This is a genomic window from Vibrio sp. HA2012 (assembly GCF_002812955.1).
In the GTDB taxonomy this organism is placed as follows: Bacteria; Pseudomonadota; Gammaproteobacteria; order Enterobacterales; family Vibrionaceae; genus Vibrio.
In genome coordinates, this window is the sequence record NZ_PFXK01000001.1 from 517,621 (window position 1) to 575,291 (window position 57,671).

Annotated in this window: 48 protein-coding genes (1 of these 48 running past the window's edge); 17 read left to right on the plus strand and 31 right to left on the minus strand. The window is 45.2% G+C overall.

What is annotated here, in order from left to right; translation table 11 throughout:
* Positions 1 to 134 precede the first annotated feature (134 nt).
* Genes CSW98_RS02385 through CSW98_RS02395 form a run of 3 tightly spaced genes read right to left on the minus strand, consistent with a single transcriptional unit; the run spans position 135 to position 2,036 of the window.
* Positions 135 to 608, minus strand: a complete 474-nt coding sequence (locus CSW98_RS02385) for an HAD family hydrolase (RefSeq protein ID WP_100798837.1) — start codon at positions 606 to 608, stop codon at positions 135 to 137.
* Complete coding sequence (locus tag CSW98_RS02390) at positions 609 to 1,103, minus strand: GNAT family N-acetyltransferase (RefSeq protein ID WP_100798838.1); 495 nt, start codon at positions 1,101 to 1,103, stop codon at positions 609 to 611.
* Positions 1,104 to 1,127: 24 nt separating this feature from the next.
* Positions 1,128 to 2,036, minus strand: coding sequence for a ZIP family metal transporter (locus tag CSW98_RS02395; RefSeq protein WP_100798839.1), 909 nt, complete (start codon positions 2,034 to 2,036; stop codon positions 1,128 to 1,130).
* Positions 2,037 to 2,360: 324 nt separating this feature from the next.
* On the opposite strand from CSW98_RS02395, the gene CSW98_RS02400 reads away from it, so the two are divergent.
* Positions 2,361 to 3,713, plus strand: coding sequence for an alpha/beta hydrolase-fold protein (locus CSW98_RS02400; protein ID WP_198517260.1), 1,353 nt, complete (start codon positions 2,361 to 2,363; stop codon positions 3,711 to 3,713).
* Between the two features lie 40 nt (positions 3,714 to 3,753).
* Here the strand turns inward: CSW98_RS02400 and CSW98_RS02405 are convergent, their stop codons facing one another.
* The 3 genes from CSW98_RS02405 to hrpA form a co-directional block, all read right to left on the minus strand.
* Complete coding sequence (locus CSW98_RS02405) at positions 3,754 to 5,385, minus strand: methyl-accepting chemotaxis protein (protein WP_157810316.1); 1,632 nt, start codon at positions 5,383 to 5,385, stop codon at positions 3,754 to 3,756.
* A 297-nt stretch (positions 5,386 to 5,682) separates the two neighbouring features.
* The gene (locus CSW98_RS02410) at positions 5,683 to 6,165 is read right to left on the minus strand and encodes an outer membrane beta-barrel protein (protein ID WP_100798842.1); all 483 of its coding nucleotides are present in this window, start codon (positions 6,163 to 6,165) and stop codon (positions 5,683 to 5,685) included.
* A gap of 181 nt (positions 6,166 to 6,346) precedes the next feature.
* Positions 6,347 to 10,282: an ATP-dependent RNA helicase HrpA gene (gene hrpA / locus CSW98_RS02415; RefSeq protein ID WP_100798843.1), complete on the minus strand. Its 3,936-nt coding sequence runs from the start codon at positions 10,280 to 10,282 to the stop codon at positions 6,347 to 6,349.
* 131 nt (positions 10,283 to 10,413) lie between these two features.
* On the opposite strand from hrpA, the gene CSW98_RS02420 reads away from it, so the two are divergent.
* Positions 10,414 to 10,770 (plus strand): VC1380 family protein, encoded by a 357-nt coding sequence (locus CSW98_RS02420; protein WP_100798844.1) that lies wholly within the window; start codon positions 10,414 to 10,416, stop codon positions 10,768 to 10,770.
* Between the two features lie 49 nt (positions 10,771 to 10,819).
* Positions 10,820 to 11,275, plus strand: coding sequence for a tellurite resistance TerB family protein (locus tag CSW98_RS02425; RefSeq protein WP_100799149.1), 456 nt, complete (start codon positions 10,820 to 10,822; stop codon positions 11,273 to 11,275).
* Between the two features lie 87 nt (positions 11,276 to 11,362).
* Here CSW98_RS02425 and CSW98_RS02430 read toward each other — a convergent pair whose 3' ends face one another.
* Complete coding sequence (locus CSW98_RS02430) at positions 11,363 to 11,893, minus strand: 3'-5' exonuclease (RefSeq protein ID WP_100798845.1); 531 nt, start codon at positions 11,891 to 11,893, stop codon at positions 11,363 to 11,365.
* Between the two features lie 134 nt (positions 11,894 to 12,027).
* Positions 12,028 to 12,291, minus strand: coding sequence for a GGDEF domain-containing protein (locus CSW98_RS02435; RefSeq protein WP_100798846.1), 264 nt, complete (start codon positions 12,289 to 12,291; stop codon positions 12,028 to 12,030).
* Between the two features lie 190 nt (positions 12,292 to 12,481).
* Between CSW98_RS02435 and CSW98_RS02440 the strand changes: the two genes are divergently transcribed.
* The 4 genes from CSW98_RS02440 to CSW98_RS02455 all read left to right on the plus strand — a co-directional run bounded on the left by CSW98_RS02440 (position 12,482) and on the right by CSW98_RS02455 (position 18,220).
* Positions 12,482 to 13,114, plus strand: coding sequence for a DUF2760 domain-containing protein (locus CSW98_RS02440; protein WP_100798847.1), 633 nt, complete (start codon positions 12,482 to 12,484; stop codon positions 13,112 to 13,114).
* Positions 13,114 to 14,958, plus strand: coding sequence for an Hsp70 family protein (locus CSW98_RS02445; RefSeq protein WP_100798848.1), 1,845 nt, complete (start codon positions 13,114 to 13,116; stop codon positions 14,956 to 14,958). The genes CSW98_RS02440 and CSW98_RS02445 overlap by 1 nt, the downstream gene beginning before the upstream one ends.
* A 12-nt stretch (positions 14,959 to 14,970) precedes the next feature.
* Positions 14,971 to 17,781 carry an Hsp70 family protein gene (locus CSW98_RS02450; RefSeq protein ID WP_100798849.1) on the plus strand — a complete coding sequence of 937 codons (2,811 nt, stop codon included), beginning with the start codon at positions 14,971 to 14,973 and terminating at the stop codon, positions 17,779 to 17,781.
* 91 nt (positions 17,782 to 17,872) lie between these two features.
* Positions 17,873 to 18,220, plus strand: a complete 348-nt coding sequence (locus tag CSW98_RS02455; RefSeq protein ID WP_100798850.1) for a carboxymuconolactone decarboxylase family protein — start codon at positions 17,873 to 17,875, stop codon at positions 18,218 to 18,220.
* 122 nt (positions 18,221 to 18,342) lie between these two features.
* Here CSW98_RS02455 and CSW98_RS02460 read toward each other — a convergent pair whose 3' ends face one another.
* The 6 genes from CSW98_RS02460 to CSW98_RS02485 all read right to left on the minus strand — a co-directional run bounded on the left by CSW98_RS02460 (position 18,343) and on the right by CSW98_RS02485 (position 25,118).
* Complete coding sequence (locus CSW98_RS02460) at positions 18,343 to 18,819, minus strand: DUF2947 domain-containing protein (RefSeq protein ID WP_100798851.1); 477 nt, start codon at positions 18,817 to 18,819, stop codon at positions 18,343 to 18,345.
* A 37-nt stretch (positions 18,820 to 18,856) separates the two neighbouring features.
* A complete protein-coding gene (locus tag CSW98_RS02465; protein WP_100798852.1) occupies positions 18,857 to 19,441 on the minus strand; it encodes a GNAT family N-acetyltransferase in 585 nt (194 codons plus the stop codon).
* Positions 19,441 to 20,988 (minus strand): transcriptional regulator TyrR, encoded by a 1,548-nt coding sequence (gene tyrR, locus CSW98_RS02470; RefSeq protein ID WP_100798853.1) that lies wholly within the window; start codon positions 20,986 to 20,988, stop codon positions 19,441 to 19,443. The genes CSW98_RS02465 and tyrR overlap by 1 nt, the downstream gene beginning before the upstream one ends.
* Before the next feature lie 69 nt (positions 20,989 to 21,057).
* Entirely contained in the window at positions 21,058 to 22,083 is a 1,026-nt protein-coding gene (locus tag CSW98_RS02475) for a YcjF family protein (protein WP_100798854.1), read from the minus strand.
* Positions 22,080 to 23,468, minus strand: a complete 1,389-nt coding sequence (locus tag CSW98_RS02480) for a YcjX family GTP-binding protein (RefSeq protein ID WP_100798855.1) — start codon at positions 23,466 to 23,468, stop codon at positions 22,080 to 22,082. The genes CSW98_RS02475 and CSW98_RS02480 overlap by 4 nt, the downstream gene beginning before the upstream one ends.
* Positions 23,469 to 23,603: 135 nt before the next feature.
* The gene (locus tag CSW98_RS02485; protein WP_100798856.1) at positions 23,604 to 25,118 is read right to left on the minus strand and encodes a fumarate hydratase; all 1,515 of its coding nucleotides are present in this window, start codon (positions 25,116 to 25,118) and stop codon (positions 23,604 to 23,606) included.
* A 95-nt stretch (positions 25,119 to 25,213) separates the two neighbouring features.
* On the opposite strand from CSW98_RS02485, the gene pabB reads away from it, so the two are divergent.
* Both pabB and CSW98_RS02495 read left to right on the plus strand, forming a co-directional pair.
* On the plus strand, positions 25,214 to 26,584 hold the full coding sequence (pabB, locus tag CSW98_RS02490; RefSeq protein ID WP_100798857.1) for an aminodeoxychorismate synthase component 1: 1,371 nt from the start codon (positions 25,214 to 25,216) through the stop codon (positions 26,582 to 26,584).
* 2 nt (positions 26,585 to 26,586) lie between these two features.
* Positions 26,587 to 27,177, plus strand: a complete 591-nt coding sequence (locus CSW98_RS02495; protein WP_100798858.1) for a CoA pyrophosphatase — start codon at positions 26,587 to 26,589, stop codon at positions 27,175 to 27,177.
* Positions 27,178 to 27,181: 4 nt separating this feature from the next.
* Here the strand turns inward: CSW98_RS02495 and CSW98_RS02500 are convergent, their stop codons facing one another.
* Both CSW98_RS02500 and CSW98_RS02505 read right to left on the minus strand, forming a co-directional pair.
* Positions 27,182 to 28,237, minus strand: coding sequence for a response regulator (locus CSW98_RS02500; protein ID WP_100798859.1), 1,056 nt, complete (start codon positions 28,235 to 28,237; stop codon positions 27,182 to 27,184).
* Positions 28,238 to 28,242: 5 nt separating this feature from the next.
* Complete coding sequence (locus tag CSW98_RS02505) at positions 28,243 to 31,611, minus strand: PAS domain S-box protein (RefSeq protein WP_198517262.1); 3,369 nt, start codon at positions 31,609 to 31,611, stop codon at positions 28,243 to 28,245.
* 262 nt (positions 31,612 to 31,873) lie between these two features.
* Between CSW98_RS02505 and asnS the strand changes: the two genes are divergently transcribed.
* From asnS to CSW98_RS02525, 4 genes are all read left to right on the plus strand, one after another.
* Complete coding sequence (asnS, locus tag CSW98_RS02510) at positions 31,874 to 33,274, plus strand: asparagine--tRNA ligase (protein ID WP_100798861.1); 1,401 nt, start codon at positions 31,874 to 31,876, stop codon at positions 33,272 to 33,274.
* Positions 33,275 to 33,551: 277 nt separating this feature from the next.
* The gene (locus tag CSW98_RS02515; protein ID WP_100798862.1) at positions 33,552 to 34,742 is read left to right on the plus strand and encodes an amino acid aminotransferase; all 1,191 of its coding nucleotides are present in this window, start codon (positions 33,552 to 33,554) and stop codon (positions 34,740 to 34,742) included.
* Between the two features lie 149 nt (positions 34,743 to 34,891).
* Positions 34,892 to 36,775, plus strand: a complete 1,884-nt coding sequence (locus CSW98_RS02520; protein ID WP_100798863.1) for a putative nucleotidyltransferase substrate binding domain-containing protein — start codon at positions 34,892 to 34,894, stop codon at positions 36,773 to 36,775.
* An 11-nt stretch (positions 36,776 to 36,786) separates the two neighbouring features.
* Positions 36,787 to 37,503, plus strand: coding sequence for a 3'-5' exonuclease (locus tag CSW98_RS02525; protein WP_100799150.1), 717 nt, complete (start codon positions 36,787 to 36,789; stop codon positions 37,501 to 37,503).
* Between the two features lie 45 nt (positions 37,504 to 37,548).
* On the opposite strand, the gene CSW98_RS02530 is transcribed toward CSW98_RS02525, so the two are convergent.
* The 6 genes from CSW98_RS02530 to gyrA form a co-directional block, all read right to left on the minus strand.
* Positions 37,549 to 37,926: a MarR family transcriptional regulator gene (locus CSW98_RS02530; RefSeq protein WP_100798864.1), complete on the minus strand. Its 378-nt coding sequence runs from the start codon at positions 37,924 to 37,926 to the stop codon at positions 37,549 to 37,551.
* A 257-nt stretch (positions 37,927 to 38,183) separates the two neighbouring features.
* Positions 38,184 to 38,837 carry an MBL fold metallo-hydrolase gene (locus CSW98_RS02535; protein WP_100798865.1) on the minus strand — a complete coding sequence of 218 codons (654 nt, stop codon included), beginning with the start codon at positions 38,835 to 38,837 and terminating at the stop codon, positions 38,184 to 38,186.
* Positions 38,838 to 38,929: 92 nt separating this feature from the next.
* Complete coding sequence (mepK, locus tag CSW98_RS02540; protein WP_100798866.1) at positions 38,930 to 39,478, minus strand: peptidoglycan L,D-endopeptidase MepK; 549 nt, start codon at positions 39,476 to 39,478, stop codon at positions 38,930 to 38,932.
* A gap of 170 nt (positions 39,479 to 39,648) precedes the next feature.
* Positions 39,649 to 41,262, minus strand: a complete 1,614-nt coding sequence (locus tag CSW98_RS02545) for a L,D-transpeptidase family protein (RefSeq protein WP_232733463.1) — start codon at positions 41,260 to 41,262, stop codon at positions 39,649 to 39,651.
* Between the two features lie 119 nt (positions 41,263 to 41,381).
* Positions 41,382 to 41,987 carry a GTP cyclohydrolase II gene (locus CSW98_RS02550; RefSeq protein ID WP_100799151.1) on the minus strand — a complete coding sequence of 202 codons (606 nt, stop codon included), beginning with the start codon at positions 41,985 to 41,987 and terminating at the stop codon, positions 41,382 to 41,384.
* A gap of 312 nt (positions 41,988 to 42,299) precedes the next feature.
* Entirely contained in the window at positions 42,300 to 45,023 is a 2,724-nt protein-coding gene (gyrA, locus tag CSW98_RS02555; RefSeq protein ID WP_100798868.1) for a DNA topoisomerase (ATP-hydrolyzing) subunit A, read from the minus strand.
* A gap of 278 nt (positions 45,024 to 45,301) precedes the next feature.
* Here gyrA and ubiG point away from each other — a divergent pair, with 278 nt between their 5' ends.
* The 3 genes from ubiG (at position 45,302) to nrdB (ending at position 49,819) form a co-directional block, all read left to right on the plus strand.
* Entirely contained in the window at positions 45,302 to 46,024 is a 723-nt protein-coding gene (gene ubiG, locus CSW98_RS02560; RefSeq protein WP_100798869.1) for a bifunctional 2-polyprenyl-6-hydroxyphenol methylase/3-demethylubiquinol 3-O-methyltransferase UbiG, read from the plus strand.
* 359 nt (positions 46,025 to 46,383) lie between these two features.
* Positions 46,384 to 48,666, plus strand: a complete 2,283-nt coding sequence (nrdA, locus tag CSW98_RS02565) for a class 1a ribonucleoside-diphosphate reductase subunit alpha (protein WP_100798870.1) — start codon at positions 46,384 to 46,386, stop codon at positions 48,664 to 48,666.
* Between the two features lie 19 nt (positions 48,667 to 48,685).
* Entirely contained in the window at positions 48,686 to 49,819 is a 1,134-nt protein-coding gene (nrdB, locus tag CSW98_RS02570) for a class Ia ribonucleoside-diphosphate reductase subunit beta (protein WP_100799152.1), read from the plus strand.
* A 109-nt stretch (positions 49,820 to 49,928) separates the two neighbouring features.
* Here nrdB and CSW98_RS02575 read toward each other — a convergent pair whose 3' ends face one another.
* Positions 49,929 to 50,210 carry a 30S ribosomal protein S6 modification protein gene (locus CSW98_RS02575; protein WP_100798871.1) on the minus strand — a complete coding sequence of 94 codons (282 nt, stop codon included), beginning with the start codon at positions 50,208 to 50,210 and terminating at the stop codon, positions 49,929 to 49,931.
* A 321-nt stretch (positions 50,211 to 50,531) separates the two neighbouring features.
* Complete coding sequence (locus CSW98_RS02580; RefSeq protein WP_100798872.1) at positions 50,532 to 51,767, minus strand: CinA family nicotinamide mononucleotide deamidase-related protein; 1,236 nt, start codon at positions 51,765 to 51,767, stop codon at positions 50,532 to 50,534.
* Positions 51,768 to 52,090: 323 nt separating this feature from the next.
* On the opposite strand from CSW98_RS02580, the gene CSW98_RS02585 reads away from it, so the two are divergent.
* Positions 52,091 to 52,603: a glycine cleavage system transcriptional repressor gene (locus CSW98_RS02585; RefSeq protein WP_100798873.1), complete on the plus strand. Its 513-nt coding sequence runs from the start codon at positions 52,091 to 52,093 to the stop codon at positions 52,601 to 52,603.
* A 97-nt stretch (positions 52,604 to 52,700) separates the two neighbouring features.
* Here CSW98_RS02585 and CSW98_RS02590 read toward each other — a convergent pair whose 3' ends face one another.
* The 7 genes from CSW98_RS02590 to CSW98_RS02620 all read right to left on the minus strand — a co-directional run.
* Positions 52,701 to 53,144 (minus strand): low molecular weight protein-tyrosine-phosphatase, encoded by a 444-nt coding sequence (locus CSW98_RS02590; RefSeq protein WP_100798874.1) that lies wholly within the window; start codon positions 53,142 to 53,144, stop codon positions 52,701 to 52,703.
* Positions 53,145 to 53,176: 32 nt separating this feature from the next.
* Positions 53,177 to 54,559, minus strand: a complete 1,383-nt coding sequence (locus tag CSW98_RS02595) for an O-antigen ligase family protein (protein ID WP_100798875.1) — start codon at positions 54,557 to 54,559, stop codon at positions 53,177 to 53,179.
* Positions 54,560 to 54,643: 84 nt separating this feature from the next.
* Positions 54,644 to 55,045 carry a hypothetical protein gene (locus tag CSW98_RS02600; protein ID WP_100798876.1) on the minus strand — a complete coding sequence of 134 codons (402 nt, stop codon included), beginning with the start codon at positions 55,043 to 55,045 and terminating at the stop codon, positions 54,644 to 54,646.
* Positions 55,046 to 55,194: 149 nt separating this feature from the next.
* Positions 55,195 to 55,659 carry a VanZ family protein gene (locus CSW98_RS02605; RefSeq protein ID WP_100798877.1) on the minus strand — a complete coding sequence of 155 codons (465 nt, stop codon included), beginning with the start codon at positions 55,657 to 55,659 and terminating at the stop codon, positions 55,195 to 55,197.
* Positions 55,631 to 56,299: a hypothetical protein gene (locus tag CSW98_RS02610; protein WP_100798878.1), complete on the minus strand. Its 669-nt coding sequence runs from the start codon at positions 56,297 to 56,299 to the stop codon at positions 55,631 to 55,633. The genes CSW98_RS02605 and CSW98_RS02610 overlap by 29 nt, the downstream gene beginning before the upstream one ends.
* Before the next feature lie 8 nt (positions 56,300 to 56,307).
* Positions 56,308 to 56,457, minus strand: coding sequence for a hypothetical protein (locus CSW98_RS02615; protein ID WP_100798879.1), 150 nt, complete (start codon positions 56,455 to 56,457; stop codon positions 56,308 to 56,310).
* 370 nt (positions 56,458 to 56,827) lie between these two features.
* Positions 56,828 to 57,671, minus strand: partial view of a glycosyltransferase family 2 protein gene (locus tag CSW98_RS02620; RefSeq protein ID WP_100798880.1) — the 3' portion only. 14 nt of this gene lie beyond the right edge of the window; the window shows 844 of its 858 coding nt (coding positions 15-858); the start codon falls outside the window, past its right edge; its stop codon occupies positions 56,828 to 56,830.

The following is a 57,671-nucleotide window of genomic DNA, read 5'->3' on the forward strand; positions in this document are numbered from 1 at the left end:
ACTTCACACGAAATTATACAACATACTACCAACAAAACAGAAACAACAATGCCCGCTTTTTTAATATATCTAACTCATTCCCCTATCTATGCCTATTTTTATATCTTTATCTTGGAGAAAGCCCACCTAATAGTTTAAATACAAAGATCCATCAACTGACTGATCTGCTTCGTATTTTTATATTTGCCACCGTCTATTGCTGTTGGATTAAACCAAATAGCCTGAATTCCCGCAGTAATTGCAGGTTCAATATCATGCTCGTAATTATCCCCAACCATGATAATTGACCCCGGATCTACTCCAATGTGAGACATAATTTTATAAAAGAATTCAGGACTACCCTTTCCGATACCCAAATTTGTCTTGCAAAAATATCCGTCAATATAGGGAGATAGACCGACACGGGAAAAGGCTTCCTGAATGTCATGTTCAGATGAGTCTTCTGCATTTGTAGCAATATACACCAAGTGCTCTTTTGAGAGTGTCTTCAGGGTTTCTAACGCACCATCGATGGTTTGGACAATACTCCAGTCACACATTTTTCCTGCTTGTTCCGGAAAATCGACCATCAGAGTATCCCCCCAGTCAAACAGATAAATTTTGCTCATCTAACCTCCTGATGTACCAAGCCATTTATACATGATCAGGCTATCGACATATCCCAATCGGCCATGCCTGTATGCTTTAGGGATTGTACCGATAATATCAAATCCCAGTTTTTTCCAGAGTCTGACCGCAACTTCGTTGGCAGAAACCACACTATTAAATTGCATAGCCTCAAAGCCAAGCCGGAGCGCCATCTGTTGGGAATGTTCGCACATTTTCTGCGCAACACCTTGCCCTCGGGCATCGTGTGCAACCATGTAACCGCAATTACAAATATGACTACCGGGTCCCATGGCATTAGGTTTAATATAGTAAGTCCCCAGCACCGTATCATTCTCCACATACACATAGGTTTTTAGCGGCAATTCACACCAGAGATGGAATGCCTGTTCGAATGTCATATCAGGATCAAATGCATAAGTCTCTCTAGACTGAATTACATTCAAAAATGTTGGCCAAAACAACTCAAAATCAGTTTTTGTTATTTCTCTAAACACAAAAAACTCCTTACGTGTTCCCTCTCACCCCAGTGTTGTGTCCAAAACCATCATCAATGCAAACCCCACCATTAAACCAATAGTCGCCAGAGTCTGGTGACCACTACGATGGGTTTCCGGAATCACTTCATGGGAAACAACAAATAACATTGCACCACCGGCAAGCCCTAATCCAACAGGGTAAGCCAGAAGATAACCACCAGCCAGACTCACACCAAGCAATGCCCCCAGAGGCTCAAGCAGCCCGGTAGCAATCGCCAGTAATACCGAAAATATCGCATTGAATCCGGCAGCCCGCATTGTCAGAGCGACAGCAAGGCCTTCTGGAATATCCTGCAAAGCAATCGCTGTTGTCAGTGGAACACCGATAGTCATATCTCCCTGAGCAAAACCAACGCCTATAGCCATCCCTTCCGGAAAGTTATGCAGTGCAATCGCAAATACAAATAACCAAGCCCGGTTACACCGGTCATAACCGGGTCCACATGGACCGGTCATGTGCTCATGAGGCGTAAATTCATCCAGCCCCAGCATCAGCAGTACCCCCAGTATCATGCCAAATACGACCAGAGCCCCACCGAAAACATTGCTTTCCGTTAACTCTATCCCAGCTTCAATTCCCGGTAAAAGTAGAGAAAATGCCGCTGCCGCCAGCATCATTCCCGCAGCAAACCCAAGCATCAAATCAGAAATTCGTTGAGGAATAGTTCTCAAGAATAAGGCTGGCAGGGTTCCCATCGCGGTAGCGGCAAACCCGGCACTTCCGCCAATAAGAGCATACTGACTAAATAGCTGCTTATCGCTGGAAAATGCCGACACGACCAGTAAAGCAACCAGTGCAACAGAAACAAGCAGTCCTCCGGATATCACCGGATGTGACGACGAATGATAACGTAAAGCCTGAAACCAGGATAAAGATTGTGTATTTTGCATGAATATTTATTCCCTCCAGAATACCCGTGCAGGTAATTCTGTTCTATCTCTTGACGATGACACCCACACAAATGATAATACGAATAGATATCATTTGCGAGCAACTAAAATCAATGGCCTTTTCGTCTTCTTTTTATATCAATAATTTAAAATATCACAATGAAAAATAGTCAGCAGATTGTATTTTCACTGGATAACACCCAGATCTTCACTCAGGAATTATCACTGGCAGCAGGCAGCTACCTTACAGGAAAAATTTGGTCAGATGATCCGTTAAAAAAAGTATCCATTCTCAAAACAGACAGACAGCAGGTAAAAGACTTGATGCCATTTCCCGGCTATGGTGCTGATATCCATTTCAGTCCACAGAATAGTGGAAAGTATCTTCTGACTGTAGAAGGTGTTGCAGATACGAAAGGTACCATCTGTCTGTCAGAAAAACTCCCAGCTCACATACAGGAATACAGCCCACTGCTCAGTCCACGCTTGCAGATTCTGAGTCAGGATATGCAAGAGCAGCCCGAAACTCTGGAACAATTCTGGAATGAAATACAGCAGACAGGAACACCACTGATAGAACCAATCCCCCTTTGTTCAGATGAATACTCTGACGGAAAATCGATCATCAGCTTTCTATGGAGGGGAAAACAAAAAAATGTCCGGCTTTTAGGTGGCCCTTCTGCGGATCACCCTGACTTAATTCATTTACCTGATACTGATCTCTGGTATGTGAGTTTTATTGTGCCAAATAATGCGTATTTTTCCTATCAATTAGCTCCGGATGTGCCTGAATTTTACGGAAACAGAAAAGAGAGAAAGCAAGCGATCCTGGCAACTGCGCAGAAAGACCCTCTAAACCACTTCCCCTGGCTCTATCTGAAAGCACACGATAAATACAATACGTGGTCAACCATCAGACTTCCGGCCGCCACAAAAGAAATATGGATTGAAAGTGAGCCAAAACAGAAAGCAACCATCATCAAAAAAAATATTTCTATTCACACACTAAATAATAAGAGAGATATTTATATATATAGAACAAAAGGTTTAAATAAAATGACCCCACCAGAAGTTCTATTGATTATTTTTGATGGTGATAAATATATCCATCAAGGGAAGATTCCAGAAATTCTGGATAATATGAAAGGTAAAAATGAGATACCATCAGTAAAAGCCGTATTTATTACCAACCCTAGTCCGGAAAGTCGCTCCAGAGAACTATCTTGTAATCCTGTATTCAGTGATGCTCTTGTTAATGAAATACTTCCGGAATTGCAAAAAGAAGAAAATTTAGGCGATAAAAATAAAAAAATTTTAATCGGTTCCAGTTATGGTGGGCTGATATCTGCCTACACTGCTATTCGATATCCTGATATATTCTGTGGCGTATTAAGTCTCTCCGGCTCTTTCTGGTGGACCAGTCATTCTGATTCAAAAGAAAGCGGTCAGGAAAAACAGGTTATTTCTCAATTGACTCAGAAAAAAACATTACCTATTCGCTGGTATTTTAGTGCCGGAATTTTTGAAAATACCTGGATATTCCCGGCAAATGAAGAATTAAGAAGTGTGTTAAAATCCAAAGGATATCAGTATTGTTTTAGACCAGTTGCAAGCTCTCATGATATGCTCAGTTGGAGAACAACATTTCCGGATGGATTGCTTTATTTATTGAATTAAAAAGGTAAGCTGATGCTTACCTTTTTTATATCAGAAACAATTAAACCTTAAATGCATTCACCAGTGCATTCAGTTCCTGAGCCATTTGACTCAACTGCTCACTAGATTGAGACGTCTGCAACGTCCCTATCTCTGTCTGTTCAGCAACAGCAGTAATGCTATTAATATTCATACTAATTTCAGCAGCCTGATTCTTCTGCTCTTCGACCGAGTGACGGATATCAGCAGCCATTGCATTCAGTGTAATAATGGATTTTTGAATACTTTCAAAAGCATTGCCACAGTCATGTGCTTTTTCAATCCCCTCAGCAGCATAGCGTTCACAATCTCTCATCACCCCGACAGTCGTCCCGACGTCAGACTGTAATTCACTGATGATTGCCTGAATACTTTCCGTCGACTGCTGGGTTCTTGAAGCAAGAGTACGCACCTCATCAGCAACAACAGCAAATCCTCGCCCATGCTCACCGGCACGAGCAGCTTCTATGGCTGCATTCAGAGCAAGTAGATTGGTCTGATCAGCCACCTGTTTGATCACCTCAATAATTTCACCAATCTTATTAGAAGACTGCTCCAGCTTTTCCGTTGTGATCACAGCATCATTCACTCTTTCTGCAACATTCTGTATTACATGAATATTTTCCTGAATACTCTGATTACCGTAGTCAATCATCTGGGTCGCCTTTTCCGTCTCCTCAAGAGTCAATGCCGTCTTTTCCGCAACCATATTAGAAGAGGCAGTTAAATGCTCAGTGCTTTCCGCAACAGCCATTGTTTGTGCTTTCTGTTCAACAATGCCTCCCTGAATCTGAGTAGTAACAGCAGAAAGCTCCTCAGCCTGTGAGGCCAGTGTATCCGTACTCAAGTTAATATTGGATACAACACCTTTAATATTGGTATTCATCATATTAAACGCAGCTGCCATAAGTGAAAGCTCATCTTTCCCCTGACTTTTCATTTCAATAGTCAGATCTTTATTCTCTGCTATTTCTGTCATGGTAGTAGTGATTTTCTCCAGAGGACGGATAATGTTTCTGGATATCACAGCGGATAAAGCAATAAGAATCCCAAGAATAATACCTGAAGTTATCAGTGTATTTATTAGCGCTTCCTTAAATGCTTTATCTACATCAGAAAAATAGACACCCGTACCAATGAACCAGGGTAATCCATTCACTCTATTTATATAAGAAATCTTCTCTTCGAGCTTACCTGTTTCAGAGTTCTGCCAGTAATAATCGACAAAACCGAATCCACTGCTCTTTGCTGTCTGAATAAAATCATGAAAGGCAGAGCGGACATATTCTTCAGAGCTATTCAGCATATTTTTGCCATTAAGTTCATGACTGATGGCATGACGAATCATTACTCCATCAAGATCGCTGATGAAGAAATAACCATTTTCTGAATATCGGGTTGCAGAAACCAAATCCTTGATTAATTGTTCAGCTTTATCTTTTTCAATACCGGAAGACATAATGAAATTAATCTGTGTGACCAGAGATTCCACCAGCGATTGTGCTGCTTCTTTTCTTTCCACAATGGTTTCTTCCCGTAAATTATTTGCAGAAAGAATTTCAGATCCGATAATTATGATACTAGCCAATACTATAATTAAACGCAGCTTAGACGAAACTTTTAACCTATTTAACAAAATATTTATAAAATTCATTACAATCACTTAACAAAAGAGTTGATATTAGTATTTTTCTGCGAGTGATTCTAATTTTTAATTAGATAAAAATAAACCCTAAAATAAATCTTTTTGAGCTATATATGAAATTTCATATAATAATTGTCTGAAAGTACTACAAAAAATTACTGGCTTTTTTATCAGCTAAGTTTTTGATACTGATCAGTGTTTAAAAATTCCTGATGAAGAACAAGAAGTAAGTATAAAGGACAAGATATGAACGCCGCACAGCTGAGTTATTCTGAACGGCGTTAAGTTCGAAGAGGGATAGAGGGATTACAGGAAATGGAACGTTGCGTTAAGGGTAAATGTTTCTACCTCATCATTATCCATTTCATATACTTCATAACCAGCTCCGACAGAGAATGGTCCCATGATAAAATACTCAGCACCAATCCCATACATAATATCGACACCATCATCATCCGGCTCCCCGGTTGTCTCCGTTTCCCATGCCTGAAGACCGGCACGACCATAGATATGTAAAGGCCCAAGGTCAACACTTGGACGTACTGCAACAAACTTTGTCGTTGCCTTGGTTTCAACACCGGCAGCCGTATCGAATGACCCCAGATTGGTATAACCAGCTTCAATACCAAGGAACGGCAAGATACCGGTACCGACATAAACGGTAGAAGAAGTACCAGTTTCTCCGTTCAGATCAGAATGACCCACATTAGCACCACCATACAATAGTGCGTCCGCAGAGGCTGTGGTTGCAAAACCGGCCAGAGCCAGTGTTAATAATGTTTTTTTCATACATGACCTTCTTTCGTTAACTAACAGCAAGAGCGGAAAAATATTGCCTCTCAGTCCGCTGTTTGTGTGCTTTCGTTGTATTATGCAAAAAGCTTGCCCTATGTAACTTCAATATACCAAATAGCCCTGAAGCCGCAGAATTCAAAACTTTTTCAATGAGATAACTGCAATATAAATGATCTTAACCCACGTCTATCGCATTTTTTATTCTCTTATCCGAAACCGGGTACGGCGTTCCTAGCTGCTGAGCAAAATAGCTGACCCGCAACTCTTCAATCATCCAGCGGATCTCTTTCACGCTTTCCGGCACTGCCATTCCTTTAGGGATCTTATTTAAAAGCTCTCTGTAATCACTGTAAACCGATTCTATTTTCAGCATATGCAGCCTGTCTCGATTTGGATCAATCGGCAATTTCTCCATTCTTCGTTCAATCGCTCGCATATAACGAAGGATATCTGGCAATCGTTTCCAGCCACACTCAGTTGCAAAACCTTTAAAAATCAAAGCCTCAATTTGTGATTTAATATCAGACAGAGCAAATGCCATGGTGAAATCTATCTTCCCTTTTAATTTTTTATTGATATTAAATGCTGTCGTAAGAATCGTTTCTACCTGTTTTGCAATATCAACAACGGTATCACCCAACTCTGCTCTGATATGTTCTTTCAGCTTTTCGAACGCTTCAGCTTCCCAGGCAATTCCACCCTGTTCCTCAATCAGTTTATCTACACCACAAGCAATGCAGTCATCAATCAAATCAAGTACTTTCCCATATGGATTAAAGTATAGACCTAACTTAGATTTGTTCGGCAAATTCGTGTGCAGGTACTTAATCGGCGAAGGAACATTCAACAGGATCAGGCGACGCTGACCGGCTTTCATAGCCTGTTCCTGTTCCTGTTCCGTCTCAAACAGTTTTATTTCTACGCTGTCCTTACTGTCCACCAGTGCCGGATAGGCTTTAACATCAAAGCCTCCCCGCTTTTGCTGATACACTTTTGGCAGCTCACCAAAGCTCCAGGTATGCAGGCCCTGTTGTTCAATATCATCGTCAGCAACCTGAGAAAGCGTCGCCTGAACTTTTTCTTTCAAACTCTCTTTCAGCTCATATAAGTCTTTATTTTCTTTCAGCTTCTGCTTACGATGATCCACGGCTCGGAAGGTAACTTTAAGGTGATCCGGAACCTGTTCCAGATTCCAGTCTTCCCTGCGGACTTCTGCGCCGGTCATACGCCGTAACTCTTTTTCCAGCGCATCCAGTAATGGCATCTCCATCGGTGTTACCCTCGCCAAAAAGGCATCCGCATAGTTTGGTGCCGGCACAAAATTACGCCGCTGTGCCTTGGGCAGAGATTTAATCAGGCTGATGATCAGTTCCTGCCGCAATCCCGGAATCTGCCAGTCAAAACCGTTCATATTAATCTGATTCAATATCGGCAACGGAATATGAACGGTAACACCATCAGTATCATCCCCCGGCTCAAACTGATAACTTAACTTAAGTTTCAGACCGTCCTGATACCAGAAGTTAGGATAATCAAGTTCGGTAACGTGGCTTGCATCACTGCGGAACAGCATCTCTTTTTCGAAATTAAGCAGTTCAGGTGTTGTTTTAGAAGCTTGCTTCCACCAGGAGTCAAAATGACGGCCGGAAACCACTTCTGTATCAACGCGCTGATCATAAAACTCAAATAAGGCTTCATCATCGATCAGAATATCCCGCCGGCGAGATTTATGTTCCAGTTCTTCAACTTCCTGCAACAACTTGCGATTTTGTCGGAAGAAAGCATGCCGGGTTTCCCAGTCACCTTCAACCAGAGCTGAACGGATAAAAATTTCGCGGCTCACTACAGGGTCAATCGTTCCATAATTTATCAGGCGTTTCGGCACCACAGGAATACCGTATAAGGTTACTTTTTCGTAAGCCATTGTCGCAGCTTGTTTCTTCGACCAATGTGGTTCGCTGTAACTGCGTTTAATCAGATGTTTCGCTAAAGGTTCAACCCATTCTGGCTGAATTTTGGCAACAATGCGCCCCCATAACTTAGAGGTCTCTACCAGCTCAGCAGAAATAATCCATTTCGGCTGTTTTTTGAACTGCCCGGAGGCCGGAAAAATATGAAACCGGGCATTTCTTGCCCCCTGATACTCATTTTTTTCCTGATCTTTAAGACCAATATGTGACAATAAACCTGTTAACAATGCACTATGGATTCCCTGATAACTGCCCGGTTCATCGTTGAGTTTGGTCTCCATTTCCCGCATTACCTGATGCAGTTGAAAATAAACATCCTGCCATTCACGTATACGCAGATAGTTCAGATAATCTTCTTTACACTGCTTACGAAACTGATTGCCAGACATAGACTTCTGTTGCTTCTGGATATATTCCCACAGATTCACAAGAGTAATAAAGTCCGATTCTTTATCGAAAAAGCGCCGATGTTTATCATCCGAAGACTGTTGCTTATCAGAAGGTCTTTCCCGCGGATCCTGAATAGATAAGGCAGCAGTAATCACCATCACCTCTTTCAGACAACCAAAACGTGGGGATTCGATTACCATCCGCGCAAGACGAGGGTCAATAGGCAGGCGCGACAGTTTTCGGCCAATGGCCGTCAGACGTTTTTTCGGATCGGTTGCCTTGTCATTTATTGCCCCCAGTTCTTCCAGCAGACGGACACCATCCTGAATATTGCGTTTATCCGGTGCTTCTACAAACGGAAAAGCCTGAATATCACCGAGCCCAAGAGAAGTCATCTGCAGAATAACCGATGCCAGATTAGTACGCAGGATCTCCGGATCAGTGAATTCAGGCCGGGACAAAAAATCATCTTCCGAATACAATCGGATACAGATCCCTTCCTCGACTCGTCCACAACGACCTTTACGCTGATTGGCGCTTGCCTGAGAAATCGGTTCTATCGGTAATCGCTGAACTTTTGTACGGTAACTATAACGGCTGATCCGCGCCGTTCCCGGGTCAATAACATATTTGATGCCCGGCACCGTCAGTGACGTTTCCGCCACGTTAGTCGCCAACACAATTCTGCGTCCGGAATGTGGCTGAAAAATCTTATTCTGCTCCCCAGCAGATAACCGGGCATACAAAGGCACAATTTCTGTATCACGCAGTTTTCGTTTACCCAACGCCTCTGCCGTATCACGGATTTCTCGTTCACCATTCATAAAGATCAGGATATCACCTAACCCTTCAGCGGCCAGTTCATCGACGGCATCAAAGATACCTTCCAGCTGGTCTCTGTCATCCGCTTCTTCGTTACTCAAAGGACGATAACGGGTCTCTACCGGATAAGTACGCCCCGACACTTCAATGATCGGTGCATTATTGAAATGTTTTGAAAAACGTTCAGGGTCGATAGTTGCCGAGGTGATAATAACTTTCAGATCGGGACGACGGGGAAGCAGCTCTTTCAGATAACCCAGAATAAAATCTATATTCAGGCTTCTTTCGTGCGCTTCATCGATAATGATGGTGTCATACTGATTTAGATAGCGATCATGCTGAATCTCAGCCAGCAAAATACCGTCTGTCATCAACTTTATCTGTGTATTATCCGAAATTTGATCAGTAAAACGAACCTTATAGCCAACCAGCTCCCCAAGTCTGGTCTCCGTTTCCTCTGCAATACGGCTGGCAACAGAACGAGCCGCCAGCCGACGTGGCTGAGTATGTCCAATCAGGCCGAACTTTCCCCGCCCCAGCTCAGAACAAATTTTGGGTAACTGAGTGGTTTTACCCGACCCGGTTTCCCCTGCAACGATAACAACCTGATTATCTTCAATCGCTTTCGCAATATCTTCCCGCTTCTGACTGACGGGTAGAATCTCCGGATAGACAAGTTTCGCCTGATACTGTTGTCTCTCCTGAACCACCAGCATAGATTTTGCGATATCCAGTGCAATTTCATCAAATACCGACAATCTGGAAGCCGGATTTTTAATCTTATTAGCGCCGGTAATCCGCTTCTGCAACCGGAAGCGATCCCGGATCATACAATCCTTCAGTGCTGCTTTTAGTTTTGCTGCATTGTTTGTATTTGTCTGTGTTTTTTCTGCACCATGTTCTGTGGTGCTCTGCTGTGACGGTGTCAAAGCTCTACCTGTATTTATTGCTGAAAAACTGGCGCGATTGTACCACAGGATCCATTTTTCGTTATACACGCTTAATTTTAACGAGGTTTTGCCGTTACAATGGGTAATCAGTCCCTACAGCCATCGATTGAATGAAAGCATCTGAACTAATATTTATTCTTTCCCAACTACCGGAAAACACCGACCCTGAAATTGTTACGGGAGAGATCTGGCTGCCTGAGCGCCTGATTGAAACCTCTTATGACGGGAATATGATCCACCTTTCTTTTGATAATGCACCGGAAGAAACTGCTGGTGATGAAGAAGCCCGTGGCTTTCTTGATCATGAAATTACGATGCTCAGAGAAAAAATCCAGCAACTGATGGATGAAGGTGCTGACAATAAAACCAAGGCCGAAATTTTCCTGCGTCTGTTTCTGATGGGGCATGAGAAGACAAGTTCAGAGGTAATCGAAATTCTTGAAGAGCCAGAAAGCTGGTATGATTAAAATAACAGAACATCATTCTGTTTTTGCGTATAAGGCTCAGGATACAAACATGCTTAACTCAATTAAATCAATTTTTAAACAGCTTCTGGAAGGTGAAGACCCGGCCACTGCCGACCACATTACTCCGGATCTGGCAATGGCCGCATTGCTGTGTGAAGTTTCGTCAGCAGATTATCAGGTAGAATCTCAGGAGCAACAGGCCAAGCTGTCACTGCTTCAGCACCTGCTGTCCGTTGAAAAAAATGAAGCCCTTCAGCTTATTGAACAAGCCATGGAGAAGGTCAGAGAATCCGCCTCGCTGTATGATTTCACGTCCAGGCTCAGAGAGCTGACGCAGGAAACCCGCTTTGAACTCATCAAAGCGATGTGGAGTGTTGCCTATGCTGACGGACATATCGACCCTCTGGAGGATGCCGTTATCCGTAAAGTGGCAGAACTGCTGTATGTGGATCATCACGAATTTATCCGCGCCAAACTTCTGATCATTGATGCCAGAAAAGAATAATTCCGGGTGCAGCCCGCTATCTATAACTATAATCCTAAACTGCCTATAACTATAATCCTGAACTACCTATAGCTATAACCCTTCAGTCTATAACATGGTTAAAGCCAGTCTGGCCAGATTATAAGCGTCAACATAACCGGAATGCTGACGCCCCTGCCATTCAATACCTTTCGCTTCCTGTGCCGCCCGATGTCCGATACGTTGGTTTTTTATACGGTTCTGGATCCGGTATAGGGTCGCAAGATTGATAAATTCCCTGAAAGGCATAGCCAGCCCTTTAGACTGACACTCTGCACGGAGAATTGCATCATCCCTGCCCCAAGAAGCATAAATCTTATTCGTTCCACCAAAATTTTTGGTCATGGACTGAAGAACATCGGCTAACGGTCTGCCTTGCTTGCGAATGGTTCGGGAAGAAATACCGGTTAACTCGGTACAAAACTCAGAAACTTCATCTTTTTCCGGACGAACATAATACTGAGCCCGTTTGACGATGTCCCCTTTTTCCAAATCGATCTCTGCCAGCCCCACCTCAATAATTTCACCCGTGCTGCCAACACCATCTACATTCCAGCAACACATCTCTAAATCGAGGCAGACGATACGGGTATAATTCATTGTTGTTCTTTACCTATCCCATAATAAAGCCGCGCATTTTAGCCTAACTGGCTATAAACAGCCATGCTGATTTCACACAACACTCACTGTACTTTTGTTCTTTCCGTCACCTTTACTCTTATGCAGAGCATATTCTACCCTGTGTTCCACAGCCTCTCGATGGTTTCTCCCCGCCAGACAGCGCCCCCGAGGCTTATACTGGAATAGAGCATATCTTCCATGCAGTTAAAAGGATTCAGTTCAACGGCTGAACGAATGATTTCCATATAGGCTTTCAGTTCAACCGGATGTTTTTTCGCGCACAAAATACAGAATTCATCCCCACCGACACGAAAAATCTGATCATTGTGATCCAGTACATCTGTTACAACATCCGTAAGAAGCAGAACCGGCGTCACTGTCCGGCAAAGGCATCAATGAGAACGGAAGAATAAAAAATAAGCTGTTAAGCAAACATATCCGTCAGAAAGCATTCTGCACGCCTTAAATATGCTAATATTTATGCCAATTTAACTAAATCCCCTGTAACCATTTCGCTGTTGATTGATGTCCGGCGACTATCAGGTAAATATATTCAGAGAGAATACGATGACTTTTGACTTAAGCCTTGTGCCGACCACATTTGATATGCTGCATGCAGGACTTGCCGTATCCAGCCTGGCACTTCTTGCTATTGCCGTGTCCCGTAAGACAAAAATCATAGAAAAAGAGATAGAAAAGCCCGTAGAGAAAATTGTTGAAATTGAAAAACCAGTAGAAAAAATCGTTGAAGTAGAAAAAATTATTGAGGTTGAAAAGCTTGTTGAGAAAGTCGTCGAAGTTGAATCCAGACTAAAAACTGCTTCAACCGATTCAGCAATGCAGTTACTGTCTGTCCTGCAGCAGGAAGCTCGTCTGATCGATTTTCTGCATGAAGATCTGACCGGCTTTTCTGATGAAGAAGTCGGTGCGGCAGCCAGAGTCATTCACTCTGGTGGTAAGAAAGTGCTGTCAGAATATATTACTCTGTCGCCGGTGCGTCAGGAAGAAGAAGAAACCCGCATTACACTGGAAGCAGGCTTCAATCCTCAGAGCGTCCGTCTGACCGGAAACGTTACAGGCAGTGCGCCATTTACAGGAACACTGGTACACAAAGGGTGGAAAGCCGATTGTATCAAACTGCCAAAACTTGCTGAAAATTATGATACCAGCATCATAGCACCGGCAGAGGTAGAGCTGTAATGACAAACCATCAATCAAACGCCAGATACTGCGTTGGTATCGACTTAGGTACAACACACTGTGTTATCTCATACACAGAGCCGGGTAATGATGAAAACCAGGTTCAGGTAATGCCGGTTCCCCAACTCGTTGCACCGGGACAGATAGAAGAAAAAAACCAGTTAGGCTCTTTTTTGTACCAGCCCCACGAACATGAAATGGGAGCAGGCTCGCGTGTACTACCATGGAGTACTCAGCCGGATGTTCTGGTTGGAGCCATTGCCCGTAAGCTGGGCAGTAAAACACCGATCCGTCTAGTCTCGAGCGCTAAATCCTGGCTTTGTCATGGTGGTGTAAACCGCCGACAAGATTTCCTTCCTCAGGGCAGTCCTGAAGAGGTCTGCAAAGTTTCTCCCCTGAAAGCAACGGAGTGTTATCTGGAGCACCTGCGTAATGCATGGAATCATCGACATCCTGACGCACCCTTATCCGAACAGGACGTCACCATTACTGTACCAGCATCATTTGACCCGGCAGCGCGTGATCTGACAGCAGAAGCAGCCCGCAATGCAGGCTTCCGTCACCTGACCTTACTGGAAGAACCACAGGCCGCTCTGTACAGTTGGATCGATAACAGTCACGACGACTGGCGGAATCAGGTTAAAGTCGGTGACGTTGTACTGGTTGTGGACATCGGCGGAGGTACAACTGACCTTTCGCTGGTCGCTGTCACCGAAGAAGACGGAAATCTGAATCTGAACCGGATAGCCGTAGGTGAACACATCCTGCTGGGCGGTGATAATATGGATCTTGCTCTGGCTTATCGTCTGAAGATAAAACTGGCAGGAGAAGGTAAACAACTGCAACCTTGGCAGATACAGGCAATGACTCATTCCTGCCGGGATGCCAAAGAAGCGTTACTGAATGATCCGGATCTGGGTACAGTACCGATTGTCGTGCCCAGCCGTGGTTCGAAACTGTTAGGGACAACCCTGAAAACAGAACTGACCCGACAAGAAGTGCAGCAGACACTTATTGACGGTTTTTTTCCTCAGGTTGATATTCATGAACATCCACAGCAAAATACACGCAGCGCCTTGACACAAATGGGACTGCCCTATGCACAGGATGCTGGTATCACTCGTCATATTGCTGCATTTTTAAGCCGCCAGTCAGACGCAGCTCAGGATGTTTTTGCGGGTATGTTTGGTGAACAACCGTCACACTCATTTATAAAACCCACTGCGATTCTGTTCAACGGTGGGGTCTTAAAATCTGATCTGCTGGCCAAACGCCTGACCTCCGTCATCAACACATGGCTGACAACAGCGGGCAGTCCTGCTGCCAAACAACTGCCGGGGCTGGATCTCGATCTGGCTGTAGCCTGTGGTGCAGCTTACTACGGTGCCGTCCGCCGTGGTCAGGGGGTACGCATTCGGGGTGGTATCGCCAGCAGCTATTATGTGGGTATTGAAAGTGCCATGCCGGCTATTCCGGGAATGGCACCACCGATGGAGGCAATCTGTGTGGCTCCGTTCGGTATGGAAGAAGGTTCTTCTGCTTTTGTTTCAGATAAGGAATTTGGTCTGGTAATCGGTCATCCGGTACAATTCCAGTTTTATGGTTCCACGGTTCGTCGTGACGATCAGGCTGGAGCCCATCTGGATTTCTGGCAACCGGATGAACTAGAAGAACTGCCACAAGTTCAGGTCACTCTGGGGGTTTCTGAAGGCAGGGAAACCGGTCAGGTAGTTCCTGTCACGCTAGCCTCCCGGGTAACCGAACTGGGAACCTTGTATCTGGAAGCCATTGCAACGGATAACGGCCAGAAATGGCACGTCGAATTTGATATCCGGGAAGAATAATCAGGTAATAATATGTCCTCTCCCCGCTTTCTTGTTGGTATCGATCTGGGGACGACAAATATTGTCGTCGCCTACGCTGAAATAAACGATAACCTGCAGCACGCTCCCGTCAGCCTGTTCGAAATCGACCAGCTGATCGGCGCTGGCGAAGTCGTGCGTAAACCCCTTCTTCCTTCTTTTCGTTACCACCCCGCTCAGGGACAGGTATCCCCGGATGATATGGTTCTGCCATGGGAAATCAGACCGGTAACCGGTGATATTTCACAGGCTATTATCGGTGAATGGGCTCGTGAGCTGGGGGCAAAAGTTGAGGGACGGCAGGTATCCAGTGCCAAAAGCTGGCTCTCACACCAAGGGGTTGACAGAGAATCCGGGATCCTTCCCTGGGTCAGCAGTACGGATACTGAAAAAGTCTCTCCTGTGATTGCCAGTGCCAGCTATCTCAACCATGTCCGACAGGCATGGAACTACCATCATCCCGGAGATCTGCTGGAAAAACAGGATGTTGTAATTACGGTTCCGGCGTCCTTTGATGAAACAGCCAGAAAACTAACCCTGAAAGCAGCTCAACTCGCCGGACTTCCGGATGTCGTGCTGCTGGAAGAACCTCAGGCAGTCTGCTATGACTGGTATGCCCGTCACGCAGAACAGGCAAAAGAAACACTGTCTGATATTCCGCTGATCCTGGTCTGTGATGTGGGTGGCGGTACCACAGATTTAAGTCTTATCGAAGCAAAACTGGCGGATGATACGTTAACCCTGAACCGTATCGGTGTCGGTGACCACCTGATGTTAGGGGGTGACAATCTGGATCTCGCTCTAGCACATATGGCCGAACAACGCCTGAATAAGAACAAAAAACTCACGGCTGCAGGACTGACAAAACTGATCCAGCAAACACGCAATGCTAAAGAGCGGCTGTTAGCTGCTGATGCACCGGATACGATTAAGATCACTCTGCTGGGAAGCGGCTCGAAACTGCTTGGCGGAGCCAGAAGCATCAGCGTTACCAGAGATGAAGTACATCAGATCACTCTGGACGGATTCTTCCCGTTCACCTCATTGTCACAACGACCGGATAAACGCAAAAGCGCCGTAGTTGGATTCGGTCTGCCCTATGTCGCTGATCCTGCCGTCACTAAGCATATTGCAGAATTTATCAGCCAGCATCAGCCGGTTTCTAGAGCTGCACTCGGACTGGATGAGCAGACCGAAGAACCGGCAATACCTGTCGGACTGCTACTGAATGGTGGCGTGTTTAATAGTGACATTGTCACAAAAAGACTGACATCCGTTCTGGAAAACTGGCGCGGTACTCCTCTTACACTTTTAGATAACCCTCATCCTGACTGGTCAGTTGCCCTTGGAGCCGTTGCTTTTGCCAAAGCAAGACGCGGGGCACAACTAAAAATTGGTGGAGGTGCAGCCCGTTCCTACTTTCTGCATCTTCAGGAAAAAAACCGGAGTGGTAAAGCACTTTGTCTGTTGGCCAAAGGGACCGAAGAAGGACATGAAATTCGTCTCTCCGGACGCAGATTTGCGCTGACTCTGGATGAACCAGTCCGATTCAACCTTCTGACGTCCACACACAGTATACTGACAGATAACACCCCAGCACAAAACGGCATCGTGGTTAATACCGACCCGGATCTTTTTACACCGCTTCCCCCCTATATCGCAACACTTGATAGCGGTGCGGATAACAACATCCTGCACGCCAATCAAAAACAACGTGAAGAAGTCCAGCTTGCTTGTCAGTTAACCGAAGTCGGTACACTTAAAATGGAATGTGTCAGTACCAGCGACAACAACCGGCGCTGGGCTCTGGAATTTGAGATAAGAAACAAACAATCCGGAGAGGAACAACAGGCACTTTCCCCCCAATTGTCACAGGCAATCGAACTGATTACCCGGATATACAGCGGAAACAAAAAAAATGCCGATAGCAATGCCATTAAAACCCTGACCAGAGAGCTGGAAAAATTGCTGGGGAAACGGGATGAATGGGATTGTGTTACCAGCAGAAAATTATTCGATACATTTTCTGCAGGAAGAAAACGCCGCCGCCGTTCTGAACTGCACGAAAAAAACTGGCTACGCCTTGCCGGATTTACTTTGCGCCCCGGCTTCGGTGATCCTGCCGATAGGTGGCGGACAGAACAGATCTGGTCTCTGTATCAGCAGGGCATCCAGTTTAAAAACCATCAGGGCTGGAGTGACTGGTGGATCTTCTGGCGCAGAGTCGCCGGAGGTCTGAGTCAGGAGCAACAGGAAACCATTCTGGCCGATCTGGCTAAATATCTGCATCCCGGTTCACTGAGAAATCCCAAAGTAGCCAAAGAAGCACAGGAAATGTCCTATGAAGCCATGGTTCGCCTTGCTGCGTCTCTGGAACATCTGGACGTGGAAGATAAAATTCTGCTCGCCGGATGGTTTAAAAATAAAGCCTTAAACCAGAGCCAGCACGCTCAGGCACACTGGTGGGCTTTAGGACGGCTTGCATCCCGTTCCCTGATGTACGGCAGTCAGCATGGAGTGATCCCAAGAGAACAGGTTGAGCAATGGTTGCCACAGCTTCTGCAGCAGGACTGGAATAACGAACCTATGGCAGCGTTTGCAACGGTGATGATGTGCAGGAAAACCGGAGATCGCTTGTTTGATATTTCTGACCATTACCGGATCCAGGTCTGCGAAAAACTGAAAAACAGTAAAGTGCCGGATGCCTGGTACACTCTGGTTCAGGAAGTGAATGCACTCTCAGACTCTGACTCCCGTAAAATATTTGGAGACAGCCTGCCGCAGGGATTGTATCTGGTTAGATGACGACAAACCTTAAATTGATATGTTATTACAATGCATTTTATGGTTTAATCCCATCCATTAGATGATACTAATTTATAGATAAGGATCTACAATGGCTGACAAATCTTATAATGACATGAATAAAAAGCAACGTGAACTGGGTCTGGCTTTCCGTGAAGCCAGTACCGACACGATGAACGCATTTATCAATCTGAGCAAAACAACAATGGCTGATGGGGCTTTGTCTACCAAAACAAAAGAGCTGATGGCTGTCAGTATCGGTATTGTGTTGCGTTGTGACAATTGTATTGCCGCTCACGTACGTGCAGCTCTGAAAGCCGGAGCCAGCCGGGAAGAGTTGGTTGAATCAATCAATGTGGCAATCGTAATGGGCGGTGGTCCTGCATTGACATACGGTATTCAGGCACTTGAAGCCGTTGATGAGCTGGCAGCGCTATAACTACGCCGAAGCCGCCTTACTACATGATTTGACACCGGTACACGAATTTGTACCGAGGCAAAAAGCGGGTTCTTCAATGGATTAAACCATAAACAGAATCCGCTTTTTTATTTCCGATTCAGCTAATCTGCCCGTTTACCAAGTTTCACTCTGCCATCACTGTGAAACCAGAGAGCCTCATCTCTGCGACGGCCAATTAGAATCGGACCATCATCAAAAAACAAAAAGTTCTTCCAGTTACGTTTAAACACATCCCATTTGGTTTCAATCACATTGTATTTTTCATAACAGAAATAAACAGTGACATCATCCTGCCAGCGGATATGTTCCATGATTGCTGCCGGTAGCTGCGGATCATCCGATTCCCAGGCCTCCATCCACTGAATATCATTTATCCAGCTTTGAGTTTTAGAAGGCCAGTCACTGCTGCTCAACCGCTCAGCATCAGGACTCTGAGCACTGATATTATCTTTCCATAACTGCGCCGAGCGAACCTGATCCATCGGTTTAATCAGCTCAAGGTCATCAACCGGAACAGGCATAGACTGATGGGTAAAAATCCACTTACGTGGATAATCGTTCAAGGAAATATAGGCCATATACTGTAATTCTTTTCTCTGTCTCTCAACTCAATACTTATCTTGTTCTGTCCTGCCAGCCAGTATTGATTAATGCTGTCGTATTGTGGTCTTCCCACTTGCCGTTGATCAGCAGATAATCTTTGGCATAACCTTCCTTCTGAAAGCCGGAAGCCTCCAGAACCGCCTCACTTTTCCGGTTTCTCGGCATATAGCTGGCCGTTATTCTGTGTATATTCTGCACGTTAAACATCCAGTTACAGGCCAGCCGTAGTGCCGTACGCATAATTCCTTTGCCCTGCATATCCTCATCCAGTGAGTAACCCACGCTGCAGGAATGCAGCGGAAAACGATTCAGGTTACTGAAAGAGATGGTTCCCAGCATACGGTTGCTGGCTGTATTGATAATCAGGCAGTAAAAACCCAGTTCCATCAGATGCAGTTCATTCAGTTTAATCAGTTTCTTACGCCATCCTTCCAGAGTGTAAAATCCCTCTTCCCGCATAGGTTCCCAAGGCTTAAGGTGCTCTTTATTACGCAAAAAATAATCCGTAATCATATGTGCATCCTCTGCCCGGGCCAGACGTACCTGAATATTCCCTTCCGTCTCATTCATACTTTTAAATGTCAGTTCTCGCCACATCAATGTTTCGTAATTCCATAATCTCTGAGTTTGTTCGCGACTGAAGTATGTGATACCCCCAGCCGTTTCGCCAGCTTACGGCTGGAAGGAAATGACTGATATAGTCTGTCCAGAACCTGAGCTTCATAATGCTTCATTATGTCATCCAGAGAACCTTCCAGATTAACACCTATCAGCCCCGATACGGCATGTTCCACTTTAGGCAGACGGAAATGGTCTATTGTCAGTTGGTCATCCGTTAACTGGGTCATTGCCCGCAGTACCATATTATCCAGCTCACGGATATTTCCCGGCCACTGATAAGCCGCAAGTTCATCCAGAACCGAAACATCAACCGGTGGCTTGGACACCCCCAGTTGCTGAGCATATTTCGACAGAAACAGATCAAACAATACCGCTACATCATTCGGCCGCTCACGCAGTGCCGGAATAGTGATGCTCAGCACATTCAAACGATAATAAAGATCCTCCCTAAACCGTCCTTGTTCCGTCAGTTCAGCAAGATTCTGTTTGGTTGCAGCAATGACCCGTACACTAACGTGGATCTCATGCTCTTCACCAACGCGGCGAAAAGTACCATCCTGCAGAAAACGCAGCAGCTTGATTTGCAGATGCGGACTCATTTCACCGATTTCATCCAGAAATACCGTCCCGCCGTCTGCCTGTTCAAATATACCTTTATGTCCGACATGCTGATTAAAGGAACCCGGAGCATGACCAAACAGTTCTGTTTCAGCCACATCATCCGGCATAGCCGCACAGTTCAGCACCAAAAATGGGTTTGAGGCTCTTTCTGAGCGGTTATGACAAGCTTTTGCCAGCATCTCTTTGCCTGTACCGGTTTCCCCTTCGATAAGCAGAGGCTGATCCAACATTGCCAGTTTCTTTGCCTGAGCCAGCATCGCCTTATGGCGGTTCGAAACACCGACAAAGTGGTCAAATCCCAGATTATTACTTTCCGGCAGAAAACTGGCTCCGGAGTTATCTTGTACATTCGCTCTGAGACTAATCACAGCACCTGCAATAGTACTTTCTCCGGACAGCTCTTCTGTAATATAAACGGGCATAATCTCCATGATATAATCGAGACCATCCAGAACCATCGCTTCCCGCTGCCGCTGTCGGTGTTCATCCAACCAGCGTGAATATCCAAAACCCGGCAATAACGTGGTAACCTGAATCCCCAGCAGCGCATCTCTGGATTTAGAAAACAGAGCCTCAGCAGCATGATTCACCATATCCACCTCCCCCTTCAGGCTGACTGACAGCACCGGATCAGGAAGATTAGAAAGAATAGAATCCAGTTCTGTGGTATGTCTCTCACTGGGCATAAACTGAATTTTCCTGACATCACTGACTCCGGAAATTCTCCGGATCTGAGCCATCAACTCGCGGAAAGTATCAAAATCAATTTCAGGAAAATTGAGGTAAATAATACCGCTGACATCGATCTCGATCCCACGTAAATCAATATTGCGGGAAGCAAGGATATCAAGCAGCTCGCGGGTTAAACCCAGCCGGTCTTCACAAAGAACCTCAAGACGCACGCATCATTCCTTAAAGGTGTAAGAAAAAGTTGACAGCTAGTGTAATAAAGTAAATTTTCCAGTCAAGAATCAAATGCTCTGTTTCAGACTGAGAATAAGTTGTTTACGGATTTCACTCAGCCGCATCCGATTATCATTGTGCCATGGGATAGGTCGCAGCAGTGATACAGCCCTTATACCCAAACGGGCAGTCAGCAGCCCGACCCCAAAACCCTGAGCAACACGGGCAGAAACTTTACCGGCCAGATCCACAGATAACAGATCCATACCGGTATCGGTCACCACTTCAGAGACACCCGCTGCCGCCATATTCAGCAACACCAACCGGAATAAACGGATACGGGACCAGTATCCCAGTTCCACACCATAAATATCTGCCAACCGATCAATCAGTTTAAAATTACGCCAGGCAACCAGCAACATATCAGCCGTCGCCAGCGGGCTGACAGCCACGAGTACTGCCGCTTCTGAAGCAAAACGAGCAATCAGTTTTCTGGCTTGTTTATCCTGCAGACTGAGCACCATACCGTCATACATAGCCAGAATATCACTATCACTGTGAGCACCATGAATACTGTTCTGCCAGCGCTCAAATGCCGGATGTTCTTCAGCAAGATGACTTTGTTTGGCCAGCTTTTGACAAAAGCCCCGGCCCCTTCCGATACTGTCGCTGCCCTGCAGTTGCTCCCCCTGCTCCTGGACGGAAAAATGCCGGCGCAACTTCCTCAGTTTCCATAGTTCTCTACCGATAGCCGTCAGACCTAATCCAGCCAGAGAAGCAATAAATGCTGACCAGCCGATACTCAGCCAGTCTCCATTCTGTACTGCGCTCATCACCGTATCAACAGTCTGCCAGCCAATCAGGCCAGCAAAAGCCGTGACAATTCCGCCTGTACGCCATTTTCTTTTTCCGTCAGGCCGGATGATCTCCGTCAGTTTTTCTTCCGGGTAAGAACGGCTGTCCTCCGGTAATTTATCCGGCACAAACGAATTCTGAGTCTGAAATGTCTGTGCTGCTGTCAGCTCATCCGCACTCTTTTTATCCGGTTCATCCAGTGTCTGGGTGTATATCTGTCTGGATTTTATCTGGCTCATTTCAATTTATCTCCGATCAGGTACTGTAGTGCCTTATCCATTCGCAGATGAGGTAACGGCGTATCCGTTTCTGCCGGCATCGGTCTGAAGCTGATAAATTCAAACCCTTTTTCCTGCCAGAAACCGGCATCAGGAAGCTTACCCGGAACATCGCCAGGAAACAGCGTTATCGCCTCACCAGATAAAGTTACGCCCTGAATGGCGGGAACAGACTGGCTGCCACTGGTGACAAAACCAGTAGTCGTCGAACGCACCGATGCCATGCTGATACAGTGCATCTCAATGCCTTCAAAGGCGGCATTCTGCCATGCAGGATGTACCATCTGCTGAAGGAGAGAAACCAGAGCGCTATGTTGCTCAGGCGTGATATGGTCCGCTTTTGTAGCCGCAAACAGCACCTTATCTATCCGTGGAGCAAATACTCGTTTCAGTAAAGAATTTCTGCCATAGCGAAAGCTTTTCATAATCTGTTCCAGTGCATTTTTCATATCATGGAAAGATTCATGACCGGCATTCAGCGGCTGTAAACAATCGACCAGCACAATCTGTCGGTCGAAGGTGGAAAAATATTGTCGGTAGAAAGTCTTCACTACCTTTTGCTGATACTCTTCATAACGGGCTTTGAGCATCCCGTAAACAGAATGTTTACCGGCCTTCTGTAACGCCTCTTCCCGGCCAGTAAACGACAAGGGAAAAAACTGCAGCACAGGAGCTCCCTCCAGCTCACCCGGCAGAACAAACCGTCCGGGCTGAACCCAGTGCAAACCCTCTTCCTTGCACTGATGCAAATAGCTCGTGTACATAGCAGACAAATCAGCCAGATGTTTTTCATCCGCATCGGCAAATGGATCAAGGCCGGCAACCCGCTCCAGCCACTGACGGGCAAACTGTTTTCGCTTTCCCTTCAGACACTGAAACTGTGATTGACTCCATTCACGATAATTCATATCAAGAAGCGGCAAATCCAACAGCCATTCCCCCGGATAATCAACAATATCCAGATACAAAGTGGCAACGTTAGACAGCAGACTCTTTGCTCCTTTTTGAGGCTTATAGCGGATGGCCAGCCTTATCTCACTGACATCCCGGGTAGGCTCTGGCCAATGCGCTGGACTCGAATGCAACGCACTGAGCGCTTCATCATAAGCAAAACGCGGCACCAGCATATTGGTCTGAGGAACCCGTTTTGCCCCAATCACTTTTTTATCCCGGGCGGCAGTAAATAACGGAAGCTGATCATGTGTGGCAGTAAACAGAAGTTGATTGACCAGTGAAGTGATAAAGGCGGTTTTTCCAGCACGAGACAAGCCCGTTACAGCCAAACGTAAATGGCTGTCCGTACCACGCAGAATAAAGTCATTGACTTCCTGACGGATCTTTTTCATCAACACCTACTATTACATTAATCAGAACGATATAACTATTTCCCTGAACCGACATTAATCCGGGTGAAATTAAGCGCGGAATATCCGCGCTTAATTGGAGTTATTTATCTTTTAGCAAATAAACGCAGACAACGTTTACTTATTCATCTCTGCTATCTTCACCCGCCAGGTATCCGGCCCAATCTGATGAACATTTTCGCCACCGGAATCAACAGCGACAGTGACCGGCATATCTTCAACCTCAAATTCATAGATAGCTTCCATACCCAGTTCTTCAAATGCCACTACCCGTGCTTTTTTGATGGCTTTTGATACCAGATAAGCCGCACCACCGACAGCCATCAGATAGACTGCTTTATGTTTTTTGATCGATTCGATCGCTTCCGGCCCCCGCTCAGCCTTACCAATCATACCGGCAAGTCCTGTTTGCCCCAGCATCATTTCCGTAAATTTATCCATTCGGGTTGAAGTAGTCGGCCCGGCAGGTCCCACAACTTCATCCCGGACAGGATCGACCGGCCCCACATAATAAATAAACTTACCATTAAAATCGACGCCTTCCGGTAACCCCTCTCCACTTTCCAGCAGTTCCTGAACCTTTTGATGGGCCGCATCCCGTCCGGTCAGGATCTTACCTGAAAGAAGAAGCGTCTCACCCATTTTCCACTGCTGGATCTCTTCTTTCGTGACATTATCCAGATTAACCCTCCGGGCATTATCCCCTACATCCAGAGTGATATCTGGCCAATCTTCCAACTTTGGCGGTATCAGCTCAGCGGGACCGGAGCCATCGAGTGTAAAGCTGATATGCCGGGTAGCAGCACAGTTAGGGATCATACACACAGGTTTCGAAGCCGCATGGGTAGGAGCACTCTTAATTTTCACATCCACAACGGTTGTTAAGCCCCCCAGTCCCTGAGCTCCAATACCCAGTTTATTCACCCGGTTATAGATATCCAGACGCAGTGCTTCTTCGGCGTTTTGCGGGCCTCTTTCTATCAGCTCCTGAATATCAATATGTTCCATTAGCGTTTCTTTCGCCAACAATGCTGCTTTTTCTGCCGTACCTCCGATACCGATACCCAGTACCCCCGGTGGACACCAGCCCGCCCCCAGTGTCGGCATTATTTTTTCGACCCAGTCAGCAATATCATCAGACGGATTAAGCTTAACCATTTTGGTTTTATTCTCAGAACCACCGCCTTTTGCGGCAATCTGAACCTGAACCTGATTACCGGGAACCAAATCGATATGTACAACCGCCGGAGTATTATCCTTAGTATTGATTCTGAGCCCGGCAGGATCACTTAGTACAGAAGCACGCAGAGGATTATCCGGGTTGGTATAGGCACGACGGACACCTTCATCGACCATTTCCTGTACCGTCATATCGGTTTCCCATTTTACGTTCATCCCCACTTTAACAAAGCAGGTCACGATACCAGTATCCTGACATATCGGCCGATGCCCTTCTGCTGACATTTTGGAGTTAATAAGAATCTGAGCAATGGCATTCTTTGCTGCCGGATTTTGCTCTTTATGATAAGCCTTTTCTAACGCTTTGACGAAATCGACTGGGTGATAGTAAGAGATATACTGAAGTGCATCTGCGACACTGGAAATAAGATCCTGCTTACGTATGACGGTCATTGCCCTTGCCCCCATGTAATTTATATTAAGTTCTGAAAATTATGATACTCTTAAGCGCCGTATGGTGATTGCACTCCTTGTCACAGTTTAAGCAAATGAATTACAAAACAAATCACAAGTTTTTAACTTTTAACATTAATTATCAACCTTTACTAGCCAAACAGTTTTTTCGCTCAATTGCTCATCAACCATGGGCAATGTTGCTCCACTCGGCTTCCCGACAACACGTTGACAGCCGGTTTGATATTCTGGTAGCGGAGCCGGTCGCAACCCTGAAAACGACTGGATTAAATACAACAATCACACACGGTAATCATGTTACGGTTTCAGAACAGGATCCATTTAGTCTGCTACAGGATTGTCTGACACGATGGCTACCGGCTCTGGAGCCTGTCGCTGATATTCCCTTTTGTGGCGGGGCATTAGGTTACTTCGGTTATGATTTGGGCAGACGAGTAGAAACGGTACCGTCTCTCGCCGAAGATGATATTCCTCTGGCTGATATGGCTGTAGGCCTGTATAACTGGGCACTGATCGTCGATCACCAGCAAGAAAAAGCGGTGCTGGTTGGTGAACAGCCGGAGCAAGCCTATCGGTGGCTGCTTGCTCAGCAGGAAAGAGCCTCGACACCTTTCTTTCTGAATTCAGACTGGCAGTCCAACATGACTCAGGACCACTACCGGCAAAACATATCCACAATTCATCACTATCTTCACTCCGGCGACTGTTATCAGATAAATATGACCCAACGTTTCTCAGCCAGTTATTCCGGTTCAGAATGGGAAGCATACGAAAAACTGGAACAGAGCAATCAGGCACCTTTTTCTGCCTTTATCCGTACTGATGAAGCCGCAATTTTAAGTCTTTCTCCAGAACGTTTTATCGAGCTGAAAGGCCGCAGTATTCAAACCAAACCAATCAAAGGGACACGTCCTCGTTCCACTGACAGTCAGTTAGACAAACAGTATGCAGAAGCTCTGGCAAATGCCAGCAAAGATCAGGCCGAAAACCTGATGATTGTCGACCTGCTGCGCAACGACATCGGGCGGGTTGCCAAACCAGGCTCGGTTCAGGTTCCCAGCCTGTTTGCTATCGAAACATTTCCTGCTGTACACCATCTGGTGAGTACGGTAACGGCAACACTGGATGATCCATATGCTGCAACCGACCTGCTCAGAGCCGCTTTCCCGGGAGGTTCCATTACCGGAGCCCCCAAAGTACGAGCGATGGAAATCATCGAAGAATTAGAACCTCACCGCAGAAAAGTATACTGTGGCAGTATCGGTTATCTGAGCCGCTGTGGAAATATGGATACCAGTATAACGATCCGGACTCTGATTGCCTGTGATCAGAAATTGTATGTCTGGGCTGGCGGCGGTATTGTTGCAGACAGTCAATGGGATGATGAGTATCAGGAAACACTGGACAAACTCAGCCGGATACTACCGGTTCTGGAGAACAAGTAACGATGGATAAATCTCAGCTATTGCGTAATTTCAGTCTGCACCTTCCGGAGCATTACCACAACGAAGGTCTCAAACGCTGTGCCGGTATCGACAAGAGAACGTTGCGCAGAGCCGGGGTTATGATTGGCTGTGTAGAAAGAGAACACGGGCTGAATGTTATCCTTATTCACCGGGCGGCTCATCTGAAACACCATCCCGGACAGGTCGCTTTTCCGGGAGGAAAGCACGAAGAATATGACCCGTCACTCATCGGCACCGCCATCCGGGAAGTCGAAGAAGAGATCGGCATTCCGGAAGAGAAAATACAAGTGTTAGGTACTCTGCCCGAGCTGATCACGATCAGCCGTTTTCTGGTCACACCGGTCGTCGCTCTCATCAGTCCAGACTACCAGACTGTTGTAGATAAAAATGAAGTCGCTTCTGTTTTCGAAGTCCCGGCAGAATATCTGTTTGATATCCGGCAGTTATACAGCCAGATTTTCCATCTGAGAGACAGCAGCCACCGGGTTTTTGCCATCCCTTACCGGGAACACTTCATCTGGGGAGTAACCGCTCAGATTATTCAGGCACTACAAGTACAATTGAGAGATTAACGCCTCACCCCCATATCATATCAGCATCATCTTCCCTTTGATCCCAGAGCGTTTTAATCGCCTCGATCTCTTCCCGGATAGAAAAAAAGGCATCGACCAGCCGGGGGTCAAAATGCGTTCCGGAACATTCCCGTATCGTTTCAAACGACAGATTAAAAGACCAGGGTTTCTTATATGGCCGCTGGGTCGAAAGCGCATCGAACACATCCGCTATTGCGACAATTCTCGCAGACTCAGGAATAGCATCACCTTTAAGTCCCATCGGATAACCACTTCCGTCCCACCACTCATGATGATACCGTGCAACTTCAGCAGCAAGACAGAACAACGGACTATTACTGCGGCTCAGGATCCGGTAGCCAATCTCTGCATGACTTTTCATGATCTCCCATTCAGACTCCGTCAGCCTGCGCGGAGCCTTAAGAATAGAGTCGGATATACCGATCTTTCCGGTATCATGCATTGGTGCAGCCAGTTCCAGCAATTTAGCTTTATCCACATGCCAATTAACCGCCCGGGCCAATGCACCCGCATAAGCCGCCATACGCCAGATATGTACCCCGGTATCCGTATCATTATAATGACCGGCATCCCCCAGCATAAAAATAGCCGAACGTTGTGCCTCCATCAGTTCGCGGGTTCTCTGTATGACTTCCTGTTCACATGCCCGGCGCTTATCAGCCATAGCCAGATGGTTACGAACTCTGGCTTTTACGATTGCTGCATTAACCGGTTTGGTAATGTAATCGGCAGCCCCAAGCTCCAATCCCATCGCTTCATCTTCCGTTTCCGTCATCGCTGTAACAAAAATAATCGGTATATGCACCGTTTCTTCGCTGGATTTCAGATGCCGGCACACCTCATACCCATCCATACCCGGCATCATTACATCCAGAAGAATTAAATCCGGTTTTCCCTTTTCTACAATTTTCAGGGCAAGCTGTCCGCTGGTCGCTATTTTTATTCTGTAGTCATGTCTTAAAATACCTTTAAGAACGTCAATATTTTCCGGAGTATCATCAACAATCAGTATGGTTTGTGGATCTATGTCGTTCTGCATTATTTTCACCCCAGTTTATCCAGTATGCCCAGCGCCTTTTCAAAGTCATACTGTTCGATAGCGGTTAACGCAATCTGGCACGGTTCTCTGACCTCTGTCGGAATATTCATCTTCAGTAGCCGATTAATCAGCTCTTCAGACTCTCCGTCAAAATCTGCCAGTTTTTGTTTCAACTCGAAAAGAATCTCTGCATATTCACTCTGTTCATTTTCAGCTTCAGCTACAGGAGGAATGGCTAACCGAGAAATCTCGTCAACCACAAGTGCAAACCGCTCTTCAAGCTCGGCTAATGTTTTCGCGGTATCCGGTAGCTCTGAATGGGTTTCCTGCTCCTGTCTTAGCTGCATTTCACTCATTTTTGCCCGCTCATGCAGCGTCATTGCCCCAATCGTTGCAGAGATCCCTTTCAACGTATGAGCCGCCTGCACGGCACTGACCCAGTCTTTCCGTCCCCGGGCGGTCTTAATGTCATTAAGTATGCCAGCTTCATTTTCAGCGAAACGTTTCAGCAGTTGCAGATAGCTCTCCTTATCCAGTCCCAGCCGTTTCATCGCCAATGCGGTATTCAGTGTTTTGAAGTCGTCCTCATCTGCCTGCCGTTCCGGTTCTGTTTCCTTGACCGGCTCCTCATTCGATCCAGAAACCATTCCCTCGTCACTTGTCCAGAATATTAATGTACTCAGAAATTTTTCTACGTTGATTGGTTTAACAATATGGTCATTCATACCGCAACGATACATCTCATCCACTTCTTCACGCATCGCACTGGCAGTCATTGCAATAACAGGCACCGATCCAAATACCTCATTCTGGCGAATAAGTTTTGTTGCTGTGTATCCATCCATAACCGGCATCTGACAATCCATAAGAACAAGATCAAAGGGATAGCTATTTAATAGCTCCAGCGCAACCTGACCATTCTCGGCCAGCATAATATCCAACCCGTAGTTGTCCATTAATCCAACCGCAACTTCCTGATTAAATTTATTATCCTCTACCAGTAAGACCCTTTTCCCTCTCAGCTTTCCTGCTGCGTCCTGAACCGTTTCCTGAGTCCTGTCATTCTGAGCATTTTTCCGTTTTTCCGGACACTGAAAACATGCCGTAAAGTAGAAAATACTGCCTTTATTCAATTGGCTTTCTACCCATATTTTCCCATCCATCATGGAAACCAGCTCACGACTGATGGACAGTCCAAGACCTGAGCCTCCGTACTTCCGGGTTGTTGATGCATCCGCCTGACTAAAAGGCAAAAACAGTTTCTCCTGCTGAGACTCAGACATACCAATACCGGTATCTTCAACAGAAAAAAGCAGTTCAATGTCAGGACGATGCCGGGATAAAACAGAAACCGATACCGTAATCCCACCATGTTCGGTAAACTTAACCGCATTGCCACACAAATTGACCAGAATCTGATTCAGCCGCATTGCATCACCAATAAGCAGAGCCGGTATCGCCGGATCCAGGTCATAGCTCAAATCGAGTCCTTTCTCTTTAATGCTGATATTAATGATTGAAGACAAATCATCGAACACACTTTTAAACCAGAACTCTGACTTTTCAATCTCCAGTTTACCGGCTTCGACTTTGGACAGATCCAAGATATCGTTAATAACCCGTAGCAACAGCTCCGCTGAATGATGAATTTTTTCCACATAATTTTTCTGCGCTTCGGAAAGGTCTGTCTGTAACGCCAGATGAGACATCCCGATAATGACATTCATCGGTGTACGGATTTCATGGCTCATATTGGCGAGAAAACGGCTTTTGGCTTTGCTGGCCTCTTCGGCCTGCCGCTTGGCCGTTTTCAGATTTCGCACCGCCTCTTTACGCAAAGAAATATCTTGAAATACAGAGACATAACCATCGCCGCCATTAGCAAGCGTAATAGGGACAGCATTAACTGATACAGGAAAAGCCTGATTGTTTTTATTAAAAAACCACTGGTTATCAGAGGTATAATCTTTTTGCTCTCTGATACTGACCAGAATAGGGCAATTCTGCTCATTCAACTTATCACCAGCATCATCGTGATGATGAATAAGAGCATGAATATCTTTGCCTATGATCTCTTGTTCTGTATATCCCAGCAGTTCAAGCCCTTTCCGGTTGATAAAGGTACATATTCCCTGCCCATCAACAGCATAGACCCCTTCCCCCATGGTATTAGTCAGACTCAGCAGAAAATGATGATGTTTCTGAATCGCATCTTCCATCTCCTTTCTTTTGGTAATCTCCGTCCGGATAGCAAAAAAACGGAAAGGTTTTCCTTTTTCATCAAGCAAAGGAACGACGGTAGCAGCAAACCAGTTATTTGTACCAAACCTTGAACGATTTTTTATTTCTCCTTCCCAGACATTTCCGGCTGTAATGGTTTTCCAGAGGTCCGAAAAAAATGCCGCATCATGCTCATCCGATTTTAATATACGGTGATTTTTCCCTATCAGTTCTTCACGTGTATATCCGGAAATATCACAAAATTTATCGTTGGCATACACAATATTACCATTGACATCCGTCGCACTGACAATGGCGTGCTGATCAAGAGCAAAGGTCTGAAATTCAAGATCTCTGGCCATTTTTTGTAGTCGCTCCTGAGAGCGTTCAACCTGACGCAGAATAAAGTAACCGATAAAAATAACGGCAAGTATGACGAAAACGGAAAAGATAAGCTGAAGCGTCTGATAATAGTGCCTGTGCTCTTCAATATTGGCTTCCAGCTCATGCACTTTCGCATGGCTGCGCTGCAGCATATTATCAGCCACAGCCACAGGGCGTTCAAAAGACTGAGGAAGTGTATTCAGATAAGATTTTATCCGGTTAATCGTCTGCATATATTCCAGCGAATTACCCGCACTTTTGTAGGTCTCACGTTCTTTGAGCATCTGGAGCAAATCATCGGATTCACGTCGCATCTGAACCAGCCAGGGGGACAGTTCTATGACCTTCCGGACAAAATCTTCCTTGCCCGGCTGAATTTGATAAACATTGACATTATGCAGGCCATTCTGGCGAATATATTCCAGATGAATATCAGCCTCAACAGCCCCCCCTTTCTCAAAAAGGGTCAGAAGTGATTCCAGATGTTCTATATTGGCATGCAACCCTTTATATATGGCTTCCTGATCCGAAATAGCAGATGTCGTCGCCATCTGATAAAAAGAAGATTCCATCTGTTTAAGATCTAATACAATCAGTTCACCTATATTCAGTCGTGCTTTCTGACTGGTGACTTGCTCATTGAGCTCATCATTCATATGGCTGAATACCGTGTAGATAATAAAAATCAACAGAAACCCGAGCAATGACAGCCCGGTTTGCAGGTAGATCCAGAGCGGGGACAGATCTTTCTTATACAACGCAAGGTTCACAGAAATCTCCATCTTATTGACCTTTATTAAACATAATTAACCAACTGATACATACAGTCAACAAAAGCACCACATGGCAGATTCAAAACGTGCATTCAGTAAAAGAAATGTCTACTTTTGCACCATATTGAACCCGGTTTTCAGTAAATTACCTGAATTTATTCCCATAATGGCCAATAAAGGTTGAAGCGATTCCTATCACAGGTAATATGTCTTGCTGGATAAAAAATTCTGATTTGTTTTAACGGAGAATATATCAAACATGACTTACGCGCCTGTAAAAGACGTTCTCAGTGGAAAACTGGCTGTTGACAGTGAAATAACTGTCCGGGGCTGGATCCGCTCACGTCGTGATTCCAAAGCCGGGATCTCTTTCCTTGCCATTTATGACGGCTCTTGTTTCGACCCGATTCAGGCCGTGGTCCCGAATAATCTGAATAATTACAATGACGAAGTACTGAAACTGACAACCGGCTGCTCAGTTGAAGTAACAGGGACGGTTGTTGCATCTCCGGCACAAGGTCAGGATTTTGAACTGGCAGCGACAGCAGTAAACATTATTGGCTGGGTGGAAGATGCCGATACTTATCCAATGGCTAAAACTCGTCATTCCATCGAATATCTGCGTGAAGTCGCACACCTTCGCCCTCGCACTAATGTAATCGGTGCTGTAGCCCGTGTGCGTAACTGCCTGTCTCAGGCTATCCACCGCTTCTACCACGAGCAGGGATTTTTCTGGATGTCAGCCCCGCTAATCACCGCCTCTGACTGTGAAGGTGCCGGTGAAATGTTCCGCGTATCAACTCTGGATATGGCTAATCTGCCACATACAGAACAGGGGGATATTGATTTCAATGAAGACTTCTTCGGCAAAGAAACCTTCCTGACGGTATCCGGTCAGTTGAATGCCGAAGCTTATGCCTGTGCTCTGAGTAAAGTGTATACTTTCGGTCCGACATTCCGCGCTGAAAACTCCAACACCAGCCGCCATCTGGCAGAATTCTGGATGGTTGAGCCGGAAGTTGCCTTTGCTGATCTGGATGATGTTGCAGGTCTCGCAGAAGCAATGCTTAAATATGTATTTAAAGCAGTACTGGAAGAACGTCGCGATGATCTGGAGTTCTTCGCTCAACGTATCAATAAAGAAGCCATTACCCGCCTTGAAGCTTTCGTCGATTCGGACTTTGCACAAGTAGACTATACCGATGCCATCCAGATCCTGATTGATTCTGGTAAAGAGTTCGAATTCCCGGTTGAATGGGGTATTGATATGTCTTCAGAGCACGAACGCTATCTGGCGGAAGAACACTTTAAAGCTCCGGTTATCGTGAAAAACTATCCAAAAGACATCAAAGCCTTCTATATGCGTATGAATGACGACGGCAAAACAGTAGCGGCAATGGATGTTCTGGCACCGGGCATCGGTGAAATTATCGGTGGCTCTCAGCGTGAAGAACGTCTGGATATTCTGGACAAACGCATGATCGAAATGGGTATCGATCCGGAACATATGAACTGGTATCGTGATCTGCGTCGTTACGGCACGGTTCCTCACGCCGGTTTCGGCCTTGGTTTCGAGCGTCTTGTCTCTTATGTAACCGGTATGGCGAACGTACGTGACGTTATTCCTTTCCCTCGGACACCTCGCAGCGCAAACTTCTGATCAGAATACAGACAGACAAAAACCGCCTTTCTTAAGGCGGTTTTTCTTCAAATCCCTATCGTAAAATCCGCTCCTCTGCCCCGCAGATTTTTCTCAGTTATCCTCTGTTTAAAAACCGTTTTTCAGTCAGAATGACCTTAGTAAAATCATCACCAAACTGAAAAAATGACTGTAATCTATTTTTTTTCTGTTTCTCTGTATTATCTGTTGTCACAATACAGCCATAAAGGTATAACTATGGGCGTTTACCAACCCCTTATCAACATGGACGGAGATTATGTTTGAAAAAGTCGCTGCGGCACCGGCAGACCCCATTCTTGGCCTAACTGAAGAATTTAAAAAAGACCCTCGCACTGAAAAGATCAACCTGGGCGTAGGTATTTATAAGAATGAGAGCGGTGAAACTCCTATTCTTGCTACCGTAAAAAAGGCAGAAGCTGCGCTGCTTGAAGACGAAAAAACAAAATCTTATCTGACCATTGAAGGAACCGCAGAATACGGGCTGGCAGTACAAAAGCTGCTGTTCGGTGCTGATTCCGACATTGTTTCCCAAAAAAGAGCAAAAACTGCTCAGGCTCCCGGAGGAACAGGTGCGCTTCGTGTCGCCGGAGAATTTATCCGCCGTCAACTGAATGCTCCTCGTATCTGGATAAGTAATCCAACCTGGGCAAACCACAACGGTGTCTTCACAGCAGCCGGACTGGAAACCGTGCAATACAGCTACTACGATGCAGAAAGCAGAGACAAAGATTTTCCGGCAATGCTGGCAGATCTGGAAAAAGCAGAAGCCGGAGATGTGATTCTTTTCCATGGTTGCTGCCATAACCCGACAGGCATTGACCCAACGACTGAAGAGTGGGAAATACTGGCAAAATTATGTGCCGATAAACAACTTCTGCCCCTGTTTGATTTTGCCTATCAGGGATTTGCCAAAGGCGTGGAAGAAGATGCCGCCGGTCTGCGGATCTTCACCCGTTTTAATACAGAGATTCTGGTCGCCAGCTCTTTTTCAAAAAACTTTGGTCTGTACAATGAACGTGTTGGTGCTTTTACTCTGGTAGCAGAGAAAGAAGATATCGCTACACAGGCATTCTCTCAGATTAAGACCATTATCCGTTCTATCTACTCCAATCCTCCGGCACACGGAGCTGCCGTTGTTACTTATATTTTGAACACGCCGTCACTGCGTGAAGAGTGGGAACAAGAAGTCACTGAAATGCGAGACCGTATTCAGGAAATGCGTGAGCTGTTTGTGACCACATTAAAAGAACTCGGCGTAGCAAACGACTTTAGTTTTATTGAACGTCAGAATGGTATGTTCTCATTCTCCGGACTCAGTAAAGAACAAGTTGCGCAACTGAAAAAGGAGTTTGGTATCTACATTGTAGGTTCTGGCCGCATCAGTGTCGCTGGTATGACCAAAGCAAATATGCTGCCTCTGTGTAAAGGTATTGCTGCTGTTCTGTAACTTATACGGCGATTTCAATCTGTAAGGGCTGAACACTTGTGTTCAGCCTTTTTTTATCCATCGCTATCCTTCTTAGTATTAAAACCCCGCTTAGTATTAACCCGTCTTCAATGTTACGATAGTTCTACCGGAAACAGCAGGAACCCACAATGGAAGCAGAACTTCTGGAAATTAATAATTTTGTTAAGCAATTCTCCCCATTTAATGACCTTCCCGGGGAAACGATTGAATATATCAGCAGTAACATTGAAATATCTTACTACCGAAAAGATACCCCTATTGTCCATTTTGGCGATCATCTGCATGATCTTTATATGGTTCGCAGTGGTATTGTAGAAATATCCCGCCGTAACGGCGAACTTTATAACCGTCTTGATGAAGGTGACATCTTCGGCCAGATGGGACTGCTGACCAATAATAAAGCCCGTTTCCCAGCCAAAGCGATTGAAGATTCACTGATCTACTGCATTCCGGAACAAATTTTTCAGGAACTTTATGACAACTTTGACAGCTTCGCAGATTTTGTCGAAGTCGAAAATACAGCCCGGCTACGGCAAGCCGTATCGATTACGGAGGGAGCGAATGATCTGACAACATCCAAAATCAGCACCCTTATATCAGGTGAACCGGTCAGAATTTCCCGCAATGAAACCATTCAGCATGCAGCACAAAAGATGGCCGATGAATCCGTATCTGCAGTTCTGATCATCGACCCTGAAATCGAAGAAGGTGAAGACCACAGTCAGTTTGTCGGCATTATTACCGACAGGGATCTCTGTACCCGGGTTCTGGCACAGGGCATATCTCCGACAGAAAAGGTCGATACCGTAATGACAACAGAGCTGGTATCACTCGACCATAATGCCTATGTGTATGAGGCGATGCTGACTATGTTGCGCTACAACGTGCACCATCTCCCTATTCTGAAAAACCGGCATCCTATCGGTGTGCTTGAATCCGCTGATATTGTTCGCTATGAGTCACAGAGCTCTCTCCTTCTGGTCAGCAGTATTTTCACCCAAAACAGTATTGATGAACTGAAGCATCTTTCAGAACAGGTAAAAGACAGCTTTGTCCGGCTGGTCAATGAGGATGCTAACGCCCACATGGTCGGAACGGCCATGTCGGTGATTGGCCGTAGCTTTAAACAACGAATTATTGAACTGGCCGAAGAAACGCTGGGGGCACCTCCCATCCCCTACTGCTTTCTAGCACTCGGGTCAATGGCCCGGGATGAGCAGCTATTAATAACGGATCAGGATAATGCCATTATTCTCGACAACAGTTACGATCCAACAAAACATGCAGAATACTTTGAAAAACTGAGTACTCTGGTCTGCGACGGACTGGATCAGTGTGGATATCCTTATTGTACCGGAGAGATTATGGCGACCAATCCGATCTGGCGTATGACTCAGACCGAATGGGAGGAATGTTTCGCGGACTGGATAGATAATCCGAATCCAAAAGCACTGCTTAACAGCAGCATATTTTTCGATCTGGACGGGGTTTATGGCCGACTGAAATGGGCAGAACAACTCAACAGCTTCATTGTGCGACGTGCCCGGAAAAACAACCGCTTTCTGGCCTGCCTTGCCCGCAATGCACTGAACCGTACTCCCCCGCTTGGTTTTTTCAAAAATTTTGTGATGGAAAAAGACGGACAGCATAAAAATTCGATCAATCTGAAACGGCGCGGTACGGCTCCGCTGGCTGATTTAATCCGGGTACACGCCTTGGCTGTCGGTTCTCGATCCAGAAATACCTTTGAACGCTTAGACGACATTATGGAAGCCGGTATTTTACCCAAAGGCCGGGCGGCTGATCTGCGTGATGCACTGGAGTTTATCTCCATGGTCAGGATCCGGCATCAGGCCGCTGATGTACAAAATGGTATTGAACCGGATAACAGTATCGAACCGGAAAACATGTCAGACTTTGAACGCAGAAATCTGAAAGATGCGTTTCAGATCCTGAGTAATGCCCAAAACTTCCTGAAATTCCGCTATCAGGCCAGTAACAAATTCAAGTGATAACAATGAAACTGAAAACTCTTTTTCAAAGCAACACCATTAACTGGCCCGAATACTATGCTAAGCAGAAGATCCGGGTACAGGATCCGCGTCTGACCGCATTTTATCAACAGGGAGTTGTCGCGCCGGAAACCCCCCTGAATCAGGTTCCCTTTGTTGCACTCGACTTTGAAACTACAGGACTGGACGCAAAAAAAGACGGGATTATCAGCATTGGACTGGTGCCTTTTACACTGAGCAGAATTACTCTGAATCATGCCAGACACTGGATAGTGAACCCGGATAAACCACTGGCAGAAGAATCGGTAGTTATTCACGGTATCACCCACAGTGATATTATTGATGCACCCGATCTTACGCAGGTTCTGGAACGTCTGCTTGAAGCACTTGCAGGGAGCGTTGTTGTTGTTCATTACCGGAAAATCGAACGTGAATTTCTGGATAGTGCCTTAAAAAACCGTATCGGCGAAGGCATGCTATTTCCGGTGATAGATACACTGGTTCTGGAAGCCCAGATTCAACGGCGACAGAGTGGCGGTTTACTGAATCTGCTCAAAGGAAAAAAACCGGAGTCTGTCCGTCTGGGAGCCAGCCGCAGCCGCTACGGTTTACCCGCTTATCCGCCACACCATGCGCTGACAGATGCTATCGCCACAGCCGAACTGCTACAAGCTCAAATTGCTCACCACTACCCAGCCGATATGCCAGTCCAAAGACTCTGGAAATAAAAAACCTCCCGCAAAGGAGGTTTTTAGTTGTCTGATAATAAGAACTTACTGTGCCTTATACATCACTTTGTTACCTGTCATCTGCTCTTTCACAACCAGCTTTTCTTCCAGAAGTTTTTTCAGAGCTCCAGTCGCCCAGGATGCGGCTTTCGCATCATCCTGTCCGGCTTCCAGACCGATGCTTTTCGGATTAATACCGTCAGGATTGTTTACAACAATATCCAGAACCTGCTGCTGCTTTGGTGTCAAAGCAACCGTTGTTGCTTTAACCGCCGTTGCAGGTGCCGGGGAGGTTTTAACCGTTACTGCTTCAGCCTTTTTTACTGGCTTAGCTTTCACAGGAGCTACAGGTGTCTGACCTACAACTGCCTTAACACGTTTTTGCAGTTTCATCTGCACTTTACGCTTATGAGCAAGTCTCATTAGTGCTTCTCCGCTTCACTGATGAGGCCCTTTTAGCTTTCAAAGTTAACATCCTGGTGTGATCCGTTACATTTGAAAGATAAATAGACCCTGCATACAGTGGGTAAATATAAGGCGGCTTTTATACCAAAATTTACCCGAAATATACAGAGTAAGGTGTTGAATATGATTAAAATTCAGACAACATTCAACTTCCGGCCTTTTTTTGTGTAAAAAACAACCAGTCAAAAACGGCGTCTTAATAAAGAAGTAACATGTCAGTAAAGTGGCATCTCATCGGCAACAAACGGATTTGTCGCCCTCTCCCTGCCGAAAGTTGACTCCGGACCATGGCCGGGAATAAATTTCATATCATTTCCCAGTGGCCAGAGTTTATTTTTAATCGAGCTGATAAGAGTATTAAAATCACCACGAGGAAAATCTGTCCGGCCAACGCCGCCATTAAAGAGAACATCTCCGACAAAAGCAATTCGAGCTTCATCATTATAAAATGTCACATGACCAGGAGTATGTCCCGGTGTATGCAGTACTTTCAGAGCCTGATGCCCAAAACGAACTTCATCGCCGTCATTCAACCACTGGTCCGGCTCAAACGCCTCTGTCAGCGGAAACCCAAACATCTGGCTCTGCCCTTCCAATCCCTGCAGCCAGAAATTATCTTCCTTCTGTGGACCGATGACCGTGGCCCCCAGAGCTTCAGCCAGAGGTACCGTACCACCAACATGATCAAGATGCCCGTGTGTCAGCAGCAGGCTGATGACATCAATACCCAGCTCTCCGACTAAGCGTGCCAGTTGTTTTTCATCGCCACCGGGATCAATCACAACCCCCTGCATCGTTTCATCACACCATACAATGGAGCAATTCTGGGAAAAAGAAGTAACGGGAACAATCTGATATTGCAGACTCATGAAACACTCTCATCTCTAATAATAGCCTGAGAGAGACTATCGCATCACAAACACGGGATTACAAGTCAGAAAAAATCCTGACTCCCCCCCGACTACCAGTGACGGATTGGACCAGTATCAATATGAATAAAGTTACTTTCCGGATAATAGCCGACGCCACCAGAATGTAGTGATAATGCTGCTTTTCTGACCTGACTTAACCTGACCCCGGAGAGGCGGAAATCGATTGCCTTCCCCTGCATATGGAAGCTCTTTTTTGCCACACCATCAGACTGAGAACGCAACATTTCATTGGTGGCCGGAGAACGGTAACCAGAAATAATCTGCACTTCAGATTTCACACCTAACCGATTCTGTATTGCCTGCAGTTGTGTCAACAATTGCCTGTCTATAGGATGAGTTTCATTTCTGCGGAAATCGCGACACAGATAGTTAATCTTAAGCAGTTCAGATTCAATATAGTGTCTGCCGTCAAAATAACAGGCTTCAAGGGTTTCCCCTGTGTGCAAATTATTCAGACGGATGATCTTTTCTCTGCCCGGCTGAGCAGCAAAAGCAACCTGTGGAAGCACGGCAGAACAGATAACACCACAGGTGGTATGTGTGAGAAAACGGCGACGACTTAAATCAACAGCAGACATAAAACAGCAAACCTCAATACAACTAAAACGACAGACAAACATCCCTGTCTGAAGACTAAGCAAATAACGCACCATGCCTCTGTAACACGGCAATCTACCGAATGTTTTGGGGTCAGTCAAATGCAAAAAGCGGCGAATATGCCGCTTTTAAACTGGAAACTACAGGTTACTTACTGTTTTGAAAGTTGTTTATCCGCCATAGATAACATGATGAGTTTTTGACCAAATGAGTCACTTTTGGCATAGCTGTCATACCGGTAAATATCATTTCTGTACTGGACAACACCGGATTCCACCCATGCCGTCTGATACACAATGCTCACCGGTATAGGCCTGTTAAGACTGATAACATAGTTGGCCTGTCCGCTGATATTCTGAGCGGCAATTTCCTGTTTCGTCCGTTCACTGATACGCGAACTAAGCAGCAAATTTGCCAGTTTATCGGCATCCTGAACCCGGATACAACCAGAGCTGTAAGCCCGAATTTCCCGGTCAAACAGTGACTTCCCCGGGGTATCATGTAAAAAAATAGAGTTGCGGTTAGGAGTATTAAATTTATATAATCCCAGCGCATTCTCCGGCCCTGCATGTTGCCGGAAACGATAAGGAAACTGTTCCGGAACAACTTGCTTCCAGTCCAGCTCATCAGGATTAATACTCTGCTCAGAAACCCAGTCAGACAAAATTTCATACTGGTGTTTGGCTATATAATTTTTATCCCGCTGAACCGCAGGAATGATATCTTCAACCATAATGGTTCGAGGCACATTCCAGGTAGGGTTTAAAATAACAGCATCCATCCGGGTGTCGATCAGGGGGGTCTTACGTGAACGCCGTCCGACAATCACTTTTGTATCAAAATAAGCATGTCCGTTATTCCAGTAGCGAAGCCGGAAATCCGGGACATTAACAATCATAATATTATCCCGGTCTGGCTGCCATACCCGAAGTCTTTCGGCATTAAGAGCCAGTATTCTGGCTCTTTCCTCAACTGGCGTATTCAGCCATTTCAGGGTATTTCTTCCGATAATACCGTCGGCTTTCAGCCCGTGCAAAGCCTGAAAACGGATCACGGCTTTTTCCGTTTCCGGATCAAATACTGTGCTTGTTGCATCAATACGGGTCGTATCTACCCCGACAATGGCCAGTCTTTCCAGCAACGCCCTTTTTCGCTTAAGTGTATCACCCCGCCTTTTGACCTGATTCGGAGAGTAAGCGGAAAATTTAAAACGACTATGCCGAAGCTGCGTTATCATGCCATACAGCATTTTCTGTTCTTCATTCATCGCAAGAGACCGCTGAAGATAACGCTCCAGCCGGGCATCCTGTATCGCTTTCATCAATTCTACTTTTGCCCGCTCTGATGGCTCAGGCAGAACAGTTGGTATCCGGGCACCAAAATACCAGTCTTTACCATTTTCCCGGGAAAGCTCTGTATAGCTGATATAAGAGAGAAGCGTATCGGTAGCGACAATGTCATACGCCATTGCCTGATGTTCTGCTCTCGCTTCTTTCAGTGCAATCAGGCGCTTAAAAAAGTGATCGCTCAGATCCGCAACCGTAACAATTTCCAGTAATTGTTCGAATCCGTTTATGGCATCGTCACTGTACCAGAGTAGTTGATTTCCATTCGACGCATAGATCCGGGCAACCAGTTCCTTATGCAGCAAGACGACATTGTCCGGAGTCTGATTATCCACCCAGCGCAACGCATCAAAGCGACTCAGGGCAGCTCCCGGAAAAGCAATAATAAGAGAAAAAACAAAAATGAGTACCCTGACCATCTTTAGCATGCCTTTTACAACGTTGTTACATACTAAGTATGGCAAAGAAACCGGAAGGGAAGAAGAAGAATATTAAAACCGCCCCCTACAACTGAATAGGGGGCCTTTGTTCTCTGAACCTAATCCAGATCCAGTTTGTGCTTACCGTGTGAAACTTTTGCTTTCAGATAAGCTCTATTTCCGTCTTTTACATGCGCCAGCGTATGGATTACTTCTTCAATTTCAATACCAAGCTCTTTCAGCTCTTTCACCTTTTTAGGATTATTAGTGATCAGCCTGATTCTCCCGACACCTAATGCTTTCAGCATTTGAGCCGCTTCGGTAAAGTCACGTAAATCATCGCCGAACCCAAGATGATTATTCGCCTCATAGGTATTCATCCCGGCACTTTGTAATGTATACGCATCGATCTTGTTATACAGGCCGATCCCGCGTCCTTCCTGACGCAAATAAAGGATAATACCGCCCTGTTCGCCCATTTTCTCGATAGTTTCATTAAGTTGCTCGCCACAATCACAGCGAGAAGAATGAAACACATCTCCGGTAAGGCATTCGGAATGCATTCTGACCAGCGGCGTTTTATCTCCGGCTGTTTTGTCGGCAGACTGGAAAATAACCGCAACATGTTCTTTATCACTGTTCAACCCTCTGAAAGAGAGGATCTCTGCGTCAATACTACTTTTGATCCCCACTTTTAAGGCGACTCTGGCTCTGACTTCCGCCATATCTTTACTCACTATCTAAATTAGATTCACAGGCTTAATTGTATTCTCAGGAAAGCGTCTCGAATGTCTTTGCAAAAACCTCTTTCCGGATTCAGAAGGTGTTGCCGGCAGGCAAATGACCTTAAGACAAGAATTAGCTTCTGTTATATACATGGGTATGTTTCCGGAAATTTCAATCCGCATGACAGGGATATTACCCCATTGTTACTATATAACAACCACAAAAAATCTATGCCTATGCGTAAAAAAACGGGATCTTGTCAGACCCCGTTTTTATGTTACTCACGTGCGAGTTATCACTCAGATTGCTGACTATTCTTCGCTGTCAGTTGCATCAGTATCAGTATCAGTATCAGTATCAGTATCAGTATCAGTATCAGTATCAGAAATTTCACCGTCTTTCAGTTCAATATCATCAACGTCGTCTTCTATATCGTCAACTTCATCGATACGCTGTAGTCCAACCACATTTTCATCGTCCGCGGTACGAATCAGAGTCACGCCCTGTGTATTACGGCCAACCTGACTGACTTCAGCAACACGAGTACGAACCAGAGTACCGGCATCGGTGATCATCATAAACTCATCACCATCTTCTACCTGTACTGCACCCACAACACTACCGTTACGTTCAGAAACTTTGATCGAAACCACACCCTGGGTACCACGACCTTTCGTTGGATATTCAGACAGGCTGGTACGCTTACCGTAACCATTCTCAGTGACGGTTAGTACATCACCATCCGTCTTCGGTACGATTAGCGACACCACTTGATCGCCGTCAGCAAGCTTCATGCCTCGAACACCGGCTGCCGTACGACCCATTGGTCTTACACCTTTGAACTTAATCTCCGGCTGGCCATTTTCATCCAGCACTGGCTGACCGTTTTCATCCACAACAGCGGTTTCTTCCGATTCTTTAAAGCGAACTACTTTGCCGAATTTAGAGAACAACATAATTTCGCTTTCGCCGTCGGTGATATCAACACCGATCAGTGAATCTTCATCACGCAGGTTCAACGCAATCAGACCATTTGAACGAACGTTAGCAAATTGATCCAGCGACGTTTTCTTAACCGTACCGTCACCGGTAGCCATAAAGATAAATTTATCTTCTGAATATTCAGAAACACGCAGAATAGCCGTCACACGTTCATTCTCTTCCAGAGGAAGAATATTCACAATTGGTTTACCGCGGGCAGTACGAGTTGCCTGAGGAAGCTGGTACACTTTCAGACGATAAGTTTTACCACGAGTAGAGAAACACAGAATATTATCGTGCGTATTCGCAACCAGAAGACGCTCAATATAGTCTTCATCCTTCATCTTGGTTGCACTCTTACCCTTGCCCCCACGACGCTGAGCTTCATAGTCACTCAGCAACTGGTATTTCACATAGCCTTCATGCGACAGGGTAACAACAACATCTTCCTGAGCTATCAGCTCTTCCATATCGATATCGTGAGTTGCTGCCGTAATTTCAGTACGACGTGCATCCCCAAAGCCGGTACGAACAGCTTCCAGTTCTTCACGGATCACTTCCATCAGGCGCTCAGTGCTGGCAAGAATGAACATCAGTTCAGCGATTTCATCCAGCAGCGCTTTATATTCATCGAGAATCTTTTCGTGCTCAAGACCGGTCAGCTTATGCAGACGTAAATCAAGAATAGCTTGAGCCTGTTGTTCTGTCAGATAGTACAAGCCATCACGAATACCATACTGATCTTCCAGCCATTCTGGACGAGCAGCGTCTGTTCCTGCACGTTCCAGCATCGCAGCAACATTACCCAACTCCCAGCCACGGGCAGTCAGCCCGGCTTTTGCTTCAGCCGGAGTCGATGCATTACGGATAAGCTCAATAATCTCATCGATATTTGCCAGTGCAAGAGCAAGACCTTCAAGCAGGTGAGCACGTTCTCTGGCTTTTCGCAGTTCAAAGATAGTACGGCGGGTAACCACTTCACGGCGGTGATCAACAAAGCATTTGATCATTTCTTTCAGATTAAACAGCTTAGGCTGACCGTTATCCAGCGCCACCATATTAATACCGAAAGTCGTCTGAAGCTGAGTCTGGGAGTACAGGTTATTCAGAACCACTTCACCCACAGCATCGCGCTTACATTCGATAACAATACGCATACCGTCTTTATCGGATTCATCACGCAGTGCACTGATACCTTCAACTTTCTTGTCTTTGACCAGTTCAGCAATTTTCTCGATCAGACGTGCTTTGTTTACCTGATACGGAATTTCAGTTACAACAATGGTCTCTTTACCATTTTTGTCTGCTTCTATTTCCGCCTTGGAGCGCATATAGATCTTACCGCGACCGGTTTTATAGGCATCAACAATACCTTTGCGGCCACTGATCAGTGCCGCTGTAGGGAAATCCGGTCCCTGAATATAAGTCATCAGCTCATCGATAGAAATATCGTGGTTATCGATATATGCAAGGCAACCATCAACAACCTCCGTCAGGTTATGCGGAGGAATATTGGTTGCCATACCTACGGCAATACCGGAGGAACCGTTTACCAGCAGGTTAGGAACTTTGGTCGGAAGTACGGCAGGGATCTGTTCTGTACCATCATAGTTAGGTACATAATCCACCGTTTCTTTATCCAGATCAGCAAGCAGTTCGTGAGCAATTTTTGCCATACGAACTTCGGTATAACGCATCGCTGCCGCGGAGTCACCATCGATAGAACCGAAGTTACCCTGCCCATCACACAGCATGTAACGTAATGAGAATGGCTGAGCCATACGTACAATTGTATCGTATACTGCGCTATCACCATGCGGGTGATATTTACCGATTACGTCGCCCACTACACGGGCTGATTTTTTATATGGTTTATTCCAGTCATTACCCAGTACATTCATCGCAAACAACACGCGGCGGTGTACTGGTTTTAGGCCATCACGCACATCAGGAAGAGCACGACCAACGATAACTGACATCGCATAGTCAAGGTAAGAACCTCTCAGCTCATCTTCAATGTTTACGGGCGTGATCTCTTTAGCTAAATCGCTCATAGAGCCATTATCCCTCTACTTTTTTGATCGTATATCAGATACGTACAAGACCACAAAATATAACATAAAAATCCCCTTTTCCGCAGCACTTTCAGGCTCCTTTTGCTGGCTTGTGCGCTATTTTCCAAATAAATGCCGTAGAATTAACATAATAAAGCGGTAGGTTTTTGAATGCTGGTTATTTTTTATCCGAAAAAATGACGCATGGTTTAGCCTGTACTCTCTGTTCTTTTCCCGGCTATAATTCTCAATCCGTAGAGAGGCAAACCGGAACCGTTATGCAAAACGTCGATCCTAATGAAATCAGGAAATTTGAAGAAATGGCACACCGTTGGTGGGATCTGGAAGGAGAGTTTAAGCCTCTGCATCAGATCAATCCGTTGCGGCTGGACTATGTGCAGGAAAAAGTCGGCGGACTGTTTGGTAAAACGGTATTGGATGTTGGCTGCGGAGGCGGTATTCTGGCGGAAAGTATGGCCATTGAAGGGGCTCATGTCTCCGGACTGGATATGGGTGCCGAGCCGCTGGAAGTTGCACGTCTACACGCACTGGAAACCAATACTAAAGTAACCTATCTGCAAAGCACTGTTGAAGAGCATGCTGCAGAATTTCCCGGCCATTATGATATCGTCACCTGCATGGAAATGCTGGAACATGTTCCAGACCCACTTTCAGTAGTTCAGTCATGTGCAATACTGGTAAAACCGGGTGGGCATGTATTTTTCTCCACATTGAACCGGAATCTGAAATCGTATCTGTTTGCTATTTTAGGAGCAGAGCAGTTATTAAAAATCGTTCCACAGGGAACTCACGAACATGCAAAATTCATAAAACCATCAGAGCTGATGCGTATGATCGACCAAACTTCCCTGCAAGAAAAAGGGATCACTGGTTTACATTATAATCCTCTGACCGCCACTTACCGGTTAGGACACAGGGTTGATATCAACTATATTATTCATACACAAAACAACATTATCCATACACAAAACAGTGCATAATTTCACCACCAAAACGAGTTTATGCAACAGTCTGATTTTTTACCGAAAATCAAGAAAAAAAATTTTCATTGATTTAACTCAAAAGAAATAGCAAAGGATGGTTTTTTCATGTCAAAGACCATCCGAGATCCTCAGTTAGCAGCTACTAACTTCTAAGCTTCCTCCTGCTGCCCCATCACATTTCCGACACATTTACGCTCTTGAAAAGCATTCAAAATCACTCTATCTTGTAACCCGCTCAACGAAAGAACACTATATGTTGTATATCAAACAACAAAACACCCGTTTTTACTATTACGTATGGTCTGAAAACCATTCAACGGATATACGTCAGCTTTCAATCAGGGAAAATAACGAAAATGAACCAACAATTAAGCGTAACCAAGCGCAACGGACGCAGAGAAAACATCGATCTGGAGAAAATTCACCGGGTTATTACCTGGGCCGCAGAAGGTCTGGAGAATGTTTCTGTCTCGCAGGTCGAAATGAAATCCCATATTCAGTTTTATGAAGGCATTTCCACCACTGACATTCATGAAACCATTATAAAATCAGCCGCGGATCTGATTTCAGAAGAAACCCCAGACTACCAGTATCTGGCCGCTCGCCTTGCTATTTTCCATCTGAGGAAAAAAGCCTATGGGCAGTACGAGCCACCCGCGCTTTATGACCATGTGTCTAAGCTGGTTGATATGGGGAAATACGACAAACATCTGCTGCAGGATTACAGCTTTGAAGAGTTTCAGCAGATGAACGCTTTTCTGGATCATAATCGTGACCTGAATTTCTCATACGCAGCAGTGAAACAACTGGAAGGCAAATATTTTGTCCAGAACAGAGTAACTAAAGAGATCTACGAAAGTGCTCAGTTTCTGTATATGCTGGTTGCCGCCTGCCTGTTTGCTAACTATCCGAAAGAAACCCGCCTGAACTATATCAAACGTTTTTATGATGCCGTTTCTACATTCAAAATATCACTGCCTACGCCGATTATGTCTGGCGTACGCACCCCTACCCGTCAGTTCAGTTCCTGCGTACTGATCGAGTGTGATGACAGTCTGGATTCTATTAATGCCACAGCAAGTGCCGTGGTTCGTTATGTGTCCCAGCGTGCAGGCATAGGCATCAATGCCGGCCGGATCCGCGCCCTTGGCTCTGAAATTCGGGGAGGTGAAGCCTTCCATACCGGCTGCATACCTTTCTATAAATATTTCCAGACAGCGGTAAAATGCTGCTCTCAGGGAGGGGTTCGCGGTGGAGCCGCCACTGTTTTTTATCCTATGTGGCATGGTGAAGTTCAGTCATTGATGGTACTGAAAAACAACCGTGGCGTAGAAGAAAACCGTGTAAGGCATATGGACTACGGTGTACAGCTCAATAAAACCATGTATACCCGCCTGATCAAAGGGGAAAATATCACCCTGTTTTCACCATCTGATGTTCCAGGACTGTATGATGCATTCTTTGCTGATCAGGACGAATTTGAGCGCCTGTATACGCAATATGAATCGGATCCTGCCATTAAGAAGCAAGCCGTAAAAGCCGTTGATCTGTTCTCTCTGCTGATGCAGGAGCGGGCATCGACCGGCCGGATTTATATTCAGAATGTAGATCACTGTAATACCCACAGCCCGTTTGACCCGACTGTCGCACCAATTCGCCAGTCAAATCTGTGTCTGGAAATTGCGCTGCCGACCAAGCCCCTGAATTATGTTGGTGATGATCAGGGTGAAATCGCACTTTGTACCTTATCAGCCTTCAATCTGGGGGCCATCTCGCAGCTTGATGAGTTGAAAGAATTATCTGAACTGGTTGTCCGTGCACTGGACGCTCTGCTGGATTATCAGGATTATCCGCTTCCTGCCGCCTATACATCAACGATGAACCGCCGGACTCTGGGGGTTGGTGTCATCAACTACGCCTACTACCTTGCAAAACACGGAACAAGATACTCAGATGGCAGTGCCAATGCACTGACGCACAGAACATTTGAAGCGATTCAGTATTACCTGCTGCAAGCTTCCATGCAACTGGCGAAAGAACAGGGAGCCTGCCCGGCCTTTCATGAAACCCGCTATGCTCAGGGTATCTTACCCATTGATACTTATAAAAAAGATCTGGATAACATCTGTAGCGAACCCCTGCGTTACGACTGGGAAACACTGCGTAAAGAGATCAAAACTTACGGGCTGCGTAACTCAACTTTAACCGCTCTGATGCCGTCAGAAACATCATCTCAGATATCAAATGCAACTAACGGCATTGAGCCTCCACGTGGTTTTGTATCGGTAAAAGCCTCTAAAGACGGTATTTTGAAGCAGGTTGTCCCTGAATATGAAAAACTGAAAGACAACTACGAGCTGCTGTGGAATATTCCGTCTAACGATGGCTATTTACACCTTGTGGGCATTATGCAGAAGTTTGTCGATCAAGCTATTTCAGCCAATACAAATTATGATCCGGCAACACAACCAAACGGTAAAGTACCGATGAAGCTACTGCTTAAAGATCTGCTGACTGCTTATAAGATGGGAGTAAAAACCCTCTACTACCATAACACCCGTGATGGGGCGAGTGATGAACAAAGCAATGCAGCAGCAACACAGCAGGATGACTGTGCTGGCGGCGCCTGTAAGATCTAATTTTTATGAGCATATGATGATGAAATACAGTACCTTTTCACAAACTAAAAATGACCAGTTGAAAGAGCCGATGTTCTTCGGTCAGTCTGTCAACGTTGCCCGTTACGATCAGCAAAAATTCGAAATATTTGAAAAGCTGATCGAAAAGCAGCTCTCTTTCTTCTGGCGTCCGGAAGAAGTCGATGTCTCCAGCGACCGGATTGACTATGCAGACCTTCCTGACCATGAGAAACATATTTTTATCAGCAACCTGAAATATCAGACACTGTTGGATTCTATTCAGGGACGCAGCCCGAACGTAGCCCTGCTTCCGTTGGTATCACTGCCGGAAGTGGAAACCTGGATCGAAACCTGGTCGTTTTCAGAGACCATTCATTCCCGATCTTACACACATATTATTCGTAATATTGTTAATGACCCAGGCACCGTATTCGATGACATAGTAGAAAACGAACACATCCTCGCCCGGGCAAAAGATATTGCACACTATTATGATGACCTGATCCAACTAACCAATGACTACCATCGTTTTGGCGCAGGTGTACATGAACTGAACGGAAAAACCGTCACCATTAAGCTGCGAAATCTGAAAAAGAAACTTTACCTGTGTCTGATGTCGGTAAATGCATTGGAAGCCATTCGGTTCTATGTCAGTTTTGCCTGTTCATTTGCCTTTGCGGAACGGGAGCTTATGGAAGGTAATGCCAAGATCATTAAACTGATTGCCCGTGATGAAGCCCTGCATCTGTCCGGAACTCAGCAGATGCTGAACCTGTTGCGCACCGGTCAGGATGACCCTGAATTTGTTGATATAGCAAAAGAGTGTGAGCAGGAATGTTTCCAACTGTTTAAGGATGCAGCAGAACAGGAAAAAGACTGGGCAGATTACCTGTTTAAAGACGGCTCAATGATCGGCCTGAACAAAGATATTCTCAGCCAGTATGTCGAATATATCACTAATGTCAGGATGCGTTCAGTTGGTCTGGAACCGGCTTATCCGCAGGCCGCTTCGAACCCTATTCCCTGGATTAATGCCTGGTTATCATCCGACAATGTTCAGGTTGCACCTCAGGAGGCTGAAATCAGTTCCTACCTTGTCGGCCAGATTGATAATCAGGTAGCAAGCGGAGATTTTGAAGACTTCGAACTCTGAACCACAGATCAGTCATATTGATAAAGAAAAGCCCTGTGAATTCAGGGCTTTTAAACTTGGTTCAAGTAAAACATGGAAGTAAATAAAAAGGGAGTAGTTATGAACTTATTTAAAAGACCAGCTGATTTACGGAGTAAAGCTGCTCAAATTTAGGACGTCTTTTGAGTACAGCTTCAGCATTAGATAAAGTGACAGGCTTCTCACCAATACATCTACCATCGTCATCAAAGAGTGACAAATGGTATCCCTGTTGATCTGGTGAACCGCTGTCATGTGGCAGACTAACCCAGAGATTAATCACATCCATCTTATCGGAACTACAGGTTTCGCCTAACAGAATTCGTTCTCTGGCGACCTTGTACCAAACTTCAATTCTAGACTGACTCAGCATTATCGCACCTCCAACTGTCCGTGATGCTCCATCCATAAAACGATCTTAGAGAAGATCTTTTTTTAACGAGCAAGTTCCAGTGTAGATTTTTTTTTCTGAAAGCCCAGAGATAAAAATGGGATTTAAAAACTCAGTTTTAAATCCCATTGGAAATCATTGAATTAGCACTTAGACCGTTTTGGTATAAACAAAACAGAAAAAAGCAGATATTTTGTTATTAAATTAACATCTTATAAACTTTTTTATTAAATTCCTCTGTCGAACCAAAAGCTTTAGGCACAGAACAGGCCTTCCTTAACAGATTGATTTTAAAAATAATAATCACAACGCACTGGCAGGCACAAAAAGTTCACGAATGCGCTTAACCGATGAGTACTCACCGAATACCGGTTTCGCCTCAAGGTGACGACGTAACATATCCGTGACCATAGCCGCATACAATTTCCGCAGATCTTCCCGCTCATAATCACGTTTCAATTCGACAACCTGTCCCCATTCTCCATTGCAGGTCGACAAGCCAAAAGCCACCTTTCCGTCCAGCATATTCCCGGTTGCCAGTCCGATATCACTGCCATTCTTCTCACGAATAGCCGCAGCAAGAGCCAGCGCCGCTGCTAGCGGATCCTGCTCAACCAGCGAATTTTGCACCGGATTACTCATAATCCAGGAAGAACCCAGCCTGTCTGCCAGCTTCTTATTGCTGTGCAGCCAACTGGCAAGATACCCACCCGTCGACTGTTCTGAAACAGAAACGACCTGCTGCTTTTCTTCCAGCAATGCCCGGATATTCTCCAGCATGGGCTCATCGACACTAACCACATTATCACCAAGATGACCATACACAATATGCATAATCTTCAGACGGGTATCCATCTCCCCGGCCGGGCCGAAAAGTTTGATTTCAATAAATGGTAACGAAGAGCGATAACCAAATTCATACCCTGCCGGAAGATGAATATGACTGATCAGATCGGAGATTCCCGACTCGGTCAGGCCGAATGTGAATATGCGGCTGACCTCCCGACTTTCAGCCGCATGATATTCCGACTTTATTGCCGGTAGGATCCGGGAATCAACCATATGTTTAAATTCACGCGGTACACCCGGAGTAAAGAAGAACTGAGCCTGATTTATCCGTATAGAAAAACCACAAGCAGTACCAACAGGATTATCAATAATAGTGGCGGAACGGGGCAGCATCGCCTGCTTAATATTACTTTCCGGCATCTCCCTACCCAGCCGCTTAAAGTAATTTTTCATCACCTCAACCCACTTGGGAAACAACTCCAGTTCGTCTTCTGCGGCTTCGGCTGCAGCTTCGGCACTCATATCGTCAGAGGTAGGACCTAAACCACCGTTTACGATAACCAGATCATAATTCAGACTCAGACTGACCATTTCATTCACGAGATCAAACAGGTTGTCTCCCACTGTAGAGCGTTTCTGTAATGCCAGCCCTTCCTCAAAAAAACGTCTGGACAGCCAGGCGGCATTGGTATCGACAATATCTCCGTGAAGAACTTCTTCACCTGTACTTAGCATTGCTATCTTGATCATCCGGGTTGCTCTCTGTCCTGTTTGATTTAACCGCTATACGTTACGCTAATTTCAGGCATTATGTCGAGTCAGGATCCTGTAAACCCGACAAAAAAACCATCATACTTGTTTACATATCAATCAACGAATTAACTCAAAATGGTAACTGGATAACAAACTTAAGACTTCCTGTCTGCCACTGGTTCAAAAATTGATAATTGTCATACATTCTCTTAGTTTTAGTCCTAAACTAGAGATAACAACGTAATTCATAGACTTAAGTATTAACAGATAATCAGGTTAAGGAATAACAAATAACACTGCGACCTTTGGAGGGTTTAAGTATGAGCAGCACTTTCATCGTCAATTTTGTTGGTAAAGCATCCCCTACGACGATCAAGCACCTTTCAGCCATTACGCATGAGAATGGTGGTAAGTGGCTAATCAGTAAAGTTAACTTTATAGAAGATCAGGTCGCCGCAGTGATCAAAGTAGAGCTTCCTAAAGCGAATGAGCAAGTCGTTAAAGATGCATTTGCCGATAACAAAGATCTGGTCGTTCAATTTGTCGATACCGATCCGACAACCCATGATAAAGAAGAGGTTTTTAATCTGAGACTGGATGCCAACGACAGAGCTGGTGTAGTGAATGAAATTACTCAGGTTCTGGACGGACAGGGAATCCGCATTCTGGATATGGATTGCCAGCGGGTGTTTATTGCCGGCGGTGGTGGTGTCAGTAACAGCCTGTTTACCGCTAATCTGGCCATCAAACTTCCGGCAGATGTCACGATAGAAGATGTGACCAAAGAACTGGAATCTCTCAGTGAAGATACCCGGGTTATTCTGACCAGTTAATGTCTCTTTTATACATCCGCAAACCGTCTACTATTCCCACGCACCCGCGTGGGAATGTGTATTGTTTTTTGAGCAAAAACTACAAGCACCAGCAGGATTAAGATAACTTCCGCTTCCAGGCTTCAGCGGCATTTTCTATCAGAGAAAACGAGTGTTCAAATGCCGCTTCACCCTGACGGAACGGATCATCAATGGTGCTGATCCCTACCCAGTGCCCAAATAGTATCGTCTTACTTCTGGCTAACGGAAACAATTCACACAGCTGATCAATATGCTTTCGTTCCATAACAAGGATCACATCCACAGCATCGATATCTCCCTGAGTGATCTGCCGGGAACGGTGCCCCGAAATATCCACACCATACTGAGCCGCCACTTTTACGGCCATAGCATCTGCCGGTAAGCCAGCCAGTTTATTGGATTCGACACCCACCCCGGCAGAACTGACATCCAGCTCCGGTTTTAGCTTTTTCAGTAACGCTTCACCAAACGGCGAACGGCAAATATTGCCTGTACACACGACTAAAATTTTTTCAAACACTGAATAACCTTACTAACTGTTTATAACTATTTTTATAGCGCTTTGCCGTTCTTTACTTTTACCGGCATATTGGCAGAACACCCCGCCAGCACCAATATTAGAATAAACGTCAATGCATTCGCAGGAGCCTGCAGGTTAAAATCCACACTGATATGGATAAGCATACCGACAATAGCCATCAGACTTCCTAAAGCCGCTCCTTTCATGGTTCGGCTATTTCTACTGCGAACCGCCTTCAGGCATAGCCAGACAGCAAACAGCACCATACTTCCAAGCATAAGGGTTGCCGGGATCCCCGCTTCTACCGCAAATTCAATATATTCATTATGTGCATGGTTATAAAAACCAACGTTATACTGTGTATATTTAGGAAACGTTGAATAATAACTGCCCATCCCCGTACCGGTAACCGGGAAATCCTGAATAATATCCAGACTCCAGACGACCACCTGGTCCCGTGTTTCCGCCTGCACAGAAGTATGCTCAAGCCGTTCCTTGACCTTACCCAGACCAAATACCGTCCCGACAATCAGGGTATCAATTGCCAACAGACTAATGATCAGAACCGTTAATGCTCTTGGCCTGTTTTTATACAGCAGGAGTCCCACTAGCCCGCCAATAATCGTGACCGCAAAAAAGGCCGAATTCCCCATCCGGGAACGAGTCATGACCAGCGCAATCACCATGATGACCAATGCGAGCCGCACCATCATTTTGCTGGAGAGCATCGCATCTGACCAGCGTCTTAGCCGGACACGCCAGGAACCCGAGCGACTCTGGTGAAGCTCAGAAACAATCAACCCAACCCCGACGGATAAAACCATCATCAGGTAATTTGCCAGATGATTTTTATAGACAAAAGAGCCGGTAGCGATGTCGACTTCGGGGAAACCAAACACCAGACTTTTCCGGATCCCGAGCAGCACCATCATCGCGCCATAAAAAGCCTGAAAAGTACCACTGATAACCAGTGTGATCATGACCGATTTAATACGTTTAATACTGTTAACTAACAGAACGGCATTAAACGCAAATAAGGTATAACTGATCCCTTTAATCAGCCCGGCAACGGTTGCAAAATGATCCAGAGAAACCGAACCATACTCAGCCCCGACCCAACGAAAAGTATTGGCAGCTTCAGGAGAAATCCACCCCAGCCAGTCAACCGGTAGCCGGACAAGCTGTAGTGCCACCCATACCTGAAAAATAAGCAGAGGAATTAATAACCAGTAAAAACGTTTGACGCGATGCCAGGGAAAATTTTTCCGGTAAGCAATAATAAGGCTGAATGTCTGGCACGCAATCCAGAATTCAGCGATGGACCAGGCCCATACCCGGTTACTGGCAAGAGGAACAGGTAACCAGATTAAAAGCAGCAGGAAACTATAATAACAAGCAGTTTCGATCCGAGACATTGTACATCCATAGAAATAGAAAAAAGCCCAAACTACTTTGGGCTTTTTAATCAAATTACAAACTGAGTTCGATGACTTGATATCTTAACTTGAAGATACGCCTGTAGCCGCATCCGTCGTTGTTGGAGCAGGAGCGCCAATAGTTTGTGTACCTGCCGCCGTTGCCGGTGCAACAGATGCCGGGTCAATATTAACGGAGATGGCAGCGGTAGTAACCGTTTCTGCCGATACACCAGCTTGTGTTGCCGCTTGTGCAACAGAAGCCGCTTCTGCTGGTCGTGCAGCCATAACGCTTGCAACAACTTCAGCTGCCAGCTCAGGATACTGTGACAGAAGAGACTGAACCAGCTCGGCACCAGACAGACCTGACTGCGCAGAAATAGCCGTATCGATATTCTGCTGTTGTTCAGGAGTAATGGCATTTGCTGCGATTGGCATAACAGACATTGCTGCTGCGATTGTCAATGCTAATAACTTACCTTTCATTATCATTCCTTATGCTCCTGATAATCAGGAAAATAAACCTAACCAAAAAACATACAACGGTTCATTCATACGGGTTGTATGCATACCTTTGAACTTTACCACGTCATTGCAACAAAGTTCTGTCTTAAAAATAAGAAAACAATTAAAAGTTATCCGGTTTTCTCCTCCTTTCTTTTTGATAAATATATAAATATCATTTCAAGAAATCTGCAGACGAAAATACCGCTTCCCATACCCAGCACATTGGCGAGAAGGTCTTCATAAGAAAACTCTCTTGTCGGGACATATAGTTGCAAACACTCATCCGACACAATTGCCAGAAAAGTCACCAGAGTAGGCACCCCGACAGAGTAGAAAAAATACCGTCTGAGCCTGAACGGTGTTGCCCAGGTTACCGTGTATCCGATAGCAAAGCTGACGATAAAATGCAGATACTTATCGCTGCCCAACCAGAGCTCTAGTGCGTAAACATATTCAGAATGAAAACTCAGACTTTTTGCCAGACTGCCGGAAAGGGCAACCAAAGCAACACCTAACAAAAACAATAACCGGTAAGACAACATACTACGAATCAAAACACCCAAACTACTGACACTCTTTGTTGTAAATACCATTAAATTTCAGAAGATTACAAACGCGTTCTTTATGGCTGAATCCGGAAATAAACTTACGTAATTCCCAGTACCCCACCCCGTACTCACCAGCATTAAGAACAACCCGGCTGGCCAGGATCCGGTCCGGAGCCGACAATTGATCCCATTTGGAAAAATAAATACGCATAATTGCTTCCGCCGTTGAGCCTTCATAAGGCCCGACTGCCGACGCTTTGTTCAGCATGGCTATCGCAGCATCCGGTGACGCTTCTGTATTTGCCAGCAGATAAGCCCGCTGAATATAAGATTCAGGCCATAACGGACGCTGTTCAGCAGAGTACTGCATGCTTTCCATCGCTTCCCCGGTCAGAGACGGATCACTTGTCAGCCAGCCCATATAAGACTGAAAATAACCGGCTATCAGCAGGTTTTGCGGGCTGTCCGGATTCCAGCTCAGCATTCTTTCCACAAATTGCTGTTTCAGTTGCATTGCATTCTCAGCCCCTTCTTCATTCAAAGAGACAGGCATGTGGTGCAATTCATTCTCTGCAGCTTTCGCATATAAGCTGCCAATCCCCAGTTTAACGGAGTAGGAAGCCACACCTACACATAAAGTAGCAATAATAAGAAGTGGAATAGTTTTAATAAGTTCAGATTTCATCTAAATAATTACTCTGTCATTAACCCTTTAAGTTCTTCAACTTTCAGAGCAACTAACTTTGAATTCCCGCGAGACTCCACATTTAAACCCACAACCGGTTCCGTGTTCGAGCTGCGAAGGTTAAAACGCCAGGCAGAATCATTCTCTACAAACTCCATAGACAAACCATCTGTATAATCGAGCGCGGAGGCAAGAGCTTTATATGATTTTCTATCCTTTCAATTTTTTGCTTAGGATCTTTGAGTTTTAAGTTAATTTCATCCGAAGATGAAAAAGTCGCAATACGGGGTTGTTGTCCGAATGCCCTACCGATACGATATGCGATATCAATATTTAATTCATCACCTAACTTTCAGAGAATATCATAGTCTTTAAAACAAATAAGGATTGAATTGGTACTTAAAATTGCAAGAACTACTTATTTCATGCGACATTAGATCATTAAAATACATGATTTCTCTAGAAAAATTTCTCGCCATCTAATCTAGAAATAAAATCCATAAATTTTTATTTATTCTTCAGACATATCTAACCACTTATCTTAATTTTATTAAATTCTTGAATTAAACGATGAACAAGTTTAACAAATAAAATTTTTGCTTTTAAATTTCTATTAAGAAATAATGATGCAGATTCTAAAAAAAAACTCTTCCATCTATAATGAGTAATATACTGGCCAAATAGGCAATATTTTATCGTATCTATATCCATATTTGTCGATATTGATAATTTACAGATCTTATCGAACCATGGCTCAGACTTATACCCACTATACTTCCTCGATAAGGATCCTCTATCACTTCTATCAAAGAAAGTCACACCATCTCCTTTTTCAACTTGTATATTATTATTTAAAGCAGAAAATAAAATTAAATCCCAATCTTGATGCTTTGGTAAAGACTCATCAAAATTTAATATATGCCTTAAAGATCTATCAAAAAATAAAGATGAAGTCTGGCATATATGTGGATATTTAAAAAAAATTGACTCGAAATAATTTGACGCACTAATTGAGTTTGGAAAATCAGACTTGTAACCTTGAGATTTAATGTTTGAATAAAATAATTTTTTTTGTCCTTTGTAATTATCATAATCTTTTATGAAATTCCTCTCAACTATATAATCATCACTATCTAATAAATAAATTAAATCTCCCCGGGCACTATTTATACCAACATTTCTAGCAACAGCAGCGCCAGAATTAGACTTCAATCGAATAATTCGATCATTTTCTCTCAAAGAGGAACATCTTACCGGAACAGGGGAGCAATCATCTACAATTATAACTTCAACATCTTTTGAACCATCACATGAGTATACTGATTCAATCGCTCGTTCTAATAATTTAGATCTACCATAAGTAGGTATTATT

Excerpts from the sequence above, each read along its gene's own strand:
- CSW98_RS02530 (WP_100798864.1), bottom strand. The coding sequence starts at position 37,926 with ATGAGACTTGCTCATAAGCGTAAAGTGCAGATGAAACTGCAAAAACGT.
- CSW98_RS02610 (WP_100798878.1), bottom strand. The coding sequence starts at position 56,299 with ATGAAATCTGAACTTATTAAAACTATTCCACTTCTTATTATTGCTACT.
- CSW98_RS02410 (WP_100798842.1), bottom strand. The coding sequence starts at position 6,165 with ATGAAAAAAACATTATTAACACTGGCTCTGGCCGGTTTTGCAACCACA.
- CSW98_RS02460 (WP_100798851.1), bottom strand. The coding sequence starts at position 18,819 with ATGGCCTATATTTCCTTGAACGATTATCCACGTAAGTGGATTTTTACC.
- CSW98_RS02585 (WP_100798873.1), top strand. The coding sequence starts at position 52,091 with ATGAGCAGCACTTTCATCGTCAATTTTGTTGGTAAAGCATCCCCTACG.
- CSW98_RS02450 (WP_100798849.1), top strand. The coding sequence starts at position 14,971 with ATGTCCTCTCCCCGCTTTCTTGTTGGTATCGATCTGGGGACGACAAAT.
- CSW98_RS02595 (WP_100798875.1), bottom strand. The coding sequence starts at position 54,559 with ATGTCTCGGATCGAAACTGCTTGTTATTATAGTTTCCTGCTGCTTTTA.
- CSW98_RS02580 (WP_100798872.1), bottom strand. The coding sequence starts at position 51,767 with ATGATCAAGATAGCAATGCTAAGTACAGGTGAAGAAGTTCTTCACGGA.
- CSW98_RS02550 (WP_100799151.1), bottom strand. The coding sequence starts at position 41,987 with ATGGCGGAAGTCAGAGCCAGAGTCGCCTTAAAAGTGGGGATCAAAAGT.
- gyrA (WP_100798868.1), bottom strand. The coding sequence starts at position 45,023 with ATGAGCGATTTAGCTAAAGAGATCACGCCCGTAAACATTGAAGATGAG.
- CSW98_RS02480 (WP_100798855.1), bottom strand. The coding sequence starts at position 23,468 with ATGAAAAAGATCCGTCAGGAAGTCAATGACTTTATTCTGCGTGGTACG.
- CSW98_RS02600 (WP_100798876.1), bottom strand. The coding sequence starts at position 55,045 with ATGAAAGGTAAGTTATTAGCATTGACAATCGCAGCAGCAATGTCTGTT.
- ubiG (WP_100798869.1), top strand. The coding sequence starts at position 45,302 with ATGCAAAACGTCGATCCTAATGAAATCAGGAAATTTGAAGAAATGGCA.
- CSW98_RS02400 (WP_198517260.1), top strand. The coding sequence starts at position 2,361 with ATGCCATTTCCCGGCTATGGTGCTGATATCCATTTCAGTCCACAGAAT.
- asnS (WP_100798861.1), top strand. The coding sequence starts at position 31,874 with ATGACTTACGCGCCTGTAAAAGACGTTCTCAGTGGAAAACTGGCTGTT.
- CSW98_RS02475 (WP_100798854.1), bottom strand. The coding sequence starts at position 22,083 with ATGAGCCAGATAAAATCCAGACAGATATACACCCAGACACTGGATGAA.
- CSW98_RS02440 (WP_100798847.1), top strand. The coding sequence starts at position 12,482 with ATGACTTTTGACTTAAGCCTTGTGCCGACCACATTTGATATGCTGCAT.
- mepK (WP_100798866.1), bottom strand. The coding sequence starts at position 39,478 with ATGTCTGCTGTTGATTTAAGTCGTCGCCGTTTTCTCACACATACCACC.
- CSW98_RS02445 (WP_100798848.1), top strand. The coding sequence starts at position 13,114 with ATGACAAACCATCAATCAAACGCCAGATACTGCGTTGGTATCGACTTA.
- CSW98_RS02430 (WP_100798845.1), bottom strand. The coding sequence starts at position 11,893 with ATGAATTATACCCGTATCGTCTGCCTCGATTTAGAGATGTGTTGCTGG.
- CSW98_RS02500 (WP_100798859.1), bottom strand. The coding sequence starts at position 28,237 with ATGCAGAACGACATAGATCCACAAACCATACTGATTGTTGATGATACT.
- CSW98_RS02420 (WP_100798844.1), top strand. The coding sequence starts at position 10,414 with ATGAAAGCATCTGAACTAATATTTATTCTTTCCCAACTACCGGAAAAC.
- CSW98_RS02465 (WP_100798852.1), bottom strand. The coding sequence starts at position 19,441 with ATGTGGCGAGAACTGACATTTAAAAGTATGAATGAGACGGAAGGGAAT.
- CSW98_RS02545 (WP_232733463.1), bottom strand. The coding sequence starts at position 41,262 with ATGGTCAGGGTACTCATTTTTGTTTTTTCTCTTATTATTGCTTTTCCG.
- CSW98_RS02605 (WP_100798877.1), bottom strand. The coding sequence starts at position 55,659 with ATGGTATTTACAACAAAGAGTGTCAGTAGTTTGGGTGTTTTGATTCGT.
- CSW98_RS02515 (WP_100798862.1), top strand. The coding sequence starts at position 33,552 with ATGTTTGAAAAAGTCGCTGCGGCACCGGCAGACCCCATTCTTGGCCTA.
- CSW98_RS02575 (WP_100798871.1), bottom strand. The coding sequence starts at position 50,210 with ATGCTGAGTCAGTCTAGAATTGAAGTTTGGTACAAGGTCGCCAGAGAA.
- pabB (WP_100798857.1), top strand. The coding sequence starts at position 25,214 with ATGAATTACAAAACAAATCACAAGTTTTTAACTTTTAACATTAATTAT.
- CSW98_RS02425 (WP_100799149.1), top strand. The coding sequence starts at position 10,820 with ATGCTTAACTCAATTAAATCAATTTTTAAACAGCTTCTGGAAGGTGAA.
- CSW98_RS02385 (WP_100798837.1), bottom strand. The coding sequence starts at position 608 with ATGAGCAAAATTTATCTGTTTGACTGGGGGGATACTCTGATGGTCGAT.
- CSW98_RS02485 (WP_100798856.1), bottom strand. The coding sequence starts at position 25,118 with ATGACCGTCATACGTAAGCAGGATCTTATTTCCAGTGTCGCAGATGCA.
- CSW98_RS02535 (WP_100798865.1), bottom strand. The coding sequence starts at position 38,837 with ATGAGTCTGCAATATCAGATTGTTCCCGTTACTTCTTTTTCCCAGAAT.
- nrdB (WP_100799152.1), top strand. The coding sequence starts at position 48,686 with ATGAAATACAGTACCTTTTCACAAACTAAAAATGACCAGTTGAAAGAG.
- nrdA (WP_100798870.1), top strand. The coding sequence starts at position 46,384 with ATGAACCAACAATTAAGCGTAACCAAGCGCAACGGACGCAGAGAAAAC.
- CSW98_RS02520 (WP_100798863.1), top strand. The coding sequence starts at position 34,892 with ATGGAAGCAGAACTTCTGGAAATTAATAATTTTGTTAAGCAATTCTCC.
- CSW98_RS02395 (WP_100798839.1), bottom strand. The coding sequence starts at position 2,036 with ATGCAAAATACACAATCTTTATCCTGGTTTCAGGCTTTACGTTATCAT.
- CSW98_RS02495 (WP_100798858.1), top strand. The coding sequence starts at position 26,587 with ATGGATAAATCTCAGCTATTGCGTAATTTCAGTCTGCACCTTCCGGAG.
- CSW98_RS02405 (WP_157810316.1), bottom strand. The coding sequence starts at position 5,385 with ATGAATTTTATAAATATTTTGTTAAATAGGTTAAAAGTTTCGTCTAAG.
- CSW98_RS02455 (WP_100798850.1), top strand. The coding sequence starts at position 17,873 with ATGGCTGACAAATCTTATAATGACATGAATAAAAAGCAACGTGAACTG.
- CSW98_RS02615 (WP_100798879.1), bottom strand. The coding sequence starts at position 56,457 with ATGGAGTTTGTAGAGAATGATTCTGCCTGGCGTTTTAACCTTCGCAGC.